Source organism: Kitasatospora sp. NPDC030952 (assembly GCF_055571335.1).
Genome location: NZ_JBVIFM010000025.1, coordinates 57,672 through 114,234 on the forward strand (window position 1 = coordinate 57,672; position 56,563 = coordinate 114,234).

The 56,563-nt window shown below is 73.9% G+C and carries 45 protein-coding genes and 2 pseudogenes (2 of these 47 only partly in view); 19 read left to right on the top strand and 28 right to left on the bottom strand.

Annotated elements, in window-relative coordinates; genetic code table 11:
* Nucleotides 1-521, top strand: partial view of a cytochrome P450 family protein gene (locus ACZ47G_RS32585; RefSeq protein ID WP_465748920.1) — the 3' end only. Its footprint begins 703 nt before the window's first position; 521 of the gene's 1,224 nt are visible here — the last part of the coding sequence; the start codon falls outside the window, past its left edge; it ends in the stop codon at nt 519-521.
* 130 nt (nt 522-651) lie between these two features.
* Here the strand turns inward: ACZ47G_RS32585 and ACZ47G_RS32590 are convergent.
* Together ACZ47G_RS32590 and zapE are read right to left on the bottom strand one after the other, a co-directional pair.
* Nucleotides 652-6,231, bottom strand: a pseudogene (locus ACZ47G_RS32590) (type I polyketide synthase); the annotation flags it as partial.
* 66 nt (nt 6,232-6,297) lie between these two features.
* Nucleotides 6,298-7,362: a cell division protein ZapE gene (gene zapE, locus ACZ47G_RS32595; protein ID WP_465748922.1), complete on the bottom strand. Its 1,065-nt coding sequence runs from the start codon at nt 7,360-7,362 to the stop codon at nt 6,298-6,300.
* A gap of 167 nt (nt 7,363-7,529) precedes the next feature.
* On the opposite strand from zapE, the gene ACZ47G_RS32600 reads away from it, so the two are divergent.
* Both ACZ47G_RS32600 and ACZ47G_RS32605 read left to right on the top strand, forming a co-directional pair.
* Nucleotides 7,530-8,318 (top strand): aminotransferase class IV, encoded by a 789-nt coding sequence (locus tag ACZ47G_RS32600; protein ID WP_465748924.1) that lies wholly within the window; start codon nt 7,530-7,532, stop codon nt 8,316-8,318.
* Nucleotides 8,319-8,392: 74 nt separating this feature from the next.
* Entirely contained in the window at nt 8,393-9,148 is a 756-nt protein-coding gene (locus ACZ47G_RS32605) for a thioesterase II family protein (RefSeq protein WP_465748926.1), read from the top strand.
* Between the two features lie 51 nt (nt 9,149-9,199).
* Here the strand turns inward: ACZ47G_RS32605 and ACZ47G_RS32610 are convergent, their stop codons facing one another.
* The 7 genes from ACZ47G_RS32610 to ACZ47G_RS32640 all read right to left on the bottom strand — a co-directional run bounded on the left by ACZ47G_RS32610 (nt 9,200) and on the right by ACZ47G_RS32640 (nt 19,832).
* Entirely contained in the window at nt 9,200-10,831 is a 1,632-nt protein-coding gene (locus ACZ47G_RS32610; RefSeq protein WP_465748928.1) for an AMP-binding protein, read from the bottom strand.
* Nucleotides 10,832-10,970: 139 nt separating this feature from the next.
* Nucleotides 10,971-11,207: a chaplin gene (locus tag ACZ47G_RS32615; protein WP_380462829.1), complete on the bottom strand. Its 237-nt coding sequence runs from the start codon at nt 11,205-11,207 to the stop codon at nt 10,971-10,973.
* Nucleotides 11,208-11,299: 92 nt separating this feature from the next.
* Nucleotides 11,300-11,653 (bottom strand): hypothetical protein, encoded by a 354-nt coding sequence (locus ACZ47G_RS32620; RefSeq protein WP_465748930.1) that lies wholly within the window; start codon nt 11,651-11,653, stop codon nt 11,300-11,302.
* Nucleotides 11,650-14,226 (bottom strand): Hsp70 family protein, encoded by a 2,577-nt coding sequence (locus ACZ47G_RS32625; protein WP_465748932.1) that lies wholly within the window; start codon nt 14,224-14,226, stop codon nt 11,650-11,652. The genes ACZ47G_RS32620 and ACZ47G_RS32625 overlap by 4 nt, the downstream gene beginning before the upstream one ends.
* A gap of 31 nt (nt 14,227-14,257) precedes the next feature.
* Nucleotides 14,258-15,058, bottom strand: coding sequence for a nucleotide exchange factor GrpE (locus tag ACZ47G_RS32630; RefSeq protein ID WP_465748934.1), 801 nt, complete (start codon nt 15,056-15,058; stop codon nt 14,258-14,260).
* Entirely contained in the window at nt 15,055-15,480 is a 426-nt protein-coding gene (locus ACZ47G_RS32635; protein ID WP_465748936.1) for a hypothetical protein, read from the bottom strand. Before ACZ47G_RS32635 ends, ACZ47G_RS32630 begins: the two co-directional genes overlap by 4 nt.
* Nucleotides 15,481-15,611: 131 nt before the next feature.
* Nucleotides 15,612-19,832: a hypothetical protein gene (locus tag ACZ47G_RS32640; protein WP_465748938.1), complete on the bottom strand. Its 4,221-nt coding sequence runs from the start codon at nt 19,830-19,832 to the stop codon at nt 15,612-15,614.
* Nucleotides 19,833-20,019: 187 nt separating this feature from the next.
* Between ACZ47G_RS32640 and ACZ47G_RS32645 the strand changes: the two genes are divergently transcribed.
* Nucleotides 20,020-21,816 (top strand): serine/threonine protein kinase, encoded by a 1,797-nt coding sequence (locus ACZ47G_RS32645; protein WP_465748940.1) that lies wholly within the window; start codon nt 20,020-20,022, stop codon nt 21,814-21,816.
* Here the strand turns inward: ACZ47G_RS32645 and ACZ47G_RS32650 are convergent.
* From ACZ47G_RS32650 to ACZ47G_RS32670, 5 genes are all read right to left on the bottom strand, one after another.
* Nucleotides 21,777-22,355 (bottom strand): hypothetical protein, encoded by a 579-nt coding sequence (locus ACZ47G_RS32650; RefSeq protein WP_465748942.1) that lies wholly within the window; start codon nt 22,353-22,355, stop codon nt 21,777-21,779. The two genes, ACZ47G_RS32645 and ACZ47G_RS32650, sit on opposite strands and share 40 nt — an antisense overlap.
* Before the next feature lie 163 nt (nt 22,356-22,518).
* Nucleotides 22,519-23,553 (bottom strand): ABC transporter ATP-binding protein, encoded by a 1,035-nt coding sequence (locus tag ACZ47G_RS32655; RefSeq protein ID WP_465748944.1) that lies wholly within the window; start codon nt 23,551-23,553, stop codon nt 22,519-22,521.
* Nucleotides 23,550-25,106, bottom strand: coding sequence for an ABC transporter permease (locus tag ACZ47G_RS32660; protein WP_465748946.1), 1,557 nt, complete (start codon nt 25,104-25,106; stop codon nt 23,550-23,552). The genes ACZ47G_RS32655 and ACZ47G_RS32660 overlap by 4 nt, the downstream gene beginning before the upstream one ends.
* A complete protein-coding gene (locus ACZ47G_RS32665; RefSeq protein WP_465748948.1) occupies nt 25,103-26,161 on the bottom strand; it encodes an iron ABC transporter substrate-binding protein in 1,059 nt (352 codons plus the stop codon). Before ACZ47G_RS32665 ends, ACZ47G_RS32660 begins: the two co-directional genes overlap by 4 nt.
* 402 nt (nt 26,162-26,563) lie before the next feature.
* Nucleotides 26,564-28,822: a heavy metal translocating P-type ATPase gene (locus tag ACZ47G_RS32670; RefSeq protein WP_465748950.1), complete on the bottom strand. Its 2,259-nt coding sequence runs from the start codon at nt 28,820-28,822 to the stop codon at nt 26,564-26,566.
* 274 nt (nt 28,823-29,096) lie between these two features.
* Between ACZ47G_RS32670 and ACZ47G_RS32675 the strand changes: the two genes are divergently transcribed.
* Nucleotides 29,097-30,020, top strand: coding sequence for a hypothetical protein (locus ACZ47G_RS32675; protein ID WP_465748952.1), 924 nt, complete (start codon nt 29,097-29,099; stop codon nt 30,018-30,020).
* A 230-nt stretch (nt 30,021-30,250) separates the two neighbouring features.
* Here the strand turns inward: ACZ47G_RS32675 and ACZ47G_RS32680 are convergent, their stop codons facing one another.
* Together ACZ47G_RS32680 and ACZ47G_RS32685 are read right to left on the bottom strand one after the other, a co-directional pair.
* The gene (locus tag ACZ47G_RS32680; protein WP_465748954.1) at nt 30,251-30,598 is read right to left on the bottom strand and encodes a hypothetical protein; all 348 of its coding nucleotides are present in this window, start codon (nt 30,596-30,598) and stop codon (nt 30,251-30,253) included.
* 46 nt (nt 30,599-30,644) lie between these two features.
* Nucleotides 30,645-31,451, bottom strand: a complete 807-nt coding sequence (locus tag ACZ47G_RS32685; RefSeq protein ID WP_465748955.1) for an ArsR/SmtB family transcription factor — start codon at nt 31,449-31,451, stop codon at nt 30,645-30,647.
* Nucleotides 31,452-31,710: 259 nt separating this feature from the next.
* Between ACZ47G_RS32685 and ACZ47G_RS32690 the strand changes: the two genes are divergently transcribed.
* Nucleotides 31,711-33,516 carry an alpha/beta fold hydrolase gene (locus ACZ47G_RS32690; RefSeq protein WP_465748957.1) on the top strand — a complete coding sequence of 602 codons (1,806 nt, stop codon included), beginning with the start codon at nt 31,711-31,713 and terminating at the stop codon, nt 33,514-33,516.
* A gap of 74 nt (nt 33,517-33,590) precedes the next feature.
* Here the strand turns inward: ACZ47G_RS32690 and ACZ47G_RS32695 are convergent, their stop codons facing one another.
* Nucleotides 33,591-34,754, bottom strand: a complete 1,164-nt coding sequence (locus ACZ47G_RS32695) for a permease (RefSeq protein ID WP_465748959.1) — start codon at nt 34,752-34,754, stop codon at nt 33,591-33,593.
* 338 nt (nt 34,755-35,092) lie between these two features.
* On the opposite strand from ACZ47G_RS32695, the gene ACZ47G_RS32700 reads away from it, so the two are divergent.
* Entirely contained in the window at nt 35,093-35,410 is a 318-nt protein-coding gene (locus ACZ47G_RS32700; RefSeq protein ID WP_465748961.1) for a heavy-metal-associated domain-containing protein, read from the top strand.
* Nucleotides 35,411-35,529: 119 nt separating this feature from the next.
* The gene (locus ACZ47G_RS32705; protein WP_465748963.1) at nt 35,530-35,850 is read left to right on the top strand and encodes a metal-sensitive transcriptional regulator; all 321 of its coding nucleotides are present in this window, start codon (nt 35,530-35,532) and stop codon (nt 35,848-35,850) included.
* A 91-nt stretch (nt 35,851-35,941) separates the two neighbouring features.
* On the opposite strand, the gene ACZ47G_RS32710 is transcribed toward ACZ47G_RS32705, so the two are convergent.
* Entirely contained in the window at nt 35,942-36,574 is a 633-nt protein-coding gene (locus tag ACZ47G_RS32710; RefSeq protein WP_465748965.1) for a TetR/AcrR family transcriptional regulator, read from the bottom strand.
* A 114-nt stretch (nt 36,575-36,688) separates the two neighbouring features.
* On the opposite strand from ACZ47G_RS32710, the gene ACZ47G_RS32715 reads away from it, so the two are divergent.
* Entirely contained in the window at nt 36,689-38,266 is a 1,578-nt protein-coding gene (locus ACZ47G_RS32715) for an FAD-dependent oxidoreductase (RefSeq protein ID WP_465748967.1), read from the top strand.
* A gap of 96 nt (nt 38,267-38,362) precedes the next feature.
* Here ACZ47G_RS32715 and ACZ47G_RS32720 read toward each other — a convergent pair whose 3' ends face one another.
* Complete coding sequence (locus ACZ47G_RS32720) at nt 38,363-38,752, bottom strand: DUF4345 domain-containing protein (RefSeq protein ID WP_465748969.1); 390 nt, start codon at nt 38,750-38,752, stop codon at nt 38,363-38,365.
* Nucleotides 38,753-38,872: 120 nt separating this feature from the next.
* Between ACZ47G_RS32720 and ACZ47G_RS32725 the strand changes: the two genes are divergently transcribed.
* Nucleotides 38,873-39,490, top strand: a complete 618-nt coding sequence (locus tag ACZ47G_RS32725) for a TetR/AcrR family transcriptional regulator (RefSeq protein ID WP_465748971.1) — start codon at nt 38,873-38,875, stop codon at nt 39,488-39,490.
* Between the two features lie 132 nt (nt 39,491-39,622).
* Entirely contained in the window at nt 39,623-40,846 is a 1,224-nt protein-coding gene (locus ACZ47G_RS32730; RefSeq protein WP_465748973.1) for a cytochrome P450, read from the top strand.
* Nucleotides 40,847-40,909: 63 nt separating this feature from the next.
* Here ACZ47G_RS32730 and ACZ47G_RS32735 read toward each other — a convergent pair whose 3' ends face one another.
* Nucleotides 40,910-42,109, bottom strand: coding sequence for a Dyp-type peroxidase (locus ACZ47G_RS32735; protein ID WP_465748975.1), 1,200 nt, complete (start codon nt 42,107-42,109; stop codon nt 40,910-40,912).
* Between the two features lie 31 nt (nt 42,110-42,140).
* Here ACZ47G_RS32735 and ACZ47G_RS32740 point away from each other — a divergent pair, with 31 nt between their 5' ends.
* Nucleotides 42,141-43,511 carry a right-handed parallel beta-helix repeat-containing protein gene (locus tag ACZ47G_RS32740; protein ID WP_465748977.1) on the top strand — a complete coding sequence of 457 codons (1,371 nt, stop codon included), beginning with the start codon at nt 42,141-42,143 and terminating at the stop codon, nt 43,509-43,511.
* 35 nt (nt 43,512-43,546) lie between these two features.
* Here ACZ47G_RS32740 and ACZ47G_RS32745 read toward each other — a convergent pair whose 3' ends face one another.
* Nucleotides 43,547-44,020, bottom strand: coding sequence for a MarR family winged helix-turn-helix transcriptional regulator (locus ACZ47G_RS32745; RefSeq protein WP_380454703.1), 474 nt, complete (start codon nt 44,018-44,020; stop codon nt 43,547-43,549).
* Nucleotides 44,021-44,303: 283 nt separating this feature from the next.
* Here ACZ47G_RS32745 and ACZ47G_RS32750 point away from each other — a divergent pair, with 283 nt between their 5' ends.
* The 5 genes from ACZ47G_RS32750 to ACZ47G_RS32770 all read left to right on the top strand — a co-directional run bounded on the left by ACZ47G_RS32750 (nt 44,304) and on the right by ACZ47G_RS32770 (nt 49,239).
* Entirely contained in the window at nt 44,304-45,230 is a 927-nt protein-coding gene (locus tag ACZ47G_RS32750; RefSeq protein ID WP_465748980.1) for a polysaccharide lyase, read from the top strand.
* Nucleotides 45,230-45,958, top strand: a complete 729-nt coding sequence (locus ACZ47G_RS32755; protein WP_465748982.1) for a TSUP family transporter — start codon at nt 45,230-45,232, stop codon at nt 45,956-45,958. The genes ACZ47G_RS32750 and ACZ47G_RS32755 overlap by 1 nt, the downstream gene beginning before the upstream one ends.
* Nucleotides 45,959-46,091: 133 nt before the next feature.
* A complete protein-coding gene (locus tag ACZ47G_RS32760) occupies nt 46,092-47,294 on the top strand; it encodes an MFS transporter (RefSeq protein WP_465748984.1) in 1,203 nt (400 codons plus the stop codon).
* Between the two features lie 87 nt (nt 47,295-47,381).
* Nucleotides 47,382-47,717, top strand: a complete 336-nt coding sequence (locus ACZ47G_RS32765; RefSeq protein ID WP_223243165.1) for an ArsR/SmtB family transcription factor — start codon at nt 47,382-47,384, stop codon at nt 47,715-47,717.
* A 127-nt stretch (nt 47,718-47,844) separates the two neighbouring features.
* Nucleotides 47,845-49,239, top strand: coding sequence for an MFS transporter (locus ACZ47G_RS32770; protein ID WP_465748986.1), 1,395 nt, complete (start codon nt 47,845-47,847; stop codon nt 49,237-49,239).
* Here the strand turns inward: ACZ47G_RS32770 and ACZ47G_RS32775 are convergent.
* The 3 genes from ACZ47G_RS32775 to rpe form a co-directional block, all read right to left on the bottom strand.
* Entirely contained in the window at nt 49,236-49,562 is a 327-nt protein-coding gene (locus tag ACZ47G_RS32775) for a hypothetical protein (RefSeq protein ID WP_380454691.1), read from the bottom strand. The two genes, ACZ47G_RS32770 and ACZ47G_RS32775, sit on opposite strands and share 4 nt — an antisense overlap.
* Before the next feature lie 179 nt (nt 49,563-49,741).
* Complete coding sequence (locus ACZ47G_RS32780) at nt 49,742-50,701, bottom strand: pirin family protein (RefSeq protein WP_465748988.1); 960 nt, start codon at nt 50,699-50,701, stop codon at nt 49,742-49,744.
* 168 nt (nt 50,702-50,869) lie between these two features.
* Complete coding sequence (gene rpe, locus ACZ47G_RS32785; RefSeq protein ID WP_465748990.1) at nt 50,870-51,553, bottom strand: ribulose-phosphate 3-epimerase; 684 nt, start codon at nt 51,551-51,553, stop codon at nt 50,870-50,872.
* Nucleotides 51,554-51,800: 247 nt separating this feature from the next.
* Between rpe and ACZ47G_RS32790 the strand changes: the two genes are divergently transcribed.
* Both ACZ47G_RS32790 and ACZ47G_RS32795 read left to right on the top strand, forming a co-directional pair.
* Entirely contained in the window at nt 51,801-52,658 is an 858-nt protein-coding gene (locus tag ACZ47G_RS32790) for an SCO6745 family protein (RefSeq protein WP_465748992.1), read from the top strand.
* Nucleotides 52,659-52,922: 264 nt separating this feature from the next.
* Entirely contained in the window at nt 52,923-53,774 is an 852-nt protein-coding gene (locus ACZ47G_RS32795) for an SCO6745 family protein (RefSeq protein WP_465748994.1), read from the top strand.
* A gap of 25 nt (nt 53,775-53,799) precedes the next feature.
* Here ACZ47G_RS32795 and ACZ47G_RS32800 read toward each other — a convergent pair whose 3' ends face one another.
* From ACZ47G_RS32800 to ACZ47G_RS32815, 4 genes and pseudogenes are all read right to left on the bottom strand, one after another.
* Complete coding sequence (locus ACZ47G_RS32800) at nt 53,800-54,495, bottom strand: C39 family peptidase (protein WP_465748996.1); 696 nt, start codon at nt 54,493-54,495, stop codon at nt 53,800-53,802.
* Between the two features lie 183 nt (nt 54,496-54,678).
* Nucleotides 54,679-55,191: pseudogene (locus tag ACZ47G_RS32805) on the bottom strand (DUF4188 domain-containing protein); the annotation flags it as partial.
* 94 nt (nt 55,192-55,285) lie between these two features.
* Nucleotides 55,286-55,900, bottom strand: a complete 615-nt coding sequence (locus ACZ47G_RS32810) for a TetR/AcrR family transcriptional regulator (RefSeq protein ID WP_465748998.1) — start codon at nt 55,898-55,900, stop codon at nt 55,286-55,288.
* A 76-nt stretch (nt 55,901-55,976) separates the two neighbouring features.
* Nucleotides 55,977-56,563: the 3' portion of an aldo/keto reductase gene (locus ACZ47G_RS32815; protein ID WP_465749000.1), read on the bottom strand. The gene runs 400 nt beyond the window's last position; the window shows 587 of its 987 coding nt (coding positions 401-987); its start codon lies beyond the right edge, outside the window — the gene reads right to left on this strand; its stop codon occupies nt 55,977-55,979.

A 56,563-nucleotide genomic window follows, 5' to 3' on the forward strand; every position in this document is an offset into this window, starting at 1 on the left:
CCGTGTTCCTGCTGGTGGTGGCGGGTTACGAGACCACGGTCAACATGATCGGCCACGGCCTGCGGGCCCTGCTCAACCACCCGGAGCAGCTCGCCGCGCTGCGCCGGGACCCGAGCGGGATCCCGGCCGCCAACGAGGAGTTCCTCCGCTACGAGGGCCCCGGCAACCGTGCGACGCTGCGCTTCGCCACCGAGCCCTTCGAGCTCGGCGGCGTGACGATCGGCACCGGCGAGTACGTCTCCGTCCTGCTGGGCGCGGCGAACCGGGACGGCGCCCAGTTCGGCTGCCCCCACCAGCTCGACGTCACCCGCTCCACCGCCGGACACCTGGGCTTCGGGCACGGCATCCACTACTGCGTCGGCGCCCCGCTGGCCCGCCTGGAGATGGAGATCGCCCTGCGTCACCTGCTGGGCCGCTTCCCCGACCTGGAGCTGGCCGTGCCGGACTCCGAATTGAAGTGGCGGAAGAGCTTCATGATGCAGGGTCTGGAAACCCTCCCGGTACGCCTGCACAAGAACTGACCAGGCGTCGGACAAGGCCGTTGGTCTCCGAATTCGGAGACCAACGGCCTTTCGCATTTCCGCCGCTTTTTTCGGGCGGCTTTCAGGGCGCCGGTCAGGACATCGGTCAGGACTTCGGTCAGGACATCGGTCAGGCCTTGCCGAACTCCTGCTGGATGAACGCGAAGATGTCGTCCGCCGAGGCCGACTCCAGGCCCGCGTCGGAACCCGCGCCGGAACCCGGGTCCGCACCGGCGGAGGCTCCGGCGGAGGCTCCGGCGGCGGCCGGAGCCGCACAGATCCGGGCGAGTTCCTGGAGCCGCTCGTACAGCTTCCCGCGCACCTCCTCGTCGCCGTCCGCGACCACGGCCCGCAGCGCCGTCTCGATTCCGTCCAGCTCACCGACGAGCGGCAGCGGCGCCTCCTCGATCGCCAACTCCCCGAGCAGGTACTCGCTCAGCGCCGTCGGCGTCGGGTAGTCGAAGACCAGCGTGGTGGGCAGGGTCACCCCGACCGCGGCGCCCAGCCGGTTGCGCAGTTGGACCGCGGTCAGCGAGTCCAGTCCCAGGTCGAAGAACCCGCGGCTGTCGTCGACCAGTTGACCGTCGGCCAGACCGAGCACGGCGGCCGCGTTGGTGCGGACCAGATCGGCCAGGATCCGCCCGCGCTCGGCCGCCGGCACCGCGGCGAGCTGCCGCGGCAGCGAGGCCTCGGCCGCCGCGACCGGAGCGTCCCGGCGCACCGGCGCCGGCAGCAGGCCCCGGAACAGGTGCGGGACGACACCGCCCGGCGCCTGCGCGCGCAGCTCCCGCAGGTCCACCCGGAACGGTACGAGTACCGCCTCCTCGTGACCGAGCGCGGCCGCGAACAGCTCCAGGCCCTCCGCGGTCGACAGCGCCCGCAGCCCGTCCCGTTCGATCCGGGCGATGCCCGCGCCGTCCAGGTGGCCGGTCATCCCGCTCGCCTCGGCCCACAGGCCCCAGGCGAGGGACACCGCCGGCCGGCCCTCGGCCCGGCGGCGCTGCGCCAGGGCGTCCAGGACGGCGTTGGCGGCGGAGTAGTTGCCCTGGCCGGGGGCGCCGAACAGGGCGGCGGCCGAGGAGTAGAGCACGAAGGCCGACAGGTCCAGGTCCCTGGTCAGTTCGTCCAGGTACAACGCCGCGTCCACCTTGGGACGCAGCACCGTGTCGAACTGCTCCGCGGTGAGCGACTGCACGATCCCGTCGTCCAGGACGGCCGCCGTGTGCACCACCCCGGTGAGCGGGTGCTCCTCGGGGACGGAGTCCAGCAGCGCGGCCAGGGCCGCACGGTCCGCGACGTCGCAGGCCGCGACGGTCACCGAGGCGCCCAGGGCGGCGAGTTCCTCCGGGAGCTCGCCGGCCGCTCCGCTCCTGCTGACCAGCAGCAGGTGCCGCACGCCGTGCTCGGCGACCAGGCTGCGGGCGACGGCGCGACCCAGCGCGCCGGTGCCGCCGGTCACCAGCACCGTGCCGTCCGGGCCGAAGGCCGGCCCGTCCAGGTCGGCACGGGGCGCGCGGGCCAGCCGGGGGGCGTGCAGCTCGCCCTTGCGGAGCGCGAGTTGGGGCTCGTCGGTGGCCAGGGCCGCGGCCAGCGCCCGGCGCGAGGCCTGGTCGCCGTCCGTGTCGACCAGCGAGAAGCGGCCCGGGTTCTCCGACTGGGCGGAACGGACCAGACCCAGTACGGCGGCCTGGGCGAGGTCGGGTGCCGGGTCACCGGGGAGCGCGACGGCACCCCGGGTGAGCAGCACCAGCCGCGAGCCCGCCAGCCGCGGCTCGGCGAGCCAGGCCTGGAGGAGTTCCAGCGCGGCGGTCGCCGCGGCGCGCACCGCGGTCGCCTCAACCGAGGCCAGGACGACGGCGGGGACGTCGCTTCCCGCATCGAGCGCCGCGCGCAACCGCGCGATGCCGTCCAGCCGTTCGGCGCCCTCCGGACCGGGGGTGCCGGCACCGAGCACGGTCCACGCCTGCGCTGCCGCGGCTCTGGGGGCTGCCGTCCGCTCCCAGCTCAGCCGGAAGAGCGAGTCGGCCCGTCGGGCCGCCGCCGCGAGCTGTTCCGTCTTCACCGGGCGCAGCGCCAGGGACTTCACGGTCGCGACCGGAAGCCCCGACTGGTCGGCGACCCGGATCGTGACGGCCTCCTCGCCGACCGGGGCGAGACGGACTCGCAGCGCGGTCGCGCCGGCGGCGTGCAGCGCGACGCCGTGCCAGGCGAACGGCATCCGGCCGTGCTCGATCCCGCCGTCCGGGCCGGCCAGCGCGCCCAGCGGAATGGTCTGCAGCACCGCGTCGAGCAGCGCCGGGTGAATGCCGAACCCCGTGGCGTCCGCCCGGAGTTGCTCGGGCAGCGCGACCTCCGCGAAGACCTCGTCGCCCCGGCGCCAGGCGGCCCGGATCCCCCGGAAGGCGGGACCGTACTCGAAACCGGCCGCCGCGAAGCGCTCGTAGACGTCGCCGACCTCGACTTCGGTCGCCTCCTCGGGCGGCCAACTGCCCAGCGGCACCGGGATCCCGGCCGCTGCGGGGGCGAGGACGCCGATGGCGTGCCGGGTCCACGGCTCGCCGACCGCGAAGGCCTCCGGCGCGTCCGGGCGGGCGTACACCTGCACCGTACGGCGGCCCGAGGCGTCGGGCGCCGCGACCGTCAACTGCACCTGGACGCCGCCCTGTTCGGGCAGCAGCAGCGGGTTCTCCAGCAGCAGCTCGTCGACCTGTCCGCAGTCGAGCAGCCGGCCGGCGTGCAGGGCGAGTTCGAGGAAGGCCGTGCCCGGCAGCAGCACGGTGCCGGCCAGCGCGTGGTCGGCGAGCCAGGCGTGGCTGCCACGGGACAGGCGCCCGGTGAAGAGGAAGCCGTCCGTCTCCGGCAGCGGCACGCCGGCGCCCAGCAGCGGGTTGTCGGCGTTGCGCAGGCCGAGCGAGTCGGCGTCCGTCCGGCCCTGCCGGGCCTGCGGCCACAGCCGCGCCCGCTGGAACGGGTAGGTGGGCAGCTGAACCGGCTGCGGCCGGCGGTCGCCGAGCGCGACGCTCCAGTCCGGCGCGAGGCCGTGGATCCAGGCCTGGGCGAGCGAGTTGAGCAGCCGCTGCGGGCCACCGTCCGTGCGCCGCAGGGTCTCCCCCAGGAAGGCCTGGCTGCCGGCCGCCTCGCAGGTCTCCCTGATCCCGACGTGCAGGACGGGGTGCGGGCTGATCTCCAGGAAGTGCGCGTACCCGTCGGCGACGAGCGCCCGGGTCGCCGGCTCCAGCAGGACGGTCTGGCGCATGTTGCGGTACCAGTACCCGGCGTCGAGCTCCTCGGTGCCGAGCGGGCCACCGGTGACGGTGGAGTAGAACGGGACGTCCGAGGCGCTCGGCGCGGTCTCGGCGAGGGCGGCCAGCATGCGCTCGCGGACCTCGTCGATGCGGGCCGAGTGCCCGGGCGTGTCCACTCCCGGGATGCGCCGGACCCACGTCCCGTGGGCCTCCAGCGCGAGCCGGAACTCCTCCAGCGCTCCGCTGTCGCCGGAGACCACCACCGAGTGCGGCCCGTTGACGGCGGCGACGGAGAGCTGCTCGTCCCAGGGCCGCAGCCGCTCCTCGACCGCCCGGGCCGAGAGCGCCACGGACAGCATGCCGCTGGTGCCGGACAGTTCGAGCAGGGCCTGGCTGCGCAGGGCCACGATCCGGGCCGCGTCGGGCAGCGAGAGCGCCCCGGCCACCACCGCCGCGGCGACCTCGCCCTGGCTGTGGCCGACGACCGCGGCGGGCTCGACCCCGCAGGCCCGCCACACCTCGGCCAGACCCAGCATCACGGCGAACAGCGCGGGCTGGAGCACGTCCACCCGGTCCAGCGAGGGCGTGCCCTCGGCTCCGCGCAGCACCCCGGTCGGCGACCAGTCGAGGTACGGGGCGAACGCCCGCTCGCACTCCGCGATGCGGGCGGCGAAGACCGGTGAGGAGTCGAGGAGTTCGAGCGCCATGCCGGTCCACTGCGAGCCCTGGCCGGGGAAGACGAACACCGGCCGGGCACCGGCCGGGGCGATCCCCCGCGGTACGGTCGGCGCGCCCTCGGCGAGGGCGGTCAGTTCCCGCAGCAGGGACTGCCGGTCCCGGCCGAGGACGACCGCCCGGTGCTCGAAGGAGGAGCGGTGGCGCAGCAGCGCGGCCGCGATGTCCGCCGGGTCGGCGGACGGCTGCGCCTCGATGCTCTCCCGCAGCCGCTCGGCCTGCGCCCGGAGGGCGTCCGCCGACCTGCCGGACAGCAGCAGCGGGACCACCGGCGGCGCCTCGGCGAGGGCGGCGGCCGTGGCCCGCGGCGCCTCCTCGGGCGCGGACGCCGGCTCCGCCTCGACGGCCGCCGGTTCCTGTTCGAGGATGGCGTGGGCATTGGTGCCGCTGATCCCGAAGGAGGACACGGCGGCGCGCCGGGGCCGCCCGGTCTCCGGCCAGGGCCTGGCCTCGGTGAGCAGCCGGACGGCACCGGAGGACCAGTCGACGTGCCCGGTCGGCTCGGCGCAGTGCAGGGACTTCGGCAGGACGCCGTGCCGCATCGCCATGACCATCTTGATGACGCCGCCGACGCCCGCGGCGGCCTGGCTGTGGCCGATGTTCGACTTCAGCGAACCGAGCCACAGGTGCTGGTCCGAGGCGCGCTCCTGCCCGTAGGTGGCGAGGAGGGACTGGGCCTCGATGGGGTCTCCGAGGGAGGTGCCCGTGCCGTGCGCCTCGACGGCGTCGATCTCGTCGGACCGCAGTCGCGCGTTCTCCAGCGCCTGGCGGATCACCCGCTGCTGGGAGGGGCCGTTGGGCGCCGTGAGACCGTTGCTCGCGCCGTCCTGGTTCACCGCCGACCCCCGGACCACCGCGAGGACGGGATGGCCGTTGCGCCGGGCGTCGGAGAGCCGCTCCAGCAGCAGCATGCCGACGCCCTCGCCCCAGCCCGTACCGTCGGCCGCGGCCGCGAAGGCCTTGCAGCGTCCGTCGGGTGCGAGTGAGCGCTGCCGGCTGAACTCGATGAACGACGCGGGCGTCGACATCACCGTGGCCCCACCGGCCAGGGCCAGGGTGCACTCGCCCCGCCGCAGCGCCTGCGCCGCGAGGTGCAGGGTGACGAGGGAGGAGGAGCAGGCGGTGTCGACGGTCAGCGCCGGACCCTCGAAGCCGAAGGTGTACGCGATGCGCCCGGAGGCGATGCTGCCGGCGCTGCCGTTGATGACGTAGCCGGCGAGCTCGTCCTGGCCTTCGAGCAGGCCCTCGTAGTCGTGGTACATCACGGCGGCGAAGACCCCGGTGCGGCTGCCGCGCAGCGTCGCCGCGTCGATGCCGGCGCGCTCCACGGCCTCCCACGCGGTCTCCAGCAGGAGCCGCTGCTGCGGGTCCATCGCGAGGGCCTCGCGCCGGTTGATCCCGAAGAACTCGGCGTCGAACTCGGTCACACCCCGCAGGAATCCGCCTTCCCGCGTGTAGGTGTGTCCGGCCCGCTCGGGGTCCGGGTCGTAGATGCCCTCGGTGTCCCAGCCTCGGTCGCGCGGGAAGGGCGAGATCGCGTCGGTGCCGTCGGCGACCAGTCGCCACAGGTCCTCCGGCGAACCGACCCCGCCCGGGTACCGGCAGCTCATCCCGACGATCGCGATGGGCTCGTGGGCGGAGTCCTCCGCCTCCTGGAGCTGCTGTCGGACGTTGCGAAGCTCGGCGGTCGCCCGCTTCAGATAGTCGCGCAGCTTCTCTTCAGCCGCCATGGTCTTGCTCCTTCTACGGAATCGCCACAGCCGGACGGCGGCCTCGGACCGCCGTCCGGACCTCGTTCACGCCTGTCTGGTCGCCTGCGTCGCTTCCGGCGTGGCGGAGCCCGGAAGGAGCATGAGGCGACTGGCGGTCCGGTTGATGTCGATGGGCAGGGCGGCGCCCCGCAGGCAGTCGGCCAGGGGGCCGTCGGCGACGAGGTAGAACTTCGCGTCCCGGTCGCACAGGACGTCGACCAGGTTGGCGAAGCGCTGCGCCGAGTCCCTGCTGCCGGACGTCAGCTCCGGCAGCCCGGAGAGCACCCAGGTGCCGAACCGGTCGGCCAGGCCCAGGTAGTCGATGGTCGAGGTGCGTTCGTCGCACAGCTCGTGGAAGTCGAACCAGACGAGGTCGTCGCGCACGGCGCGGGCCACCAGGTCCCGGCCGCCGATGTCGATCCGCTGCCGCTCGCCGTCGGTCGGCGGTTCGAGTCCGGCCTCGCGCAGCTGCTGCTCGGTGCCGGGCCAGATGTAGGCCCCGCGCTGGAACTGCGAACGGGCCGCTCCGGCGGTGCTCTCCGCGCGGTAGTCCTGCGGGCCCGCGACCTCCAGGACGTCCAGGTTGTCTTCGAGAAGTTTGATGGTCGGCTCGAACATGTGGTGGTAGACCGGGTTCGGCAGCAGGCCGTCGGGCGGGTAGTTCGAGGTGGTCACCAGGGTGACCTTCTGGTCGAACAGCGAGGCCAGGACGCGGCCCATCATCATGGCGTCGCCCGGGTCGTGCACGTGGAACTCGTCGAAGAACAGCAGCCGGCAGTCGCTCAGCAGCTCGGCGACGGCCAGGTCGCACGCGTTCCGCTCCTTGCGGTGCCGGGCGTAGACGGCGTGGAACTCGCGGAAGAACTCGTGGAAGTGCACCCGGCGCTTGTTCCGCACCGGCAGCGCCTCGTAGAAGACTCCGGTCAGCCAGCTCTTGCCGCGCCCGACCGGCCCCCATACGTAGATGCCGCGCGGCTGCTTTCCGCCGAAGAAACGGCGGCGGCCGGACAACTCGGCGGCCAGTGCGGAAAGCCGCTCGGCCGCGGCGATCTGTGAGGCGTCGAGAACGAAACCAGCTTCCTCGGCTGCGCGCTCGAACTTCTCGATCAACTGACGGCCCCCCCGGTTCCAGTCTGAGATAACGCCGACACCGGTGACGGTTACTCATCGGCGAGCGGTCGTGATCCTGCCAGAGTTCACGGCCCGCGACAATGCCCTACCGGGGAGTGATGATCATCACTCACGTCGGAAACCTCGCAGGTGGGACACTGTGCGCCATGAAAGAGCTCGATGGGCGACAGGTGGGTGTCGACGAGATCACTTCGCTCGCACTGGTCGGTTACGGCCATTTCACGACCATGCGCGTCGAGGGCGGCGCAATACGCGGACTCGCCCTGCATTTCGCCCGACTGGCCCGGGACTGCCGGACCGTTTTCGGCACCGAACTGGACGTGGAACACGTTCGTCAAGAACTGCTCCACGCACTGGATCTGACGGGTGATGAGAACGACGTCGTCGCCCGGATCACCGTTTTCGATCCGGACCTGATTCTCACTCACCCGGCCGGTCCGACCTCCCCTCGGATCCTCGTCACCACCCGTCCCGCACCGGAACTTCCGCAGGGACCGCTGCGCGTCCGGCCCGTCAGGCACCTGCGCCAGGTGGCCGGGGTGAAGCACACCGGGCTCTTCGACAGCCTGCACCTGCGCCGCGCGGCCCAACTCGACGGCTTCGACGACGCGTTGTTCCACGGTGACGAGCTGGGGATCTCCGAGGGAGCCACCTGGAACGTGGGCTTCTTCGACGGCCGCCGGCTGGTCTGGCCGCGGGCGGAGCACCTGCCCGGCGTGACCGAGTCGCTGCTGACCGAGGCTCATGACAGCTTCGTGTCACGAACCGTGACGCTGGACGACCTTCCGTCCATGGAAGCGGCGTTCGCCACCAACGCCGCCGTCGGTGTCCGGCCGATCTCCGCCATCGGCGCCGTACCTTTTGCGACGGATCACCCCGTCCTGGCCGAACTCCGCCACCGCTACGCGGAGATCACGGCCGAGGACCCGCGCTGACGATCCCGGATCCGCGGATCCCCACCGAAGCACCCGCGCCGGCCAGGCGCACCACGGAAGGACAGCACCACCCCATGACGACCACCGTCGCCACCGACCAGCTCTGGATACGCCGCTACCACCAGGCCGATCCCGGCGCGCCGACCCTCGTCTGCCTCCCCCACGCGGGCGGCAGCGCCACCTTCTACTTCCCCATGTCCCGTGCGCTGGCCCCCCGTTGCGACGTGCTGGCGGTCCAGTACCCGGGTCGACAGGACCGCCGCTCGGAGCCGCTGGTCGAGTCGATCGACGAGCTCGCCGACCAGCTCCTGCCCGTGCTCCGGCGGAACACGGACGGGCCGGTGGCGTTCTTCGGCCACAGCATGGGCGCCAGCCTCGCCTTCGAACTGGCCCGCCGCTTCGAGGAGGCCGGCACGGTGCCGAGCGCGCTCTTCGTCTCGGCCCGGCCCGCGCCCTCCCGCCTCCGCGAGGGCGGCACCGTCCACCTCGGCGACGACGGCGAACTGATCGCGAAGCTCCGGGAACTCAGCGGCACCGACGAACAGGTGCTCGGCGACGAGGAGCTGCTGCGGATGGCGCTGCCCGCCATCCGGAACGACTACAAGGCGGCCGAGACCTACCGGTACCGGCCCGGCCCCGAGCTGAACTGCCCCGTGCACGTGCTCGCCGGCACCGAGGACCCGATGGTCACCGAGGACGAGGCGGCCGCCTGGGCCGACCACACCACCGGCGCCTTCTCCCTCGACATCTACCCCGGCGGCCACTTCTACCTGATCCACCACCAGGCCCCGATCCTCCGCGCCGTCTCCGAGCGCCTCACCGGCGCCTGAGCCCCGGCGAGGTGCGCCTCCTCCGACCCGCCCGCGGGTCGGAGGCCGCCGTCAGAGGCCGAGGATCCGGACCGCCATCTCGCGCATCTCGACCTTGCGGATCTTGCCGGTGACGGTCATCGGGAACTCCTCGACCACGTGCACGTAGCGCGGGACCTTGAAGTGGGCCAGCCGCCCGGCGCAGTAGGCGGCCACGGCCTCGGCGGTGAGCGGCTCGGCGCCCTCGCGCATCCGGATCCAGGCCATCAGCTCCTCGCCGTACTTGGCGTCCGGGACGCCGATCACCTGCACGTCGAGGACGTCCGGGTGGGTGTACAGGAACTCCTCGATCTCGCGCGGGTAGAGGTTCTCACCGCCGCGGATCACCATGTCCTTGATCCGACCGGTGATCGCGAGGTAGCCGTCCTCGTCCATCACGGCGAGGTCGCCGGTGTGCATCCAGCGGGCCGCGTCGACGGCCTCCGCGGTGCGCTCGGGCTCCTCCCAGTAGCCGAGCATCACGGAGTAGCCGCGGGTGCACAGCTCGCCGGGCTCGCCGCGCGGGACGGTACGGCCGGTGGCCGGGTCGACGACCTTGACCTCCAGGTGGGGGCCGACCCGGCCGACGGTGGCGACCCGGCGCTCCACCGGGTCGTCGGTGCGGGTCTGGGTGGAGACCGGCGAGGTCTCGGTCATGCCGTAGCAGATGGACACCTCGGCCATGCCCATCCGCTCGATGACCTCCTTCATCACCTCGGTCGGGCAGGGCGAGCCGGCCATGATGCCGGTGCGCAGGGCGGTGAGGTCGTAGCGGGCGAAGTCCGGGTCGGCGAGTTCGGCGATGAACATCGTCGGCACGCCGTACAGCGAGGTGCAGCGCTCGGCGGCGACGGCGGCCAGGGTGGCGCCGGGCTCGAAGGAGGGCGCCGGGATGACCATGCAGGCGCCGTGCGAGGTGGCCGCGAGGTTGCCCATGACCATGCCGAAGCAGTGGTAGAAGGGCACCGGGATGCAGATCCGGTCCTGCTCGGTGTAGTCCAGCAACTCGCCTACGAAGTAGCCGTTGTTGAGGATGTTGTGGTGCGAGAGGGTGGCGCCCTTGGGGAAGCCGGTGGTGCCCGAGGTGTACTGGATGTTGATCGGGTCGTCCGGGGCCAACTCGCCCTGGCGGGCGGCCAGCAGGGCGGGGTCGGCGGCCCGGCCGGCCGCCAGTGCGTCCTCCCAGGCGGGGCTGCCGAACAGCAGGACCCGCTCCAACTGCGGGCAGCGCGGCCGGACTTCACCGATCATCCCGGCGTAGTCGGAGGTCTTGAAGCGCTCGGCGGCGACCAGCAGCCGGATCCCGGCCTGGTTCAGCACGTACTCCAGCTCGTGCGCCCGGTAGGCCGGGTTGACGGTGACCAGGATGGCGCCGAGCTTGGCGGTGGCGTACTGGGTGAGTGTCCACTCGGCGCAGTTGGGGGCCCAGATGCCGACCCGGTCGCCCTTGGCGATCCCGAGCCCCAGCAGGCCGAGGGCCAGCGCGTCGACGTCGGCGGCGAGTCGGGCGTACGTCCAGCGGCGGGCGGTGGGGCGGTCGACCAGGGCGTCCCGGTCGGGGAAGGCGCGCACCGCGCGGTCCAGGTTCTCCCCGATGGTGTCGCCCAGCAGCGGGACGTCCGCGGTTCCGGAGGCGTAGCTGCGCTGGGCGGGCGGTGTCGGCACGGGCTGGCTCCTGGGTGCGGCGGTGCGGGACAGGGGTCCATGGTCGCGGCCCCGGGCCCGCGCCGCCACCCCCGAACGGGGGTACGGACACGGCGCCGGGGCCGCCCGTCGGGTTCGACGGACGGCCCCGGCGCGCGGGTCAGGCGTTGATGCAGGTGTTGCCGAAGGCCGGGTTCGCGATGCCGATCAGGTCGATCGAGTTCCCGCAGATGTTGATCGGGATGTGGATCGGGACCTGGATCACGTTGCCGGAGAGCACACCGGGCGAACCGATGGCGGCACCGTTGGCGGTCGCGTCGGCCGCGGCGGTACCTGCACCGGCGAGCACGGCCACCGCGGCGAGCGCGGTGGCGGCGAGGGTGGTGCGAATACGCATTGCGTCACTCCTTGAGAGGGAGGCGGAACTCCGTGTGACGATCACACTCGCACCGATGGAACGCGACGGCAGGCCGGGAGCGGCCGAATTGGTCATTCGGAGGGCGTGTCGCCCTCCCCCGCCCCGGGCGCCGTCCCGTGGCCGGCTCCGGCGGCCCCGGCCACGCTCAGTGATTCCAGCAGCTCCCGGGCCGGTTCCAGCCCCGGCTCGGCCGCCACCGCGCGGTGCAGCAGCCCCAGCGCGAGCGGCCCGTCCCCGGCCGCCAGGGCGTCCAGCGCCCGGTTGTAGTCGATCCGAGCGGCGTAACGCAGCCGGAACAGCACGCTGAGGTCCTCGCGGCAGGACGGGCAGCCCAGCGACTGCCGGTCCGCCGGCACCTTGCAGAGCGGGCACTGCACCTCGGGCAGGGCCCCGGGCAGGCTCCCGGGCAGGGTCTCGGTGGTCATCGCGGACCGGCCTCCTCCGGACGGACCGGGCCGAGCGACTCGGCGGCCGGCTCGCTGCCCAGCTCCCGCTGCGCCTGCGCGTACAGGGCCAGCAGGTTCGACATGTGGGTGTTGACCGCCTCCATGTTGGGCGCCTCCACCGCCTCGTCCAGCCCGCGCAGCTCCGCCATGATCCGCTGGGCCAGGGCCGGAGAGATCATGTTCTGGCTGACGTAGACGTTGCACATGGTGAGCATCCGGAAGGTGTGGCCGAGCGCGTCGCACAGCTCGTCCGCCTTCTGGGCCGCGCGCATCGCGCCCTCCCAGTCGGCCGCCTCCCGGCGCAGCCGCAGCTCGGCGGCCACCGAGCGCAGCCGGTCGAGGTCGCTCGGGTCCAGGTGCTTCTCGCAGTAGTGGATGAACAGGCTCAGGTACGCCTCCGAGCCGCGCACCCAGCGCTGGGCCTTGAGCTGGCGCTGCGCCTTCTCCAGCGCCTCGTCCACCGACTGGCCGCGGGTCTGGCCGGCCGCCAGGTCGTCCAGGGCGTCCATCAGCCGCTGGGCCTCGCGCATCTCGGCCTCGGTCAGCTCGCCGCCCCAGCGGTCGGTGAAGGACTCGATCTGCCGCTGCTGCTCCTCGACCTGCACCTTCAGCTCGGGGTCGAGGCTGACCCGCTCCAGCTTGACGGTCTTCTCGCCGCCGCCCTGGATCCGGACCGACAGCGTGATGGTGCGGTCCCGGTCCAGGCCGAAGGCGACCTCCACCCCGGTGCGGCCGCCGAGGCCCTCGGGCAGGCGCAGGGTGAGGTGGCCGATCAGCTCGTTCTGCTGGGCGATCTCGTGCTCGCCCTCGTAGACCGCGATCTCCAGCCGCTGGCGGCCGCTGCCGGAGACCACGAACTCCCGGCTGACCGGCGAACTGGTCGGGTAGCTGGTGTTCTTGGGGATGATGACGGCCAGCCGGCCGTCGTTGAGCTCGATCCCCAGGTTCTTCGGGGTGATGTCGAAGGGGTTGGTGACCTGCATCAACTCCCCACAGCCCGAGCAGACTTCACTGCCCGGCGGGTTGACCACCGAGCAGGAGCCGCAGCGCAGGCCGACGTCCTCGGCGGCGGTGGAGGCCACCCTGGTGTTGCCCGGGGCGGCCGAGTTGAGCGGCTCGCCGCACAGCTCGCAGGCGGTGACGCCGGGGGCGGCCGGGGTGCCGCACTGCGGGCAGTTGTCGCTGCGCAGCGCGGTGCTGGTCTGGGACTGCCGGGGGATGGTCGCCCCCGACCCTGCGGCGCCCGAACCGGCCATCGACTGACCGCACTTGGTGCACTCGGCGGCCGCGGCGTCCACCGGGACGTGGCAGGTCGGGCAGGACACCCGGTCGCCGCCGAGCAGGGAGGTCGCGCAGTTGGCGCAGTTGGAGGCCGAGAGGTCGCCGGGGGCCCGGCACTCGGGGCACTCCACCTCGCCGACCAGGGCGGACTGCACGGCCGCGCCGAGCGCCACGCACTGCATCGGGTTGACGCCGCGCTTGATCCGGCGGGTGCCGAACACCTCGCCGAGCCGCCGCTCCACCAGCGGGATCGCGGTCGAGCCGCCGACCAGCACCACCTCGTCGATGTCCCCGACGGTCAGGTTGGCCTGCATGATCGCCTTGTGGGTCAACTCGATGGTCCGCTCGATCTGGGCCTCGATCAGCTCCTCGAAGCGGGCCCGGTCGAACTCCGTCTCCAGCACCAGCTGTCCGGCACCCAGGCCGGGCAGGATGACCTCGGAGGCCCGCTGGTTGGAGAGCTCGATCTTGACCGTCTCGGCGGTGGAGGCGATCTTCGGACGGTCCCGCAGGTCCGGCTGGTAGTCGGAGCCGTACTCCTCGCGGATGTCCTCCAGGAGGGCGCTGGTGATCGCCCGGTCGAAGTCGTCGCCGCCGAGCAGGTTGTCGCCCTCGATACCGAGCACCGAGACCGAACCGGGCACCAGCAGCAGGATGGAGATGTCAAAGGTGCCGCCGCCGAGGTCGTACACCAGGACGGTGCGGCCCTCGTCGCCGGCGTCGGTGGTGAGCCCGTACGCCAGCGAGGCGGCGGTCGGCTCGTTGATGATCCGCAGCACGTGCAGGCCGGCCATCCGGCCCGCCTCCTGGGTGGCCGCGACCTGCCGCTCGCCGAAGTACGCGGGGACGGTGATGACGGCCCGGTGGAAGGGCTCGCCGATGCGCTGCTCGGCGTCCTCCTTGAGCCGGTGCAGGATGATCGCGGAGATCTCGATCGGGGTGTAGGAGCGACCGTTGAACCAGACGTTGACGTCACCGTCGGTGCCCGCGGTGACCTTGTAGTCGATGTCCTTGAGCGCCGCCTGCACCTGCGGGTCCTTGAACTTGCGGCCCATGAAGCGCTTGACCGAGCGGATCACGTTGGCGCCGTCGATGGCGATCCGGCTGCGCGCGGTGGAGCCGACCAGCAGCTCGCCCTTGCGGCCGCTGCCGACCACGGAGGGTGTGGCCTCCTGGTTCTGCCGGTTGAAGATGATCTCCGGCGCGCCCCGGCGCAGGTGGGCCACCACGGAGTTGGTGGTGCCCAGGTCGATGCCGAGTGTGCGGTACATGTCGTTCCCCTCTTGCCCCTCGTGGTCCTGGCTACTTCTTGCGCTTGGCCCGCTTGGCCGGCCGGCCCGACGCCGCCGCCCTGGCCGCCCGCCGGGCCCGGGGCGGGACCGGCCTGGCCGGAGCCTCGCCCGGGACGGCCGCCGGCTCCTCCGGCTCCGCGGGCCCCGCGGCCTCCTCGGGCTGCTCCGCTTCCTCCGCCTTCACCGCTTCCTCGGCCTCCGCCGGCTCCTCGGCCTCCGCCGGCTCCTCGACCGACCCCTCGGCCGGCTCCGAGGCCGGCTCCGGTCCGGCGGCTTCCGGATACCCGAGCACCGCGAGCCGCGGGTCCTCGGCCGGCGGCTGCGCGGACTCCGGTGCGGCGACCACCACCTGGGCCCGGCGCAGCACCTCCTGCTCCCAGAAGAACCCGGTCACCACCGTCTGCACCACCGTCTCCGGCGCCACCCCCGGCCGTACCTCGGTGCCGACGATCTCGGTGAGCGCCGGGTCCGCCGCCAGCCCCTCCAGCCGCATCGGCCGCACCCCGGCCTTGGCGAGCCGGCCGAGCAGCCGCCGACGGGTGGCCTCCAGCCCGGCGCCGCGGCCGTGGGCGACCAGCTCCCGGTCCAGCCCGAGGGCGGCCAGCGCGTCGTCCACCTCGACCAGGACGCCCAGCAGTTCACGCTGCGCGGCCCGGGCCTGCTGCTTCTGCTCGGTCAGCTTGTTGCCCAACAGTGATGCCCGGAAGAGCAGTTGGGTGAACTTGGCCTCCAGGTCGACGGACTCGACGCCCGGCGGGACCTCCAGTCGCCGGTGGCCGGTGAGCGGGGATGCGGTCGGTGCGTCGGTCATTCCGGGACCTCGATCTGCGGCAGCACGGACAGGTCGGCCGCGTAGCGGGCGGGGACGGGCGGTTCGGGATCGGCGCCACCGGGCGCGGGTTCGGCGAAGTCGGCCGCGACCTCGGCCCGGTGGAGGGCGAGCAGGTCGGCGGCGGAGGGCGGGCCGGGGCGCTCGACCACCAGCAGCGGTTCGGCCAGCGCGGGGGCCAGCAGTTCGGCGGCCTGGTCGACCGGCTCGGGCGGCAGCGGCTGCTGGAGGTCGACCTCCAGCCGCCGGTCCGGGTTGCGCAGCAGCGCGGCGGCGTCCTGGATCTGCTGGCGGCTGTAGCGGCCCGCCTTCAGCGCCTTCCCGACCGAGAGGTTGATCTCGCGCACCCCGGCCGTGAGCGGGATGCCCAGGACCTCGTACGGCGACGGTTCGTGCAGTGGCATGACGGGCGGTCTCTCTCCTCACGACTCGGACGGGGCAAGGGGGTTGGCGCGGGCGGGACGCGGGCCCGGCGGGCGGCGCGCGCACCGACTACGACGAGGACGGCGGCCCGGCGGTTGCCGGGCCGGGCCGGTCAGCGGCGGCGGCCGAGGTTGTTGATGCGGCCCGCCAGGGCGCGCAGCTCGCGGTCGTGGGGATTGTGCTGGAGGGCCAGCTCGACCGCCCCCTGGGCCTCCAGGTAGTTGCCGGCGTTGGCCCGGGCGACGGCGAAGGAGCTGAGCACGATGCCGAGTTCGCTCTTGAGCTTGGCGGTGTCCTCCGGCGTGGCGGCCAGGTCGAGCGCCTCCCGCAGCAGGGTGATCGCCTCGGCGTAGCGGCGCTCCTCGTAGAACGAGATCGCCCGGCTGCGCCAGACGCTGACCATCAGACCGCGGATCTCGGGCGAGTTGTCGTAGGACTTGGCCTTCTGGAGCATGGCGGCCTGGGCCTGGAAGGTGCTGTTCTGCATGTGGTCGATGACGTGGTTGGCGAGCATCACCGAGATCCGGCGCATCGCCTCGGTGCCGGCCCGGGTGTAGTCGCCCTCCCAGTCCGGGTCGACGTCCAGGGCACTGGCCATCCGCCGGATGGCGAGGTTGCTGTCGTCGGCGAAGGCGGCCGAGCGGGAGAGCTGGCGCAGGACGAAGGCCAGGCCGCGGCGGTTCTCCGGGTCGTCGTCGAGCTCGATCAGCTGCTGCCACAGCTCGACGGACTCCAGCAGTTCCTCGTCGGAGGCGTCGACGCGGCTGAGCTGGCCGGCCCGGTTGCCGAGCGCGGCGCGCAGGAAGTGCCGGGCGGTCGGGTCGCCGGGGTTGAGGTCGAGGCTCTTGTCCAGCAGGGCGATGGCCCGCGGGTAGTCCTTCTCCTCGTTGTTGATCTTGCGGGCCCACTGGGCGTAGGTCGCGCCGAGGTCGCCCCGCACCTCCGGGTCGTCCGGGGCCAACTCGAAGGCCCGCTCCAGCAGATCGGCCGCACCCTGCTGATCGTCCACGGTGCTCTTCAGCAGCGCGCGGGCCGCCCGGACGCCGGACTCGGCGGCGATCCGGGCCACGTCGGCGGGCAACACCACCCCGGGGACGGTCCGGGCCCGGGTGAGGCACGCCAGCGCCTCGGGCCAGTCCTGGTTGCGGTGGTGCTCGCGGGCCTGGCTGACCAGCGACGCGCCGAGCAGCGACTGCCAGGCCGCGCCGCGGGCACCCTCGGCGACCGCGTCCAGCGCGGCGACGGCGGCCGCCTGCCGGCCCTGGAGGTGCAGGTACTGCTGCGGGCCGAGCGCGCCGAACAGGCCGAGGGCGCGGCCGAGCGCGGGCGTGCCGGGGCCCGCCGCCCGCCGCCAGGCCCCGACGGCCTGCTGGTAGGCCTCGCCCCAGCCGGGGGTCTCCGGCGCGGCGCGCAGCAGCCCGTCCAGGGTGGGGCCGACCACCAGGCGGCGCGCGGGGCGGCCGGGCAGGGTGATCCGGACGTCCTCCTGGGCGAAGGCGTCCGCGGCGTGGGCCTCCATGCCCAGGCGCAGCGTCCAGGCGGTGGTCTCGTCGCCGGTGCGCCCGGCGGCGCGGTCGACGGCGCGCAGGTCCTCGCGCAGCCGGTCGATGACCGCGGTGCGGGCGGCGGCCGTCCGCTGGGGTTCGGCCTCGCGGCCGGTGATCCGGGCGGTCTCGGCCCACAGCTCCTCGCCGTGCAGGGCGGCGACCAGGCAGCCGAGCGTCCAGGCCCAGACCTGCTCGTCGGGGCCGTCCTGGCCGTTCTGGCCGTCCGGAGTGACCTGGCTGACCTTGCCGCCCTGGCTGACCTGGCCGTCGGGACTGACCTTGCCGTCCTGGCCGTCGGCCGCCGGTTCGGCGGCGGCCGAGGCGGCGAAGCGGTATCCGGCCAGGCCGACGGCGTGCAGCAGCCGGGGGTGGGCCGGGTCCTTGAGCAGCAGTTCGCGGTAGCCCCGGAAGGCCTCGCCGGGCCGGCCCTCGACGGCGTGCTGGTGGGCCTCGTGCTCGCCGAGCAGCACCAGCGCGGCGGCCGCCTGGGGGTGGTCGGGGACGAGGTCGAGGGCCTGGCGCAGGTCGCCGGCCGCCCGTCCGGGCCGGTCGGCGGCGAGGGCGGTGACGGCCCGGCGGACCAGGACGGCGGACCGGGCGGTGACGGCGTCGGCCGGCAGCTCGGCCAAGGCCTCGTCGAGGCGGCCGAGTTCGGCGCGCAGCAGGGCGAGGTCGAGCCGTACGGGGGCGGCGGCGGGGCTGTCGCCGAGCGCCTCGGCCCAGGCCGCCAGGACGGGTTCGGCCTGTTCGGGGGTGCCGGCCCGGCGGGCGCAGTCCAGGACGGCGCTCAGCGCGGGGCCGGCGCAGCGTATGCAGCGCGGGGAGCCGGCGTCCGCAGGGGCGTGCAGGTGCTCGGCGCAGGCCTCGCGGCCGCAGCCGCCGCAGGCGCCGGTGGCGGGTCGGGCGCAGGCGGTGCAGTCCCCTACCGGGTCGGCGGCGGGGGCGGGGGCGGAGAGGAAATGGCCGTACCACTCCAGCGCGGTGGCCCAGTTGCCGGCCCGTTCGGCGAGCAGGGCGCGCAGCCGGGCGAGGGCCGGGTCGCCGGCCGGATCGGGGTCGAGCGGGCCGAGCAGGGCGATGGTCTGGACCGGACGGCCCGCCAGCAGGGCGACGGTGGCCAGGTGGTAGCGGTCGCGGAGCCCGGCGGCGGGGTCGAGCAGCGTGGTGAGCCGGTCGGTGGCGCCCTCGGCCAGGGCGAGGGCCGCGCGCAGCCGGGACTGCCGGTGGGTGAGCGCGCCGGGCAGGGTGTCGGCCAGGGCGAGCGCGGCTGTGGCCCGCTCGCGCGCCTCGGCGCGGTCGCGTCCGGTGACCAGCAGGTGGGCGGCCTCGCGCAGGGCGGCCTCGCGCAGCGCGGCGCGGTAGCCGGCGGCGGCGGGGTGCTCGGCGGCGGCCCGCTGCCACAGTTCGCGGGCGGCGGTCGGGTCGGTGGCCAGCCGGGTGCGGGCGAGCCGGTCGCGGACGAGGGCCTGGCGGTCGTGGAGTTCGGGGTCGTCCAGGGGTTCCCAGCGGGCCAGGGCGCCGGCCGGGTCGTCGGTGCGGGCGAGGGCGAGGCCGTGGTGGTAGGCGGCGATCCGGCTCCAGCGGGAGCCGGGTTCGGTGTCGGCCTCGGCGCGCAGGACCGGCTCGGCCTCGGCGGCCTGGCCGGCGGCGGTCAGGGCGGCGCCGAGCCGGACCCGGGCGGGGCGCCAGTCGGGGGCCTGGCCGAGGCCGGCCCGGTAGTCGGCGGCGGCCTCGGCGTGCCGCTCGGCACGCTCGTGGACCAGCGCGAGGCCGAACCGGGCCGGGGCGTAGGAGGGTTGGACGGTCAGCGCGGCGGTGAACTGCTCCCGGGCCTGGTCGTCGGCGCCGAGCAGCAGGGCGAGCCGGCCGAGGGCGTAGCGCGGGCGCGGGTCGCCGGGGGTCTCGGTGGCGGCGGCCGCGAGGTCGGCCCAGGCGGCGTCGGTGGCGCCGAGCCGCTGCCGGGCGAGGCCGCGGAAGAGCAGGCTGTCGGTGCGCAGCGCCGGGCCGCGCCCCCAGAGTCCGGGGTCGCCGGGGCTGCGGCGCAGCGCCTCGTCGAAGGCGGCGACGGCCGGTTCGTCCCGGTGCAGGGTGAACAGCTGGGCGCCCCAGCGGAACCAGAGTTCGCCGCTGCCGCCGGGGGCCGCGGCGGCGAGCAGCGGCTCGGTCTCCTCGGCGCGGCCGGTGGCGCGCAGCAGGGCGGCCCGGGCGAGCACCGGCCAGTCCTGGCCGGGCAGGGCGGCGAGGGCACCGGCGGTGGCCCGGTCGCGCTGTTCGGGGCTGCCGTCGCGGCACAGCTGCTGCAGCCACTGCCGGGCGCGGTCGGCGGTCTCGGCCTCCTCGCCGGGTTCGGCGCCGCCGGCGGTGGCCTGGAGCAGGGCGAGCAGCGGTCCGAGGTCGCCGTCCGGGGCCTGGAGGCGCTCCTCGGCGAGGCGGCGCAGGCTCCACCGGGGCAGTTGCCGGGCCGGGTCGGTGAGCAGCGGGAAGGCCTCGCGGTACAGGGCCAGGGTGGCCTGCTGGTCACCGGTGGGGATGGTGGCCTCGGCCTGGCCGAGCAGGGCGAGGCCGCGCTGGGCGCTCAGTTCCTCGGGCCCGGTGGCGAGTTGGCGGGCCAGTCGGGCGTAGCGGCGGCGGGCCTGGGGGGCCTTGCCGGCCGCGAGCCGCTCGGCGGCGGCGCCGAGGGCCTTGGCGACTCCGGCGGCGTCCAGGGTCGTTCGCCTGCGTGCCAGGACGACGGCGGCCCCTCCGGCCAGTGCCACTATGACCAGCAGCACCGCGATCAGCAGCATGCACCGTCCCCCTGTTGCTCCACAGTCGTCCACCCCATGATCAACAGCCCCCGCGTGATCATGAGTTGACGTCGTTTCGTGATGTTGCTCGGGCGCCCAACAGAATAGGCCCTCCCCGGGGCGGCCGAACAGGAACCCGGACTATCCTGGCTGCGCATCAGCAGCGGTCAGAAGCGTCGGGGGTCGTGTGTCCGAGTCACGTTGGGTGCCCGGGCTCCGCTTCGGGCCCGAGTTCGACCCCGAACAGTACGAACTGCTGGAGTTCCATCACCGGGGCGGCGAGGCCGAGGTGTGGCGGGCGGTGCGCACCGGACACAACGGGATCAAGGAACTCGTCGCCGCCAAGATCATGCTGGAGCGGGACCCGTCCGAGGTGCGGCGCTGGCTCGGCCGCTGGGACGACGTCTCGCACAACGCCCACCGACTCGGCGTCACCGACCTGGTGGTGCCCAGCTTCCTGCTCGGCCCCTCCCCGCACCGGCCCGGCGCGGTGCCCTCCGGCGGGCTGCTCGGCTACCAGATCTCGCCCTGGGTCGACGGCGTGCCGCTGCACACCTGGGCCCGCGGGCAGCGCGGCGGCCCGGCCGCGCTCGCCGAGGTGCTGGCCCGGCTCTGCCGGATCGTCGACGAGCTGCACCGCAAGCGCTGGGTGCACCGCGACATCTCCCCCGCCAACGTGCTGGTGGACGCCCAGGGCCTGGTCAAACTGATCGACCTGACCTTCCTCGCCCCGCTCGACCACACCCTGACCGTCGCGGTGTTCACCCCCGGGCACGTACCGCCGGAGGCCGAGCAGGTCGGCGGCTTCCCGACCACCGCCAAGGACCTCTTCGCGGTCGGCACCCTCGCCCGCATCCTGCTGCTGCCCGACCACGGCCGGCTCGACCACCGGCTCGCCGCCGAACAGGCCCGCGCCGAACTGCTCGCGGCCGGCTACGGCGAGGAACTCGCCCGCTGGGCCTGCGAACCGCTCGCCCGCGACCCCGAGCGCCGCCCCGCCCCGCTCGGCCCCTGGGCCGCCCGCGGCCGCGAGCTCCTGCGCTCCCACCGCCCGGTGGCGCGCACCGCGGGCCTGGCCGTGCTGCCCGACCGGGCCGGCCGGCCGCTGGTGGTCACCGGCGGCGCCGACGGCACCGCGCTGACCGGCCCCGGCCGCACCGGCCACCGGTTGCCCACCGGCCAGGGCCCCGGCCCCGTACGGGAGTTGGCCGCGGGCTGGGCCGGGCGCCAGGGCGAGCTGGTGGTCTGCGCCGAGGACCGCTCCGGCACCCTGTGGGTCGGCACCGCGGCCGGCTGGTGGGAGGCGGCCCGCGGGGTCAGCGGCCTGGCCGGGGCGGTCGGCGCGGCCGGCGAGCTGATCGTGTGGACGGCCGCCGCGGGCGCCCTGCGCTCCTACCGCTGGGCCCCCGGCCTCACCCTCACCGGCCAGGAGCACCCCGGCTGCCCCGCCGACCGGGTGCTCGCCGCCACCGAGGAACGGCCCGGCGCCTGGCTGCTGCTGGTCGAGCACCGCGAACGGGTGCTCAGCTGGCGGCCCGGCTCCGGCGAACCGCCCGTCCCGCTCGGCCCGCCCGGCACCCTGCGCGCCGGGGCCCTGGCCCGCGCCTCCGCCGGACCGCGGGCCGCCACGCTGCGCGCGGACGGCTCCGCCCAGCTGCACACCCTCGGCCCTGCCAACCCCGGGACCGGTACCCAGATCGACGACGGGGAGCCCTCGCTCGGCATCGCCATGATCGGCCACCGCGGCGGGCCCACCGTCGCCCTGGCCGGCGCGGGCGGCGTCCGGCTCCGACTGCCACCCGGCGGGGCCTCCCGGCGCCCCCGCTGGTGGCGCCCCACCCTGCGCCCGGCCACCCGGGTCGCCCTCGCCATGGGGGACGACTGGCGGCTGTGCCTGGCGGCGGTGGTGGAGGGCGAGCTACAGGTGTGGCAGGAGGACGCGGCCTACCGCTGGCAGGCGGTGGAGCTGCCGGAGGAGAGCTGACGCGTGCGCCCCGGGCAGCCGTGGAGGAGTTCGGCGAAGGCCGCGGCGGCGGCGTCCTGCGGGAGGATGCGCTGCGCCCGGTCGCCCTCCGGGGTGCTGATCACATAGTGCTCGGCGAGGTACGAGAAGTCGTCCCAGGGCTCCCAGCGGTGGGCGCGCAGCAGGGTCCGGCCGCAGCGGGTGCAGCCGATCCACGGCACCAGCACCAGCTCGGCCAGCTCCGGCTCGCTCCAGCCCGTCACCACCTCGGCCTCGTCGCGCTCGCCGTCCAGCAGCCGCACCGGGGCGGGCGCGTCGTCGCCCGGACAGCGCAGCAGGCCGGGGGCGAGCTTCTCGCGCTCGCCCCACTCCTCGGCGAGTACGGAGATCTGCGCCCGGTCCGTACCGCTGATCGGGATCTGGCGGGCGAGCAGGCCCTCGACCAGCAGACCCAGCCCGCACTCCTGCTCGCCGATCTCCCAGCAGTCCTTGACGCCCTGGGCGGCGTCCTCCGGGAGGAGGTCGGCGGTCCGGTACCAGAGGGCGGTGTTCTCGTCCATGGGTCGGACTCTACGTCCTCCCTGACATCCCTCCGCAGGCCAGGGGCCTTCCGGCAGCACGCGCACCGGGCCGTCGGCACGTACGTCTCAGCGAACCGTACAAGACGCACGTACGTCTCACACATTTGTGTAAGACGGCGCGCGAGCTTGCCCGCCGGTGGGCTCAACCCCCCGGCAGCAGGTGCACCGGCCCGACCGCGCTGACGTACGTCTCGCCGCCGACCGGCCAGGGACGGTCGGCGGAGGCGATCAGGGTGTCCGGCAACTCGGCCGCCTCGGGGCGGAGTTCGACCCGGTGGTCGTGGCCCCGGAAGTCGCTGCCGATGACCTTCGCCGGGACGGCGCCCGCCACCGGCGAGGCGGTGAGCCGGAGTTGGCCGGGGCGGAGCAGAGCGAGGCCGTTCCGGACGGTCGGGTCCGGGCCCGTCAGCGGCAGGGCGCCGAACGGCGTCCGGGCCTCGACTCCCTCGATGTCGGCGGGAATCAGGTTCGCCTCACCCAGGACACCGGCGACGGCGGCGTCGGCCGGGCGGTGGTACAGCTCGTCGGGGCTGCCGGACTGGGCGATCCGGCCGTCTCGCAGCACGGCGATGGTGTCGGCGAAGGAGAGAGCCTCGTCCTGGTCGTGGGTGACCAGCACCGCGGTGGTGCCCGACTGCCGCAGGGTGGCGGCGACTTCGCGGCGCAGTTCGGCCCGCAGGGCGGCGTCCAGGGCGGCGAAGGGTTCGTCCAGCAGCAGGAGCCGGGGCCGGGGGGCCAGTGCCCGAGCGAGGGCGACGCGTTGCTGCTGGCCGCCGGAGAGCTGGTGCGGGCGGCGCTCCCCCAGGCCCGGCAGGCCGACCAGGTCGAGCAGCTCCTCGACCCGGGCGCGGCGCTGCGAACGCGGCAGACCGAAGCCGATGTTGCCGGCGACGCTCAGGTGCGGGAACAGCGCGCCGTCCTGCGGGACGAGGCCGATGCCCCGGTGTTCGGCGGCGAGCCGGCTGCATCCGTCGTCCAGGACGCGGTCGTGCAGCACGACCCGCCCGGCGGCGGCCGGGTGGAAGCCGGCCAGCACCCGCAGCAGGGTGGACTTGCCGCAGCCGGAGGGGCCGAGGACGCAGGCGAGGGCGCCGTCCGGCACGGTCAGGTCGATGCCGTGCAGGACCGGGCTGCGCCCGTGCGCGGCGTGCAGGTCGACGACGGACAGACCGGTCATGAGGCACTCCCGAGGCTACGGCGGGTCAGCAGGAGGACGGACGGCACGGACAGCGCCACCATCAGCGCGGCGTACGGCGCCGCCGCCCCGTAGGCGAGGCCGCTGGTGTAGGTCCAGAACTGGGTGGCCAGCGTCTGGGTGCCGGTGGGGCGCAGCAGCAGGGTGGCGGTCAGTTCGGTGGAGGCGGTGAGGCCGACCATGGCGACGGCGGCGCCGAGGCCGGGCAGCACCAGCGGCAGGGTGACCCGGCCGAGGACGGCGAGCGGCCGGGTGCCGAGCGAGCGGGCCGCCTCCTCGACGCCGGGCGGTACCTGGGCGAGGGCGGCGCGTACGGCCGTCAGCGCCAGTGGGAAGAACAGCAGGACGTAGCCGAGGATCAGCATCGGCGGCTGCTGGTACAGGGGTCGGGCCCAGCGGACGGCGAAGAAGACCACCGCGAGGGCGACCGCGATGCCGGGCAGCGCCCGGGTGAGGTAGGCGATCCGCTCGACGGCGCGGGCCGGCCGGGTGCCGCGCCGCCAGCCGTACAGGGCGACCGGGACGGCGGCGGCGGTGGCGACCAGGGCCGCGCCCAGCGCGTACCCGAGGGTGGCCAGGGTGGCGCCGAGCACGGAGGCGGAGGGCAGGGTGGTGGAGCTGCCCTTGACCAGCCAGTACGCCAGCGCGTACAGCGGCACCCCGAGGGAGACGCCGACCAGCGCGGCGAGGGCGCCGAGCGCGGGGACGGTCCAGCCGCGGAGCCGTACCGGCTGGGCGGGGCGGGCGAGCGCGCCGTGCCGGGTGACCTTGGCCCGGCGGCCGGCCCAGGCCTCCAGCGCGACCAGCAGCAGGGCGAGGGCGACCAGCACCAGGGTGAGCAGCGAGGCCGAGGCGGCGTCGAAGCCCAGCTTGTACTGGGTGAACACGGCGGTGGCGAAGGTGGTGTAGCGCAGCATCGCGAAGGCGCCGTACTCGCCGAGCAGGTAGAGCGAGACCAGCAGCACGCCGCCGGCCAGGGCGGGCCGGGTGAGCGGGAGGGTGACCCGCCACAGGGTGGCGAGGCGGCCGCGGCCCAGCGAGCGGGAGACCTCCTCGGCGGCGGCGTCGCCGTGCCGCAGGGCGGCCGCGACCGGGAGGAACACCAGCGGATAGAGCGAGCAGGTCATCACCAGCACGGCGCCCCAGTAGCCGTGGACGGAGCGGAACAGCGAGACCCAGGAGTAGCCGCGGACGAACTCCGGTACGGCGAGCGGCAGGGCGAGTGCGACGGTCCAGGCCCGGCGGCCGGGCAGGGTGGTGCGCTCGACCAGGTAGGCGGCGCCGAAGCCGAGGACGGCGGTGGCGAGGGTGACGGCGGCGGCCAGCGAGAGGGTGTGCCAGAGCAGGGTGGCGATCAGCGGGCGCCCGAGCAGGCGCCGGGTCTGGTCCCAACCGGCCTGGGCGGCTTGGGCGGTGACGAAGCCGAGCGGGGAGGCGACCACCGCGACGACGGCGACGGCGAGCGGGGCGAGCAGGCCGGTGGCCCGCCACCGCCGACGCGGTGACGGGCCCTCGAAACGCTGGGGGAAGGTCACTGGAGCAGTCCGGCGTCCTGGAGCAGGCCCAGCGCCTGCTTGCCGTCGCCGAGCGCGGCCGGGTCGGCGACGGTGCCGAGGCCGTCCAGGGCGGGCAGTTCGGGCTTCCCCTGCACGCCCGGGACGAGCGGGTACTCGTAGCTGGCCGAGTCGGCGATGACGGTCTGGGCGGGGGCGGAGGCGAGGTAGCCGAGGAAGGCCTGGGCAGCGGCCTGGTGCTTGCCGTGCTTGAGGACGGCGGCGCCGGAGACGTCGATCAGCGAGCCCGGGTCGCCCTTGGGGAAGTAGTGCAGGATCGCGTGGGTTCCGGCGGCGCCCTTCTCGTCGCGCATCCGGTAGAAGTAGTAGTGGTCGATGACGCCGCCCTCGACCTCGCCGCTGTTGATCGCGGCGGAGAGGGTCTCGTTGCTGTCGTAGACCTTGGCGTTGCCCTTGAGGCCCTTGAGCCACTGCTTGGCGGCGTCCTCGCCCTTGGCCTTGAGGACCTGGGTGACGACCGGGGCGAAGTCGGTCTCGCTGGGGGCGATGCCCAGGCGGCCCTTCCACTCGGGCTTGGCCAGGTCGAGCACGGAGGCGGGCGGCGCGGTGTCGGCGGCCTTGCCGGTGCCGGCCAGGAAGGCGGAGCTGCGGGCGGAGACGCCGACCCAGTCGCCGTTGCCGGAACTGTCGGCGGCGGGAACGGACTTGAGGGTGTCGGGGGCGACCTTGGCGAGCAGGCCCTTGTCACCGAGGACGGTGAGCGCGGGCGGGTTCTCGGCGTAGAAGACGTCGGCCGGGGAGGCGTCGCCCTCCTGGAGGATCTGGTTGGCGAGCTCGGCCTCGTCGCCGGAGCGCAGTTCGACCTTGACGCCGGTGCGCTTGGTGAAGTCCTCGGTCAGCGCCTTGACGGTCTGCTCGTGCTGGCCGCTGTAGACGGTGATGGTCTGGCCGGCCAGGGCGGCGCCGGTGGCCTCGGGCGAGGCGGTGCCGCCGCCGGAGCTGCCGCAGGCGGTGAGCGCGAGGGCGCAGGCGGCGACGAGGGACAGGCCGGCGAGGGGGCGCACGGTACCGGGCATGGCGAGGGTCCTCCGGAAGGGCAGGGAGCGGCCGCCGTAACCCTCGGAAAGCGAGGGACGACGGCCCGACGGCACGAGAACCTAAGGCAGGAAAGGCTTGCCTAACAAGTGTCGGAGCGTCATATCTCGATCCGGTCGCGGCAGGTTAGGGCTTCGGTGAGCGAACCCCCAAGTACCCGCAAAACCAACGCCAAGCATTGGTCATGGCCGACAGGGACGGACGAATCAGCGTTCGAACCACTCTGCGCCCGCCATCACGGTGGGTAACGACCGCCGGTGCTGCGGGGAGGGCTCCGGACATACCGGGGCCCCGGACATGCCGAAGCTCCCGGACATACGGACATGCGGGAGCCCCGGAACCGATGTCGGTTCCGGGGCCCCGGCGCTCGCGGCGGGTGGTGCTCAGCGGAAGCGGCGCAGCCGGAGGCTGTTGCCGACCACGAAGACCGAGGAGAAGGCCATCGCCGCCCCCGCGATCATCGGGTTGAGCAGCCCGGCCGCCGCCAGCGGCAGGGCGGCGACGTTGTAGCCGAACGCCCAGAACAGATTGCTCTTGATGGTGCCGAGGGTCTTGCGGGAGAGCCGGATGGCGTCCGCCGCGGCCAGCAGGTCGCCGCGGACCAGAGTGAGGTCGCCGGCCTCGATCGCGGCGTCCGTCCCGGTGCCCATGGCCAGCCCCAGGTCGGCCTGCGCGAGCGCGGCCGCGTCGTTGACGCCGTCGCCGACCATCGCCACGACCCTGCCCTCGGCCTGCAGCCGCTTGACGGTGTCGACCTTGTCCTGCGGCATGACCTCGGCGATCACGTGCTCCGGTGCGATGCCGACCTCGGCCGCCACCGCCTCGGCGACCAGCGTGTTGTCACCGGTCAGCAGCACCGGGGTCAGGCCCAGGGCGCGGAGCTCGGCGATGGCCTCGGCGCTGGTCGGCTTGACCGCGTCCGCCACCTCCAGCACCGCCCGCGCCTCGCCGTCCCAGCCGACCGCGATCGCGGTACGGCCCGCCGACTCGGCCTTGCGCTTGGCCTCCGCCAGTACCTCCGGCAGGTACTGCGACCACTCGTTGAGCAGCGCCTCCCGGCCGGCCACCACCGCGTGGCCGTCCACCACGCCCTGGACGCCCAGGCCGGGCACGTTCTCGAAGCCCTCGACGGCGGGCAGTTCGCCCGCCTTGGCGGCGGCGTTGGCGATCGCCCGGGCGATCGGGTGCTCGGAGGCGTGCTCCAGGGCGCCGGCCAGGCGCAGCACCTCGGCCTCGGTGGTCGTGTCGGTGGTGTGGACGGCGAGCAGGGTCATCTGGCCGGTGGTGACGGTGCCGGTCTTGTCCAGCACGATGGTGTCGACCTTGCGGGTGGACTCCAGCACCTCCGGGCCCTTGATCAGGATGCCGAGCTGGGCGCCGCGGCCGGTGCCGACCAGCAGGGCGGTCGGGGTGGCCAGGCCCAGGGCGCACGGGCAGGCGATGATCAGCACGGCCACGGCGGCGGTGAAGGCGGCCGTCCAGCCCTCGCCGGTGCCCAACCAGTAGCCCAGGGTGGCCACCGCGAGGGTGATCACGATCGGGACGAAGACCGCGGAGATCCGGTCGGCGAGCCGCTGGGCGGCGGCCTTGCCGTTCTGGGCGTCCTCGACCAGCTTGGCCATCCGGGCGAGCTGGGTGTCCGCGCCGACCCGGGTGGCCTCGACCACCAGCCGGCCACCCGCGTTGACGGTCGCACCGGTGACGCCGTCGCCGACGCCGACCTCCACCGGCACCGACTCGCCGGTCAGCATCGAGGCGTCCACCGCCGAGGCGCCCTCTACCACCGTGCCGTCGGTGGCGATCTTCTCGCCGGGGCGGACCACGAAACGGTCGCCCACCGCCAGTTCGGCGATCGGTATCCGCACCTCGGTGGCACCGCGCAGCACCGTCACGTCCTTGGCACCCAGTTCCAGCAGCGCCTTGAGGGCGGCTCCGGCGGTGCGCTTGGAGCGGGCCTCGAAGTAGCGCCCGGCCAGGATGAAGGCGGTGACCCCGGCCGCCGCCTCCAGGTAGATGTTGGACGAGCCGTCACCGCGGGCGATGGTGAACTCGAAGCCGTGCCGCATGCCCGGCATCCCGGCGTCGCCGAAGAACAGTGCCCACAGCGACCACAGGAACGCGGCGCCCGTACCGAGCGAGACCAGGGTGTCCATCGTCGCGGCGCCGTGCCGGGCGTTGGTGAACGCGGCCTTGTGGAACGGCCAGGCGGCGTACGTGACCACGGGGGCCGTGAGGGTCAGCGACAGCCACTGCCAGTTGTCGAACTGGAGGGCCGGCACCATCGCCATCGCGATCACCGGGACGGCGAGGGCGATGGCGGTGAACAACCGCTGGCGCAGCGGCGCCAGCCCGTCGGCGGCCTCGGCCTGCCCGGCACCCCCCTGCTCGGCACCTCCCCGCTCGGAGACCGGCGGCTTGGGCAGGGCGGCGGTGTAGCCGGTGGCCTCGACGGTGGCGATCAGGTCGGCGACCTCCACCTCGCCCTCGAAGGTGACCTTCGCCTTCTCGGTGGCGTAGTTGACGGTGGCCGCTACGCCGTCCATCCGGTTGAGCTTCTTCTCGATGCGGGCCGCGCAGGAGGCGCACGTCATTCCGCCGATCGAGAGTTCCACCTCCGTGGAGGCGGGTGCCTGGGTGGTCATCGTTGCTCCTCGTGACAGTCGGTACTTCGAGGTCCATACCCGGCCGGGCCGTCATACCCTGGAGGGGTATCTGGCGGTGCCGGGTTCATTTATACCCCTGGGGGGTAGCAAGGGCAAGCCCTGGGCGATACCCCCACGAGGTATTTTTCGGCAAGGGGATCCCCTTGACTCCATACCCCCATGGGGTATTCACTTTTGGGCATCGGACCACTCCCCGCACCGCCCGCACCCTCCGCACTCCCGCACCGCCCCCTTGATCGAGGAGAACCCCGCCATGAACACCGCCCTGCGCATCACCGCCTTCACCGCCGGCCTCGCCGCCGCCTTCGGCCTCGCCCTCGGCGTCGGCCACGCCACCGGCAGCGGCCCCGCGCCCGAGCCCGCCGCCGAGCACGGCTCCGCGCACGCCGCGCACGCCGCGCACGGCTCCGACAGCGGAGCGGCCCCTGAACACCTGCCCGGCGGGCTCCAGATCTCCGAACGCGGCTACACCCTCAGCGTCGACACCCCGTTCGTCACCGCCGGCTCCCCCACCGACCTGCGGTTCCGCATCCTCGGCGCCGACGGCAAGCCCGTCACCGCCTACCAGCAGCAGCACGAGAAGGAACTCCACCTGATCGTCGCCCCGCGCGACCTCTCCACCTTCCAGCACCTCCATCCCACCCTCGCCGCCGACGGCACCTGGAGCGCCCCCACCGCCGTCCCCGCCGCCGGCGAGTACCGGGTCTTCGCCGACTTCACCCCGGCCGGGGCGAGCGAAGGCCTCACCCTCGGCGCCGACCTCCACGCCGCCGGCGACCTGCGCCCCGCCCCGCTGCCCGACACCGGCCGCACCGTCACCGTCGACGGCTACACCGTCACCCTCGGCGGCGACCTCACCCCCGGCCGCGGCAGCCACCTCACCCTGACCGTCGGCAAGGACGGCACCCCCGTCACCGACCTCCAGCCCTACCTGGGCGCCTACGGCCACCTGGTCGCCCTCCGCGCCGGCGACCTCGCCTACCTCCACGTCCACCCGGACACCACCACCCCGGGCCCCGAGATCGGCTTCACCACCACCGCCCCCAGCGGCGGCGGCTACCGGCTCTTCCTGGACTTCCAGCACCAGGGCACCGTCCACACCGCGGCCTTCACCGTGTCGACCGACGGCATCGCGACCACCACCACCGAGGAACCGGCCGCCGACCACCAGCACTGAGCACACGAAGAAACGCCGGGCGATCCCAGAATCGGGATCGCCCGGCGTCGCGCTGTCCGCGTTGGCACCGTCGATCAAGCACCAGATGCGTCCGCCGGCCATCACCTCGAACTGCCACTGCTCCAAGGCCTGCCCCTTGAACGGTGCCGAGGTGGCCCTTGAGCTGATGCCGGCGGTTGGGACTGTCGCCCCCGCAGGGGTTGGCGCGGCTCGATCTCCACGCTTGGGGCTCACTCATCCACCTCAGGCCTGGGCACGGGCCCGAGGTCTCCCTCGGGCCCGCGGCCGAGGATGGCGTACAGCGCCGGATCCGCGCAGATCTCGGCGCTGTGCTGCCACTGGGTCAGCAGGAGTGCGATCGGCACAAGGTTGTCCAGGGCCACCGCACCGCGTGCCGTGTCGATCAGCTCGGCAAGCAGGGTGTCGATGTCCTCGTCGGGCAGGAACGTGACCCACGGCAGGGCTTCCGGCAGCGCCTGACGGAGAGCGTCGGTGTTCTCGGTCCGCACCAGCCCCACGAGCAGGCGGGCGGTGAAGTCCACGACTGTCGCGTCGCTCTCCATCTGGTCGACGCGCATCAAGGCCAGATCCCCCGGCTCCTGGGGCATCCTCCGGCTTGCCGGGTCAGGCTTGGTGGCCCGGGCGTGCGGGGTCAGGCAGGGGGGCTCCGGTCTCCAGGAGGGTCTTGAGGCTGGAGAGGATGGGCGGCCAGCCCTGGCTGCACATGGCGTGCAGCCCGCCGGCGGGGTCGAAGTCGTGGGTGACGGTCAGCTTGACCAGGTCTCCCTGCGGCTCGAGGTCGAAGGCGACGGTCGAGCGGCGCTCGGCCGCGATCCCGGCGCGCACGTCCTCGCTGATGCCGACCGCCTCGGCCCACTCCGGGGTGAAGGTGTGCCAGGTGTACGACAGTCGGCGGTGGGGCTCGGAGACGAGGACGACCTGCTCGGGGTCGGTGATCCTGGCGCCGCCCTGCGACCAGACGAGCGGCGAGCCCGCTGCCCAGTCGGTGCCGAAGCGAACGCCCCAGTAGCGGTCCGTGAAGGCCGGATCGGTCAGGGCCTGCCAGAGGCGCTCGGGCGTGGTGCGGATGTAGGTGGTGTAGACGAACGTCTTGCTGTCCATGGGGCTCTGCTCCAATGCGCTCTTCAGGTCCGCGAGCGCGTTCACCCGCCCGCGGTCGAACCGGCTGATCCACCGCTCCGCGATGGCGTTGATCGGGGCGGCGTTCAGGTAGTGCAGCTTCTCCCGCCCCTGCCACACCGTGGTCACCAACTCGGCGGCCTCCAGTACCGCCAGGTGTTTGCTCACCGACTGCCGGGCCATGTCCAGCCCCGCGCACAGCTCCCGAAGGGTCTGCCCGTTGCGGTCCCGGAGCCGGTCCAGGAGCCGCCGACGACTGGGGTCTGCCAGGGCTTTGAACACCGCGTCCATCAATAATCACCCCCAGTGATGCACCCGGGCGGCTGCATCTCTTTCATCATGCACCCCTACGGCTGCATGTCAAACCACTCGGATATCGGCAGTGGCACCACGGGCCCCGTAGGAGCGAGTAGCGCAGACGGGGCGCGCGCGAGCGTGAATCGCGACAACTTCACTGATTCCAGTGAAGGTTGATGCCTTGTCAGTTTACCAACCATTGTTCTCGATCATGATGCCGATCGGTATCCGTCAGCAGAGAAGGTGGTTCAGCATGACCAGTGACCCGACACCGTCGGTCACCGAAGCGACGCTCACCGACATCGCCACCAACGGCGTCTGGGGCCCAGGCCACAGCGTCAGCCAGGCCGTCGTCGATGTGTCCCAGGCGCTGCTCGCCGCCGTCCAGGGTGAGGAGGGCGTCGAGCTTCCGCCGGAGCTCTCGGAGCTGGTGGCCGCGGTCCGGCGGATCGCCACCGTCGAATCCCCCCGCATCGACGCGGCCGAGGGCGTCCGGCTGTCGGCGTTCACGATCAAGCTGAACGACGGCGCCCCGCATCCGGTGGTGATCGTGCCCGCCGGCTGGAACCCGTTCGGCTGGCTGCCCTTCCTGTACGCGTACCTCAAGCTGGCGCAGCGCGGCTACCACGTGCTGGCCTACTCCCCGCGCGGCATCGGCATCAAGGGCTGGCTGTCCACGTCCGAGGGCTTCATCGACGTGGCCGGGCGCAACGACTGGTCCGACGGCTCGACCGTGATCGACTACGCGCAGCAGCACTTCGCCCCCAGCCGGATCGGCTTCCTCGGCGAGTCCTACGGCTCCGGGATCAGCCAGCTGGTCGCCGCCCACGACCCGGCCGGCCGGGTCGACGCCGTGGTCGCGCTGAGCACCTGGGGGAACCTCGCCACCAGCCTCTACCACCACGGCACCCGGCACCTGGAGGCCGTACAGGCGCTGATCGACTTCACCGGTGGCCCGCTGGAGGAGAAGTTCGACAAGGGGACCCAGGAGCTCCTCAAGGACTTCCTGAACGGCCGGAACCTCGAGGAGGTGGTCGCCTGGGGCACCGAGCGCTCCCCGCAGACCTACGTCGACCGGACGAACGAGCGGGGCATCCCCACGTTCATCTCGAACACCTGGCACGAGACGCTGTTCCCGATCAACCCGGTGGTCGACCTCTTCGCGCAGCTCACCGTGCCGAAGCGGCTGAACCTGTGGATCGGCGACCACGGCGCCCCCGAGGGCCCCGGCCTGGCCGGGCTGGTGGCCGGCCTGCCGTTCCCCGGGCTGGCGGAGCCGGTGCGGGAGGCTTACGCCTGGCTGGACCACCACCTGCTCGGCGCGGACAACGAGGTGCCGAACTGGCCGGTGGTGAGCAGCCAGAGCATGTTCACCTACCAGACGGTCGCCATCCCGGGCGGCACCAAGCTGATCACCGTGCCGGCCCGCCGCGAGACGTACGCGTCCTGGGACGAGGTCACCACCGGCACCGAGCGCTGGTACCTGACCGGCTCCGGCGACACCGGTGACGGCGCGCTGACCGACAAGCCGACCGTCGGCTGGTCGCGGGACTTCGCCGCGGGCGCGCTGACCTCCTCCGTCGCGGGTGAGCTACTCAAGACCGGGCAGCAGGAGTGGTTCGGCAACCCCCGGGCGTACGAGACGGCGAAGTTCGAGCGCGATCAGCTGCTGGTCTGGGAGACCGACCCGCTGACCGGCTCCGGTGAGGTGGCCCGCCGGATCCGGGGGGCCGCCACCGTGCAGCTCACCGTGCGTAGCAGCACCGACGCCGCCACCCTGATCGCCTACCTGTACGACGTCGCCCCGGACGGCTCCGCGCGGATCATCACCCACGAGCCGTACACGGCCACCGACCTGACCCCGAAGGTGAACAGCACCATCAGCTGGGACCTCCAGGCCGCGTCCTACGACCTGCCGGTCGGGCACCGCCTCACCCTGGTGGTCAACAGCCGTGACCCGCTGTACTCCTACGCGGGCTCGGACCTCACCGCCCTCACCACGACCACTGTCAGCTCGGTGAGCGGGAGCGAGGCCCGGCTGGACCTGCCGCTGGGCTGAGAGCTCCGGACCCCGAGGGCCCCGGGGCAGCAGAGGACTGCTGCCCTGGGGTCCTCGGGCCGGCCTGGGAGTCGTCAGTGGTGGCCGTGATCCCCGTGGGCCGGGCCGTCGGGGCCGCCGCCCATCATGCGGAGCATCGCGGCGCCGCCCGTACGGAAGAAGCGCAGCAGCAGGGCCGCCGCCAGAAGGAGGAAGGCGATGTTGAGCCAGGTGGTGTAGTTCCACTCGACGCCCGACATCGGGATCTCGGCGTCGCGTTGGTCCGGGATCAGGCCGAGGCCGCCGAAAAGGAACTCGACGACGTAGCCGGCGGCCACCATCGCCGTGTAGAAGGTGCCCAGGAGGAAAAGGGCCATCCGGCGGCCGTAGTACTTCCGGTAGATGTTGAGGATCGGCAGGATCAGCAGGTCCGCGAAGATGAACGCGACCACCCCGCCGAAGCTGATGCCGCCCTTCCAGAGCACCACCGCCAGCGGCACGTTGCCGATCGAGCAGACGAAGGACGCGACCGCCACCAGCGGCCCGACCAGCGGGCCCCACAGCTTCCCCGCCAGCGGGTGGTCGGCGAAGAAGAAGGCCTGCCAGAACGCATCGGGCACCCAGGCGGCGATCGCACCCGCGATGAGCAGGCCGATCACCAGGTCCTTGAGAATGGCGGCCCACTCCATCACGAAGACGTGCGAGACCGAGGTGAGGCCGCGCGGGGAGAGCAGGCGGCGGGCGAAGGACCCGGACCCGGCCACCGACATGTCCATCGCCGCGTGGCCCTCCATCGAGCCCGCCCTCCCGTACGACGCCTGTTCGCGGGCCTCGGCCAGCAGCCGGTCCCGCAGGAACAGCCGGAACAGCAGCGCGAGCAGCAGGATCATCACCGGACCGCCCACGAACTCCGCCGCCGTGAACTGCCAGCCCAGCAACAGCGCCAGGATCACGCCGAGTTCGACCACCAGGTTGGTGGAGGCGATCTCGAAGGCCATCGCCGCCGTGAAGTTCGCGCCCTTGCGGAACAGTGAGCGGGCCAGCGCGACGGCCGCGTAGGAGCAGGACGAGGAGGCCGCGCCCAGCGCCGAGGCGACGGCGAGGGTGCGCGGCCGGTCGTCGCCGAGCAGCCGCACCACCGTGGACTTGTGGACCACGGCCTGCACGACGGCGGAGAGCAGGAAGCCGAGGATCAGCGCCCAGGTGATCTCCCAGGTCATCGACCCGGCGATGGACAGCGCGTGCAGGATCGCGTGCATGGCAACCCACCTTCTCTCGGTCCCGGTCCGCGACCCTATACCCATACGGGGTATTCAAAAACCGTGACGCGCCGTCAGCCGCCGTCGCAGCGCCGATGACTCCCACCCTTCACGCGCGCCTGTCGCACTCCCCCACCGGTCGCCCACCGGTCGCTCCAGCCACACGCACGCCGGCCGACGCGGGGCTCGACACCGCTCAGATTACCCTAGGGGGGTATGGTACGTTCATCATCGAAGCGGCCGCCCGGGCCACTCCGGAAGGCGTCGCTCGCACTGGCGACACCCGCACTACCGACACCCGCACTACCGACACCCGTACTGACGACAGGAGCACACCCATGAGCGAGACCACCGTCACCGTCGAGCCGGCCGCCACCGAGGGCTCCTGCTGCGGCTCGTGCGGCACCGGCGCCGCCGAGGCTCCCGCCACGGCCGCCGCCGAGCGCACCGTGTTCCAGGTGAAGGGCATGACCTGCGGCCACTGCGTCAGCTCGGTGACCGCCGAGCTGAAGAAGGTCGCCGGCGTCACCGAGGTCGCGGTCGACCTCGCCACCGGGCAGGTCACCGTCGACAGCACCGCGCCGCTGACCGACACCGACGTGGCCGCCGCCGTCGACGAGGCCGGTTACGACCTGATCGGCCGCCTCGGCGCCTGACCGCCCGTCGGCCCGGACGGCGACTCCGGACGGCGGCCCCGGACGGCGACTCCGGTACGTCAACTCCCGTCCGCCGGCGCCCGTCCGGGCCGACTCCCCTCCCCCCGCGCCCCGGTAGAGTGAGGAACCTCCTCACCGCACAGGAACCGGAGACGGCCATGGCCAGCTACAGCCCCCACAAGGACGACTTCCTCAAGCGGCTCCGCCGCATCGAGGGCCAGATCCGCGGCCTGCAGCGCATGGTCGAGCAGGACACCTACTGCATCGACGTCCTCACCCAGGTCTCCGCCGCCAGCCGCGCCCTCCAGTCCTTCGCCCTGCAACTCCTGGACGAGCACATCGAATGCTGCGTCCGCGACGCCATCGCCGAGGGCGGCCAGGACGCCAACGCCAAGATCCGCGAGGCCAATCAGGCCATCGCCCGCCTGGTCCGCTCATAGGGCCAGCGCCTCGGGCGCACCCCCGCAGCACCCCACACCCCCCGCATCCCGCCACCCCCGACGGCATTCCGCCCGCCGGGGGTGCGGCGCGTTACGGGGTAGGGGTATCCACTCCGCCCGCACCCGCCATCGGCGCTGTCAGTAGCGGCAGGACGATCTCGTCCAGCACCTCGGCCACCACCTGGTCCGAGGGCACCTCTCCCGCGATCATGAAGGCGTCGCGCAGCAGGTCGAGCGGCAGCGCCACGACCCGCGGGGTGAGCCGGGCCGGGTCGACCTCGCCCCGGTCGGCGGCCCGGCGCATCATCACCCCCAGGGTTTCCACCGGCCCGCCGTGGGCGAGCCCGGCGCGGAAGACGCAGCGCAGTTCGGGGTCGCGCATCAGGTCGACCAGGAATCCGTGGACGCCGTCGACCGGCAGATCGTCGAAGCGGTGCAGCAGGCTGCCGAGGAACTGCGACAGGTCGGTGCGCAGGTCGCCGGTGTCCGGCGGCTCCTGGTAGTCGGGGGCGTTGCGGCCGAGGGCGGCCATCACCAGTTCGACCCGGTTCGGCCAGCGGCGGTAGAGCACCGGCTTGCTGGTGCGGGCACGGGCGGCGACGCCGTCCATGGTGAGCCGGGCGTAGCCGTGTTCGGTGAGTTCGGCCCAGACGGCGTCCAGGATCGCCTGTTCCAGTTCGCCCCCGCGCCGCCGCCGCGGGGCGCCCGTTCTGCCGCTCGTCACCGGTTTCCGTCCCCGACTCTCGTAGATACGTTGCGTTTCTTAGTAGGGGGAGTCTACAGTCCAGGGCAGGAAACGCGCCGTATCTTACGACCGACTGGACAGGGGGCGTCCACCATGCGCGCCGCACTCACCGACGACTTCACCGCCACCACCGCACCCGCCACCGACGTCCTGGTGGTCGGCGCCGGCCCGGTGGGCCTCACGCTCGCCATCGGGCTGGCCCGCGCCGGGGTCGACTGCCGGATCATCGAGCGGGACGGGGAGTTCCGCACCGCCGGCGTCCGCGGCAAGGGCGTCAACCCGCGCACGCTGGAGGTGTTCGACGACCTCGGCGTGGTCGAGCCGATCCTCGACCGCGGGGCGCTCAACCTCGGGATCCGCGCCTACCAGGGCACCCGACTGGTCGAGGAGGTCGACCCCGCGGCGACCAACCCGCCCACCCCGGACCGCCCGTACGCCGGGATGCTGCTTATCGCCCAGCACCAGACCGAGGCCGTGCTGCGCGACCGGCTCGCCGAGTACGGCCTCGAGGTGGAGACCGGCACCGAGCTGGTCGATCACGCCGCGGACGCCGACGGCGTGCTCGCCACCCTCCGCCAGGACGGCCGGACGACGACGCTGCGCGCCCGGTACCTGATCGGCTGCGACGGCGGCCGCAGCAGCGTCCGCAAGCTGGCCGGCATCCCCTTCCTCGGCGAGACCTGGGAGGAGGAACGGTTCATCATGGCGTCGATGGACCTGGACGGCTTGGACCCGGAGCACCTGCACATCTGGAACCACCCGAAGTTCGGCGCCGGCGCCATGACCCTCGTCCCGATGCGCCAGGACGGCAAGTGGGCCGTGCACGCCGCCGTCGAACCGGACGAGCACGGTGAACTGCCCGCCCCCACCCTGGACACCTTCCGCCGGCTCTTCGCCGAACGGGCCGGCCTGCCCGGGGTCCGGATGCACGAGCCGATCTGGTCCACCGTCTGGCGCCCCACCGTCCGGCTGGTCGAGCGCTACCGCGACGGCCGGGTGCTGCTCGCCGGGGACGCCGCCCACTGCCAGTCCGCGGCGGGCGGCCAGGGGATGAACACCGGCATCCAGGACGCCCACAACCTCGCCTGGAAGCTGGCCGCCGTACTGCGCGGCGCGCCCGACACCCTGCTCGACAGCTACCAGGAGGAGCGGATGCCGGTCGCCCGGGCGAGCCTCGCGGCCACCGCTGCCCACCACAAGGCGGCCTTCGGCGGAGCGGACGGCGGCGGCGCCGGCGTGCTGACCGCCCAGTTCCGCACCATGGCCGTCCAGGGCGCCGACCTCACCGGACTCTCCATCACCTACCGCGGCGGACCGCTCGGCCGCGACCTGGACGCGGCCACCGGCATCCGGGCCGGCGACCGGGCCCCGGACGCGCCGTGCACCACCGCGGACGGCACCCCCACCCGGCTGTTCGACCTGTTCCGCGGCCCGCACTTCACCCTGCTGGCCTTCGGCGACCACCCGGGCCTGACCGAACTCCCGAGCCCGACCGGCCTCCCCGACCTCCGGGTGGCCACCGTCCGCGACCCCGACGGCCACGCCGCCCGGGCCTACGGCCTGCGCGGCGACGCCGTGGTGCTGGTCCGCCCGGACGGCCACGTCTCGCTCACCGGCGCCACCGCCGACCGGGCCACCGTCACCGAGCACCTGCGGGCGTTCGCCGGGTGACCCGGGCCGAGCCCGCCCGGAGCCCACCCCCGTTCGGGGCCCCGAACGGGCTCACCCGGAGCGGGACTCAACCCCGAGCGGGCGCAACCGGCCCGCTCACCCCCGCACCGCCGCCCGCTCGTCCGCGTCGGCGAGCCACCAGAACACCGCCGGCAGCCCGAGTTCGAGCCCCATCAGCACCAGCTGGAACCAGTGCGGCCGCCCGTCCACCATCAGGCCCAGCACCCGGCCGAGGCCGCCCAGCAGGAGCAACGCCGTCAGCCACCGCACCACCCGCGCGGGCACCGGCGCCTGGCGGGCGGCCCAGATCCAGGCGGCGCCGTACCCGGCGAAGATCGCGCCCATGAAGCGGCCGAAGCTGTCGACCGTCGGGCCCGGATCGGCGATCCCGGGGAAGCCGAGGGCTCCGCCCAGCAGGTGTTCGAACCCGATCGCCACGCAGACGACCCCCATCGTCCACACGAGCACCCGCAGTGTCTTCGCCATGAGCCGACCACCATCCCTCGAGCGCTCGACGGGCCGTCACACGCTGGTTGACACGTGTCTACCAACGCTCCCACCAAGCTAGCCCCGACTGGTAGACACGTGTCAAGTACCCTGTCCGGCATGCCAGTCCACGAACGCCGCCGACGCCTCTCCCCCGACGAGCGCCGCGCCCAGCTGCTCGCCGTCGGCGCCCGGGCCTTCGCCGCCCGGCCGTACGAGGAGGTGCTGATGGAGGAGGTCGCCGAGCAGGCCGGGATCTCCCGCGCCCTGCTCTACCGGCACTTCGGCAGCAAGCACGAGCTGTTCGCGGCGGTCCACCGGCAGGCCTCCGAGGACCTGCTGGCCCGCACCAGGCTCGACCCGGCGGACACCCTGGTGGAGCAGCTGATCGAGGGCATGGACGCCCATCTGGACTACTTCGTCGCCAACCGGCACACCGTGCTCGCCGCCAACCGCGTACTGGCCGGGGACCCGGTGATCCAGACCATCATCACCGAGGAACTGAACGCCCTGCGCGGCCGGTTGCTCACCGTACTGCCGCTCGCGGACGAGAGCGCGCGGCTCGCCGTCTCCCAAGTCCTGCGCAGCTGGCTGGTGTTCGTCCGGGTACTGGTCGTGGACTGGCTGACCGAGCCCGGCTGCACCCGCACCGAGCTGCGCGACGCCTGCATCGGCGCCGTGCTGGGCGCGCTGCGCCCGCTGCTGCCGGTCGACCCGGCACCCGAGTGGGGGCGTTGAGACACCGTACGGAGGGTTCGGGGGCGTACCATCGGGCCGAAACGGGAAAACCTCCCGAAGGATCCAATTCCCTCAGAAAATATGACAGTTGGATGCCCGTGCCCAGCAGCGCCGCCGACCCCGAAGGATTCCATGGACTCCGCCGCAGCCGACACCGGCACCGACACCCCGCCCGCCGCACTCCCCCCGCTCCCCCCGCTCCACCGCCTCCCCGTCACCCCCGCCCAGCCGCCGCACCCGACCACCCTCCCGGACGGCACCCCCGCCTGGCTCGTCACCCGCTACCACGACGTCCGGCAGGTCCTCGGCGACCCCCGCCTCACCCGGAGCGACCTGCACGAGGTCGGCACCGCGGGCGCCACCGCCGACGTCGCCGCCAACCCGGCCTCGCTGTTCAACCAGGACGGCCCCGCCCACCGCCGGCTGCGCGCCACCGTCCAGAAGGCGTTCACCCCGCGCGCCATCGCCGGCTGGCAGCCCTGGGTCGCGTCCGCCGTCCAGCAGGCGGTGGACGCGCTGCTCGCCGCCGGACCGCCCGCCGACCTGGTCACCGCCTTCACCCGGCCGGTGCCCTTCGCGGTCACCACCCGGCTGATGGGGCTCGACGGCGACGGCCCCGACCGCCTGGACGAGCGGCTACTGCGGCGCTGGACTCTCGCCCTGCTCGCCCAGGGCGGCGACGCGAACCCGGAGCAGAGCCAGGCACTCGCCGAATTCGGCGCCTTCACCGAGGAGTTGATCGAACGCCGGCGCCGCGCACCGGGGCCGGACCTGGTGAGCCGGCTGGTCCGGGCCGCCGACCAGGACGGCGGCATCCCCGCCGACGCCCTCGCCTTCCTCGTCCTCGGGCTCACCGCCAGCGGCAACGAGAGCGTCACCGGCGCCCTCGGCAACGCCCTGGTCTACCTCCTCGGCGAGCGCCCCGAGCACTGGCCCCGGCTGGCCGACCCGGGCATCACCGAGCACACCGCCGAACGCCTGCTGCACTTCATCCCGTTGGGCGACGACGAGGCCACCGTGCGCCGCGCCACCGCCCCGGTCGAGGTCGGCGGGGTGACCATCCCGGCCGGCGCCGTCGTCGCCGCCAGCCTCGGCAGCGCCAACCGCGACCCCGCCGTCTACCCCGCCGGGATCTCGGCCGACCTCGCCGCCCCGCTCGACGCCCCCACCCTGGCCTTCAGCGTCGGCCCGCACTACTGCATCGGTGCCTGGCGGGTCCGCCTCGAACTGCGCGAATCGCTCCGCCGACTGGCCACCGCCCTGCCCGGCCTCCGCCTCACCACCCCGGTGGACCGGCTGAGTTGGCAACTGGGCGGCACCACCCGCAGCCCGGCGGCGATCCCGGTCGGCTGGTGACGTCAGCCGTCCAGCAGCGCCCGCTCCCAGTCCGCCACGCGCTCCCGGTGGCTCATCGCGCCACTACCCCCACAATCCCTCGCCCAGTACCCCGCCCTCCCGTGCCCCCGGCAGGACGTACGCCACCGCCGAAGCCGTGTGCACCAGGAAGGGGTTGAGCGCGTCCTTGGCGGCCAGCCGGTTCTGCACCCGGGTGAACTGCTCCGGATCCCGGACGAAGGCGCAGAACAGCAGGCCCCGGTCGTCGGGGGCGTCGTCGTAGCTGTAGCCGCGCCGCAGCATCCGGGCGCCGGAGTCCAGCCGGGGGCTGGTGAGGCGCACGTGGGCGCTGTTGGGGATGACGTACGAGCCGTCCGGGTTCTTGGCGTAGATGTCCGGGTCGTCGTGCTCGGCCGTGCCGGTGAGCGGGGTGCCGTCGGTGAGGCGGCGGCCCATGGCCAGGTTGCGGCGGTCCTCGGGCAGGGCGGCGAAGCCGGCGGTGTCCATCCGGATGCGGCGGTAGACCAGGACGGTGCCGTTCCGGTGGGGGCCCGGCGGGCCCCAGACCCACTGGTCGGCCTCCGTCGGGTTCGGGTTGGCGGTGCCGTCCTTGTAGCCGAACAGGTTGCGCGGGGTGGTGCCCGGGGGCGTGCGCGGCAGGAAGCCGGGCTGAGTCCAGCGCACGCTCGCACCGGCCGATCGCGCGACCGCGCCGAGGAGTTCGGCGACCACGGTGAGCGGCCAGCGGTCGGCGGCGCACAGCTGCACCAGCAGGTCGCCGCCGCCGCGCGCCGGGTCGAGCCGGTCCCCCGGGAAGGCCGGGAGGTCCGCCAGCGCGGGCGGCACGTTCAGGCCGAGCCGGGTGGCCAGCGCCGGTCCGACCCCGACCAGGGTGCTGAGCCGGGCCGGCTCCCCGCCCTGGAGGCGCGGGTCGGCCGAGCCGCCGTCCGCCGCCTCGGCGAGCACCCGGGTCAACTCCCCCAGCAGGGACCGCAGGGCGGCCCGGCCGTCCGAGGTCGCGGCGGGCGCCAGATCGAGGGCCAGCAGCAGGGTGGCCGGCTGCTGCGGGGCCGTCACCCCGGCCTGCCGCTCGCCGTGGAACGGCACCACGGGGGCTTCCGGGGGCGGTGGTTGGGAGCTGGAGTTCCCCCGCCCCAGTGCGACGACCCCCGCGCCGACCCCGGCGGCCAGCACCGCACCCCCGCCCGCGATCAGTGCCCTCCGGTCCACACCGCCCCTGACGGCCTCCGGCTGTTTCCGCGCCTTTCCGGTTTCGGCATGCATGACCGACATTGGAGACGATAGAACACCCCGTATGCAACTTTTGACTGCCCGTCAATCCGCCTCCGAACCACCGCCCCGCCCCGGGGCGCGCCGGGCTCGTACGCTCCCCGCCCTGCTGGTCGCCGCCCTAGCCCTGGCCGGCTGCTCCTCCGCCGGCGGTTCCTCCTCGGACGCCCGGCACCCGGAGGGCACCGTGGTCCGCGTCCCGCAGGACTTCCCGTCGGTCCAGAAGGCGGTGGACGTCGCCCGCGAGGGAGACACCGTCCTGGTCTCCCCCGGGACGTACCAGGAGAGCGTGCGGATCACCAAGCCCCGGATCGTGCTGCGCGGCACCGACCGCAACACCGTGGTGCTGGACGGCGGCGTCCGGCTGGTCAACGGCGTCACCGTGACCGGGCCCGGCTCGGTGGTGGAGAACCTCACCGTGCACGGCTACCTCGCCAACGGCGTGCTGTTCACCGGCGTCACCGACGAGAAGCTCCAGCAGCGCGGCGCCGGCGGCTCCGCCTACAACCCGCTGGACACCACCCGCTTCCCGCCCGTCCAGGGCTTCCGGGCGACCAGGGTGACCGCCTACAACAACGGCCTGTACGGCGTCTACGCCTTCGACGCCCGGGCCGGGATCATCGAGGACTCCTACGCCTCCGGCGGCGCCGACTCCGGCATCTACGTCGGCCAGTGCAAGCCCTGCGACACCCTGGTCCGCGGCAACACCGTGGAGCGCAACGCGGTCGGCATCGAGATCACCAACGCCTCGGACAACCTCTGGTTCCTCGGCAACCGGGTGATCGGCAACCGGGTCGGCGTCACCGTCAACTCCAATGACCTGGAGGCCCTCGCCCCCCAGCACGGCGCGGTGATCGCCGGCAACGCCGTCACCGACAACAACGCCTCCGACACCCCCGAGCAGGCCGACGGCGGCTTCGGCATCGGCATCGGGATCGGCGGCGGCACCGCGAACCGGGTCGAACGCAACCTGGTCAAGGGCAACCGCTCGGCCGGCGTCATCATCACCGACCCGCCCGGCCACCCCGCCGGCGGCAACCGGATCCAGGGCAACCACGCCGAGGGCAACGGCGCGGACCTCGTCCTCGCCTCCGCCGACCCGGGCAACTGCTTCGCCGGCAACTTCGCCCCGGGGCAGCCCGGCACTCAGAGCCCGGACGGCCTGGAAACCCTGGCCGCCTGCGACGCCAAGAGCCGCAGCCCGCTCACCGCCGGCCGCGCGGCCCCGGTCCAGGCCCCGCCCGGCGTGCCCTTCAACCAGGTCCAGGCCCCGCCCGCCCAGCCGTCACTGCCGGACCCGAACGCCCCGGGCCGCCCGGCCACCGACCTGCCGGGCCCGGTCGACCCGGACGCCTATCCGCTGCCGGCGACCGCCGACGCCGTCCTCACCCACTGATCCGCCTGATCCGCCCGGCCCCCTAGGAGTTCCGCTCACGGCCGCCGGAGCAGCGCCGGCGGCTTCACCGCCTCCACCGCCGCGACCAGCGGGGCCAGTTCGGGGTTCCGGCCCGCCTCGTCGAGCGCCTCGCGCAGCGCGGCGTCATTGGTCGGCCGGGCCTCGGCCAGCAGCCTCAGCCCCTCCTCGCTGACGTCGGTGTAGATGCCCCGGCGGTCGGTGGGGCACAGGTAGCGGGCGAGCAGACCGCGGTCCTCCAGCCGGGAGACCAGCCGGGTGGTGGCGCTCTGGCTGAGCACGACCGCGTCGGCGACCTGCTTCATCTGGAGGTGGCCGCCCTCGCCGTCGTGCTGGCGGCCGAGCACCTCCAGCAGCGAGTACTCGCGCACGCTGAGTTCGTGCTTCGACTGGAGGGCCCGCTCGATGTGCGCCTCGATCCTGCCGTACAGGACGTAGAGGGCGGCCCATCCGTTGGCGAGGGCGGTCAGTGCGGGATCCGTCGCGGTCATCGGCCCGGTCTCCTTCCGAGTACGTGCAGGACTCCAGGATAGGCCTGGGCAGGAAATATTGTCCTTGCCACATATAGCGCTTGTGCAACTACTTTCGCCACGGCCCAGCCCGCGACTCCTCCCGCCGGGCCCCGCCCGCCTGCCCGAACCACCCGCCACCCGCCACCCGCCACCCGCCACCCGCCACCCGCCACCCGCCCAGTCCTTGCCCGTTCCTTTGCCCAAGCACAACTCGGCCGTGCGGCATGATCGGTACGGATCGACCGCCGACCGAGGAGCCCGGATGAACCGCCCCGCGCGCACCGCCGCCCTGGCCGCCCTGGCCGCGCTGGCCGCGCTGGCCCTGCTCGCCACCGCCGGCTGCTCGACCGCCCCCGCCCGGGCCCGCGACCGGACGGCCACCGGCTCCACCCCCGCATCCGCCGCCGCATCCCCCGCACCGAGCGGAGCCGTCGCCTGGAGCGCCGGATTCCGCGGCTACGGCACCCCGCAGTGGCAGCACACCTGGGGCGTGGCCGGCCAGGGTGCTTGGGGCGCCGCCGACTTCGGCGCCGTCGACGACCCGGCCGCCCCCGGCGGCGGCCCGGCCCTGCGGGTGACGTACGGCGCGGGCTCCTCCGCCAACACCTGCACCGACTGCCCCAACCCCGGCGGCGGCCAGTTCTACACCGACCTCAACGCCCTCGGCCTGTCCGCCCTCGCACAGGGCCCCACCCTGGACCTCAAGTACTCCGTCCGGTTCCCCGCCGGCCGCGACTGGGGCAAGGCCGGCAAGCTGCCGGGCCTGTACGGCGGGACGATCGGCCAGGAGTCCGGCGGCACCCACGGCGCCGGCTGGTCCACCCGCTACATGTGGCGCACCGCCAAGGGCAGCCCCGACAACGGCGAGGTCTACCTGTACACCCCGAGCAACTCCGGCCCCACCGGCTACGGCGTGGACGAGGGCCTGGGCGACTGGCACTTCCAGGCGGACGACCGCTGGCACACCGTCGAGCAGCTGGTGAACCGCCGCACCGGCGACATCACCGTCTGGTACGACGGCCGCCAGGTGCACGCCGCCACCGGCACCGCCTCCGGCATCGGCTCGATCCCCTTCGGCGGGGTGCTGTTCTCCACCTTCTACGGCGGCCACGACACCAGCTGGGGCCCGGCGAGCACCCAGCAGGCGTACTTCGCCGGCTTCTCGCTCTCCGCCGGCGTCCAGCACTGATGGGCGGCTGGGCCGGTGAACTGCTGCTGGGCCTGGTGGTACTGCTCGGCGCGTCCGTCCAACGGCTGGCCGGCATCGGCTTCGCCCTGGTCGCGGCGCCGGTCCTGGTGCTGCTGCTCGGCCCGAACGGCGGGGTGACGCTGGCGAACTGCGCCTCGCTGGCGATCAGCGCCATCGGCCTGGCCGGGAGTTGGCGGCAGGTCCGGCCGGGGGCGATGCTGCCACTGCTGGCCGCCGCCGCCTGCACCGTCCCGGCCGGGGCGTGGGTGGCGGCGTCCGTCCCGACCCCGGAGCTCCTGGTCGGCATCGGACTGCTGACCAGCGCGGCGGCCCTGCTGGTGATCCGTGGGGTGCGGGCCTCGGCGCTGCGCGGGGTCGGCGGGGCGGTGGTGGCGGGGGCGACCAGCGGGCTGATGAACTCCGCGGCCGGGGTGGGCGGTCCGGCGGTCTCGCTGTACGCGGTGAACTCCGGCTGGACGGCCCGGGAGTTCGTGCCGAACGCCCAGCTGTACGGTGTGGTGGTGAACGCCGTCTCGCTGGCGGCCAAGGGACTGCCCGAACTGACCGCGCCCGCCTGGGGGTTGGTGACCGCGGCGGTGGCGGGCGGGGCGGTGGTCGGCCGGCTGCTGGCCGCCCGGGTGCCGGAGCGGCGGGCCCGCACGGTGGTGCTGGGACTGGCCCTCGCGGGCGGTCTGACCACCCTCGTCAAGGGGGTTTCCGGACTCTGAGACTTCCGGCTGGGAATGCTCTGTGAAGGGGCGACCAAATCTGTAGCGGTCATGCCATACTGCGTCGGTGACCTCAGCCAGCCCCACGACATCCGCGCGCCGCAGCAGGCCCCAACTGGGCCGGAAATTCGCCATGCTGTGGTCGGCATCGTCGATCTCAGCAGTCGGCGACGGCATGCGGGACTCGTCACTGCCACTGCTCGCCCTGGCCATCTCGGACTCCCCGTCCTCGGTGTCCGTCGTCGCGGTGGCCGGATCACTGCCCTGGCTGCTGATGGCCCTGTTCGGCGGCGTCATCGCCGACCGCTTCGACCGCCGCCGACTGATGTGGACGATCGACCTCGGCCGGGCCGCCATCGTGCTGGGCTTCGCCGCCTGGGTCTTCTCCACCACCCCGCCGCTGGCCCTGCTCGCCGCCCTGGCCTTCATCCTCGGTTGCGGCGAGACGGTGTTCGTCAACGCCGCCACCTCCGCCATCCCGGACGTGGTCCGCTCCGACCGACTGGACGTCGCCAACGGCCGGCTCCAGGGCGGCCTGCTGGTCGGCCGGATGATCGGCCCGCTGGTCGGCACCACGCTGTTCGCCGTCGCCGCCGGCTACCCGTTCACGGTGGACGGCCTGTCCTTCGCGCTCGCCGCCGCCCTGGTCGCCGCGACCGGCCGCTCCGGCGCCCCCCGGGCGAAGTCCGAGCGCCGGGTGATGACCGAGGTCCGCGAGGGCGTCCGCTGGCTGTACCGGCACAAGCAACTGCGCCTGGTCGCCTCGCTCTCCGCCCTGGCCGCCGGCGCCTCCTCGCTCGGCATCACCATGATGGCCCTGCTGGTCACCCGGACCTTGAACGAGCCCACCTGGGCGTACGGCGCCGTCCTGGCCACCGGCGTGGCCGGCGGCACGGCGGCCAGCATGCTGGCCGGCCGGATCAGCGAGCGGCTGGGCCGGCGGGCCCGGATCACCCTCTCCTTCGTGCTGATGGGCTCGGCGCTGCTGCTGATGGGCCTGAGCCCCTCGGTGTTCGTGGTGGCACCGCTGTTCGCCGTCGGCAACTTCGGGGTGGTCACCTGGAACGTCCAGGCGATCTCGCTGCGCCAGCAGACCGTGCCGAAGGAACTGCTCGGCCGGGTCAACAGCTGCTACCTGATGCTGATGCGGATCGGGATGCTGATCGGCGCGTCCCTCAGCGGCCTGATCGGCTCCACCATCGGCATCCGCGTCCCGGTCGTCATGGCGGGCGCGCTGATCCTGGCCGCGCTGTTCGCGATCCCGCGACTGGGCGACCTCGAACCCGCCCCGGCGCCCGCCGACGCCGAGCAGCCGGTCGAGCAGCCGACCCGCTGACCCCATCGGGGCGCCCCCACCCGACCCGTCCTCATGAACGCACCTGCGCACCCGCCCTACGATGGCGCCATGAGCTCCGGCACCCCGATGGCAGATGCACACCGCTCGCAGCAGCGGGCCGAGGCGCGGCTGGACGTCGCCGCGTCCGTGCTCTCACTGCTCGCCGACCGCACCCGACTGGCGCTGCTGGAACGCCTCGGCCGGGGCGAGGCGGACGTGACCACGCTGACCGAGGCGACCGGCGCCGCCCGGCCCTCGGTCAGCCAGCACCTGGCCAAGCTGCGACTGGCCGGACTGGTCGCCACCCGCAAGGACGGCCGACGGGTGGTCTACTCCCTGCGGCACGGACACCTGCGCCGCCTGGTGGACGAGGCGCTGAACGTCGCCGACCACCAGATCGGCCACCTGCCGCCGCACGACTGAGCCCGGCGCCGGGCCGGCGTCCGGCCGGTTCCTCGCAGACAGGTGCACAGGTACGCACACATTGCCTATCATGGGTCCGTCACCCCCCATCGCCCCCCTTCGCCCCCTCATCGCCCCGGGACGGGCCATGCCGACCGTGCTGCGCAACCGCACCTACCGCCACCTGTTCACCGCCCAGGTCGTCGCCCTGGTCGGCACCGGCCTGGCCACCGTGGCGCTCTCGCTGCTGGCGTACTCGATCGCCGGCGCCGACGCCTCGGCGGTGCTCGGCACCGCACTGGCGATCAAGATGGTCGCCTACGTGACCGTCGCACCGCTCGCCGGAGCACTCGCCGGGCGGATCCCCCGCCGCACCCTGATGGTCGCGATGGACCTCACCCGAGCCACCGTCGCCCTCACCCTGCCGTTCGTCGACCGGGTGTGGCAGGTCTACGTCCTGATCTTCCTGCTCCAGGCCGCCTCCGCCGCCTTCACCCCGACCTTCCAGGCCACCATCCCGGACGTACTGCCCGCCGAACGCGACTACACCCGGGCGCTGTCGATGTCCCGGCTGGCCTACGACCTCGAATCACTGTTCAGCCCGGCACTCGCCGCACTGCTGCTGTCCGTGGTCACCTACAACTGGCTGTTCATCGGGACGACGGCGGGCTTCCTCGGCTCCGCCGCCCTGGTCCTCTCCGCCGTCCTGCCCAAGCCCGCACCCTCCCCCAAGCCCGCGCCCTCGCCCGGTCCGGTCGGGCGCACCGGCGGGATCTACCGCAAGGCCACCTTCGGCACCCGGCTGTTCCGGGCCACCCCACGACTCCGGGCGCTGCTCGCGCTCGACCTCGCGGTGGCGGCGGCCGGCGCGATCGTCTTCGTCGACACCGTCAACGTGGTCCGCGACCACTTCCACCGCCCGGCCGGAGCCGTCTCGCTGGCCCTCGGCGCGTACGGCGTCGGCTCGATGCTCGCCGCACTGCTGCTCCCCCGGCTGCTGGCCCGGGTCGGCGACCGGTCCGTGATGCTGCCCGCCGCCTACGCCCTGCCCTGCGTCCTGGCCGCCGTCACCGCGATCACCGCCGCACCGGCCGGCCCGGGCAGCTGGTACGCCCTGCTGGCCGCCTGGGCCCTGGTCGGCGCCGGCAGCTCGGCCGTGCTGACGCCCGCCGGCCGGGTCGTCCGCCGCTCCGCCTCCGACCCGGACCTGCCCGCCGCCTTCGCCGCCCAGTTCTCCCTCTCGCACGGCTGCTGGCTGCTCACCTACCCGCTGGCCGGCTGGCTCGCCGCCGGCGCCGGCCTCCCGGCCACCGCCCTCGTCCTGGGCACGGTCGCCCTCGCCGCCGCACTGGCCGCCACCACCCTGTGGCCCGCCCGGGACCCGGACGCCCTCCCCCACCTCCACACCGACCTGCCCGCCGGCCACCCCCACCTCACCGGCGCCCGCCCCGCCGCCGACGGCGCCTGGCAGCACGGCCACCACTACGTCATCGACCAGCACCACCCCGACTGGCCCCGCCCGCCCCGCGCCGCGCTGGGCTAACCCCGGGTCACCTCGATCCGGTGCGCGGCCATCGCCGCCACCAGCCGCTCCGGCTCGTCGGGGGTGATCACCGGCTTGACCCGCCCGCCGAGGTCGAGGACGAAGGCCACGCTCTTGTCCACCCGCCCCAGGTCGAGGTTGAAGTAGTGCACGAAGTCCCCGGAGCCCCAGATCCGCCAGCGCCCGCCGAGCCGGGTCAGCGGCACCTGCTGCAGCCCCCGGATCCGCGAGTACGGGATGCGCTTGGCGGACGCCAGCGGGAAGTAGTACCGGCGAATCACGAGCTCACGCGCGGTGCACGTCACCAGACCGTCGTTGTACATGCGGGCCAGGCTAAACCCGCGCCCCGCCGCGCCCCCTTCCATCCGAAGCCGTTCCGCACAGGTCCGCCCGAACGCCGCATCAGCGCGACCACCGGGCCACGGCGCGGGACGAGGGCCGGCACTCCGGCGGGCGGACCGGCGCACCCGGACATCGTTCCGCCCGCCACGCGACACCCGGGTCAGCGCTCGCGACCGCGGGCCTTCAGTGGGGTGGCGGGGAGTTCCGGGGCGGCCAGTCGGGTGCCGGCGTAGCCGTGGACCGCGCCGAAGCGGTCGGTGCTCATCCAGTCCGAACGGGCTTGCGCGATCTCGTCGTTCGAGCGGCCGATGAAGTTCCACCACATGACGATCCGCTCGTCGAAGGGCTCGCCGCCGAGGAGCAGCACCGAGGCGTCGGAGCGGGCGAGGAGCGGGAGTTCGCGGCGGCCGCAGCCGAGGTAGAGCATCGAGCCGGGTTCGACCGGGACGCCGTCGACGTCGATCCGGCCGGTCATGGCGAGGACGGCGTACTCGAACCCGGGGACCAGTGGGAGCCGGAGGTCCGTCCCGTCGGTGAGGGCGAGGTCGGCGCCGACCAGCGGGGTGTGGGTGGTGCCGGGCGAGGTGGCGGTGTCCAGGGTGCCGAGGATGACGGTGGCGCGCAGGCCCGGGGCGGTGACCTCGGGCAGTTCGGGGTGGTGCTCGAAGGAGGGGGCGGTGTGCCGGTGGGCGTCCGGCAGGGCGACCCAGAGCTGGGCGCCGTGCAGGAAGCGGGCGTGCGGGCGCGGGGACTCCTCGGAGTGGGAGATCGCCCAGCCGGAGGTCATCAGGCCCAGTTCGTACGGCCGGACGGTTTGCAGGCTGCCGAGGCTGTCGCGGTGCAGCACCTCGCCCTGGTGGAGCCAGCTGACCGTCTGCAGGCCCATGTGGGGGTGCGGCGGCACCTGCATGCCGGGCTCGCCGGCGATGTCATCCGGCCCGTAGTGGTCCACGAAGCACCAGGCGCCGACCATCCGGCGGCCCAGATTGGGGAGCAGCCGGCGGACCACCGTGCTCTCGCCGAGCGGGACTTGACGACCCGTCAGCAGATCCTTCACCGGTCCGCCGCTGGCCTCGCGGCCGCAGTCGGTCGGGGCGGGCCTGAGGTCGAGGTTGCTCATCGCGGTTCCACCACCGTACGAGGAGGGCTGGGCGGGAGAGGGGTCGCACCGTCACCGATCATCCGTCACGGTGCGACGTTCCTCCACCCGCGCCCGGCCATCCGGCGGTCCCGGATCCGACGCCCGGCCGCCCGGCGGTCCTGCCGGACCGGTCCCGCAGGACCGATCTCAGTGCTCGCAGGCCCACCAGGCGTCGGCGGAGGCCTTGGCGGCCAGCTCGCGCAGGTTGCGGACGGCCGCGGCCGGGTCCTCGGCCCCGTAGACGGCCGAGCCGGCGACGAAGACGTCCGCGCCGGCCTCGGCGCAGCGCTCGATGGTGGCCGCGGAGACGCCGCCGTCGACCTGCAGCCACAGCTCCAGGTCGTGCTTGGCGATCAGCTCCCGGGTGCGGCGGATCTTGGGCAGCATGATGTCCAGGAAGGCCTGGCCGCCGAAGCCGGGCTCGACCGTCATGATCAGCAGCATGTCCAGCTCGGGCAGCAGGTCCTCGTACGGCTCGATCGGGGTGCCCGGCTTGAGCGCCATCGAGGCGCGGGCGCCCTTGGCGCGGATCTCACGGGCCAGCCGGACGGGCGCGGCGGCGGCCTCGACGTGGAAGGTGATGGAGCCGGCGCCGGCCTCGACGAACTGCGGGGCCCAGCGGTCCGGGTCCTCGATCATCAGGTGGCAGTCGAGCGGGATGTCGGTGGCCCGGGCGAGCGACTCGACCACCGGGACGCCCAGGGTCAGGTTCGGCACGAAGTGGTTGTCCATGACGTCCACGTGCAGCCAGTCGGAGCCCCGGACGGCCTCGGCCTCGTCGGCGAGCCGGGCGAAGTCCGCGGACAGGATGCTGGGGCTGATCTGGGGCATGGCCGACTACCTTCGTGCGGGGGCTTGCGAGGGCTGGACGCCCGGAGGCGCTTCGTCCCATCATCTCGCGCCCGACCACCGGCGGACGCACCCCGGTGCATCGCGTGACGGTGATCACACCCGGTCCGGGGGTTACCGGGGCTGCCGCGGTGGCCATCAGCACCTGTGCGGCCGGCGCCCGCCGGCCGCATCCCCGACCTCACGGACGGAACAGCAGCCGTCGAGCCCCCGTCCAGGAAGGCCCCCGATGTCCGATCCCGCCGTTCACCCCGCCCGCGCCCTGTGGTGGCTCTACGAGCCGGTGTACGCCGTCACCTTCCTGCAGCCCGAGAGCCGGGCGGCCTTCGAGGCGGCCGGGCTGGACGGCGGCTGGCGCGGCTACTTCGCCGGCCGCTCGGCCCCGTTGGGCGCGGTGGACGCCCCGCCGGTGATCGCCGCGTTCTTCAGCTTCGCCCCGGTGATGGTCGAGCGCGCCCTGCCCGAGGTGTGGACCAAGGCGAGACCCGAACAGGCGCTGGCCGCCCGGACCGCCGGCTCGACGGCGGCCCTGACCCGGCTGCTGGCGCCGGTGGAGCCCGAGCGGATCGAGTCGGCGGCGACGGCACTGGAGCGGGCGGTGGCCCGGCTGGACTGCGCCGGCCGGGTGCTGGCCGCCGCCAACGCCGCGCTCCCCCGGCCGGAGAAGGCCCACGGCCGACTGTGGCAGGCCGCGACCGTGCTGCGCGAGCACCGCGGGGACGGCCATGTGGCCGCGCTGGTCGCGGCCGGGCTGGACGGCTGCGAGGCCTCGGTGCTGCACTGCGCGGTGGACGCCCGCCGCGAGGTGCTCCAGCCGATGCGCGGCTGGACGGACGCCGAGTGGGAGGCCGCCGCCGGTCGCCTGGCCGAGCGCGGCTGGCTGACCGCCACCGGCACGGTCACCGAACTCGGCCGGATCCGCCGTCAGTCCCTGGAGGCGGCCACCGACCTGGCCGCCGGCCGGGTCTGGGAGGGCCTCGCGGACGGCGAACTCGACCGCCTGGCGGCCCTGTTGCGGCCGATCGCGGCACTCTGCCGGGCCCAGCTGCCGGTCAACCCGCTGGCGATGCCGCCGGTGCAGCCGTAGTCCCCCGCGCGCTCCTTCGCACCCCCAGGGCCACCCCCGCAGCCACCCCCACGGCCACCCCCGCGGCCGTCCGAGTGACCGGCATCACACCCCGCCGGGGGATTACCGGGGCCGACCCGGTGGTCATCAGCAGGTGAACGGATCACGCACCCGCCCGAGCGGCCCCGAACCCCGCCGCTCGGGTGGTCGCGCGGCCGTGCTGTGCCGTGCCGACCAGTCGAGCTCCCCGCACCCGCCCGGGGCTCCGTCCGAGGAAGGTCCCCGATGGCCGAGCTCGTCCATCCCGCCCGCGCGCTCTGGTGGCTCTTCGAGCCGGTGCACGCCGTCACCTACTTCCAGCCCGAGTGTCGCGACGCCTTCGAGGAGGCCGGACTCCGCGGCTTCTGGCGCGGCTACTTCGCCGGCCGCTCGGCGCCGCTCGGCGCGGTGGACGCCCCACCGGTGACCGCCGCGTTCTTCAACTTCGCCCCGGCGATGGTCGAACGCGCCCTGCCCGCGGTCTGGTCGCTGGCGAGCCCGGAGGAGGCGCTGGCCGCCCGCGGCAAGGGCGCGGGCGCCGCGCTGGCCCGGCTGCTGGAACACGTGGACCGCGCACAGGTCGAGCGGGCGGTGGAGACGCTGGAGCAGGCCGCGGCCCGACTGGACTGCGTCGGCCGGGTGCTGGCCGCCGCCAACGCCGGGCTCCCGGCGCCGACCGGGCTGTACGAGCGGCTCTGGCGGGCCGCCACCGTGATGCGCGAGCACCGCGGGGACGGCCATGTGGCCGCGCTGGTCACCGCCGGGCTGGACGGCTGCGAGGCGCTGGTGATCCGCTGCGCGATGGACATGCGGCGCGAGCAGCTCCAGCCGGTGCGCGGCTGGACGGACGCCGAGTGGGAGGCCGCCGCCGGACGCCTGGTCGAGCGCGGCTGGCTGACCGCCGCCGGCGCGGTCACCGAACTCGGCCGGATCCGTCACCAGTCCCTGGAGGCGGCCACCGACCTGGCCGCCGCCCGGGTCTGGGAGGACTATCCGCGGGCCGAACTCGACACGCTGGCAGCCGCGTTGAAGCCGATCTCGGCCCTGTGCCGGAGCGGCCTGCCGTTCTACCCGGTGGGGCTGCCGGACAACGGCTGACCGCCACCCCGGGCCACCGGCCCCGCTACACCGGGCCGGTCGCTCCCCGACCGGACGACACCCGGCCCTCGACGGCGCCGGGCGGGCCGAGCACGATCCCCCGCCCGGCGTAGAACGGCCCGAAGGAGCGCCACGGCACCCGCGCGAAGGCCTGCGACTCCCCCGGGAACCCGGAGGGGTTGTGGATCAGCAGCGCCGTCTCGGTGGCGCCCACCGCCAGCACCAGGTGGCCGCCGCGCCGGACCGGCTCCGGGCCATCCGGCTCCCGGATCGACGGGTGCACCGACAGCATCACCAGCCGCCCGCCGGCCACCTCGGCCCCCACCTGGGCGGGCGTCAACTCGGCGGCCCGGGCGGCCAGTCCCCAGCGCCGCCGGGCGTAGTCGGCGAACGGCGTGTGGACCAACCCGCGCAGGCTCTCACCGTCCCGGACGTACGCACCGGCGGCCAGGCACTCGGCCGCCAGCACCATCGCCGCCGGGGTCACACCCCACCAGTGCTCCAACGCCATCCGCAGACAGGCGACCCCGCACAGCCGCCAGGACCACCACGCGTACTCCTCCGGGGTGGCCGCCCCCGACTGGCCCCAGCGCGGGTCGCGCGCCGCGTCCAGCCGCCCGTCCACGATGTCCCGCACCAGCTCCGCGGACTCCCACTGCGCCCGGTACGGCACCTCGTGCACCACCCGCGCCGGTCGCGCGGCGCCGTCCTGATCGACCATCCCCCGACGCTCCCACACCGGGGCGGCCGGACGGACTCACGACACTCCTGGAGCCTCCGCCCGGGCGTCCGCCTCGGCCTCCACCTGGGTGTTGCCGTTGCCGCCGTCGGCCTGGGCGTCCGCCTCGCCCTCCGCCTGGGTGCCCTTCTCGCCCTCCGCCCGGGCGTCCGCCTCGCCCTCCGCCTGGGTGCCCTTCCCGCCGTCCGACCGGAAGGCCAGGCGCTGGGCGGCGTGCCGGCCGCGCGCCTCCAGCGGCAGCTGGCCGGTGGCGCCGGCCAGGCCGAAGGCCGGCATGTCGAAGTAGATCGACTCGTAGCCACCCTCCGGCACGACGTACGTCTCGTGCCAGAGCCCGACGTGCCGGTGCGTCTTCCCCTCCCGCACCATCCGGTTGGCGATGCCCCACACCGTGTGGTGGAAGCCGTCCGGTGCGCTCGCGTAGCGGTACAGGTGCTCCTTCGACTCCCAGTACTGGACGACGTAGTACGTCCGCGGCGAGGCGGTGAGCAGTATGCGCCCGCGCAGGCCCCGTTCGGGGCTGCGGCGCAGCTCGTACAGCATCCGGAACATCGCGAACATCACCGGGCCCCAGTGGTGCACCGCCCAGAACCGGTTGATCCGCATGCCGATCAGCAGCACCACGGTGTCGCCGGTGGCACCGGCGGTGGTGTAGCCCGGCAGTGGCTTGGCGAACAACGGCATCTGCGCCTCCCCCGACTCGCCCTCATGTAATCGGTGATTACATCAGCGCGCACCGGGCCGGTCAAGGCTCGCCGCAACCACAATTCCGTTATCTGTCAGGCTGGTTGACGGTCCCGGCGATCCCTGCACGGAAGGTGTCCAGCACCCGGACGGCCAGCTCCTCCGCCCGCTCGGCCGGCAGGTAGCCGTCCACGATCATCTGCGCCAGCCCGTACACCAGCGCCTGCCCGGACAGCAGCACCAGCTCCGGATCACCGGGCCCCACCCGGCCCGCCGCCTGGTCCGCCGCGATCAGCCCGGCGAACGCCCGCTCCAGGCCGTCCACCCGCTCCCGCAGCTCCGGATCCCGGGCGGCCGTGAACACCCGCGAGCGCACCAGCTCGAACCGCCGCGGATGGCGCAGCGCGTACCGCACGAACCCCAGCCCGAGCGCCCGCATCGCCGACCCCCCGACCGCCTCGGCGGCCGCCACCTCCGCCTCCTGCCAGCGCGCGAAGTCCGCCAGCACCCGGTCCGCCACCGCGGTCAACAGCGCCCGCCGGTCCGCGAAGTGCCGGAACGGCGCCCCCGCCGACACCCCCGCCCGGCGCGCCACCTCCCGCACGCTGACCTTCTCCTGCCCCTGCTCGTCCACCACCTCGAACGCCGCCGCCACCAACGCCTCCGGCAGCGCCCCGTGGTGGTACGCACTCCGCTCCGTCATGCCTGCCTTGCTACCACAGCCGGACGGGCCGCCGGGCCGGCCTCGACCCCTGACCGGGGGCCGAGGCCGCCATGGTCTACCAGGCGTAGTCCTCCGGGGCGGGCTTGTGGCCGGGGAAGAGTTCGTCGAGGCGGTCCAGGGTCTTCTGGTCGAGCGTCAGGTCGAGGGCCGCGAGGGCGGCGTCGAGGTGGGCCGGGGTGCGGGGGCCGATGATGGGGGCGGTGACGGCGGGGCGGGACAGCAGCCAGGCGAGGGCGAGCTCGGCCGGGTCGGTGCCGAGTTCGGCGGCGAAGTCCTCGTAGGCCTGGAGCTGCTCGCGGTGCTTCTCCAGCAGTTCGTTCGCGTAGCCCACCGCGCTGCGGCCGCGGGTGCCCTCGCGTTCCTTGCGCAGGATGCCGCCGAGCAGGCCGCTGCGCAGCGGGGACCACGGGAGCAGGCCGAGGCCGTAGTGCTGGAGGGCGGGGATGACCTCCAGTTCGATCGCCCGGTCGAGCAGGTTGTAGAGGGACTGCTCGCTGACCAGGCCGAGGAAGTTCCGGGAGCGGGCGGCCTCCTGGGCCTGGGCGAGGTGCCAGCCGGCGAAGTTGCTGGAGCCGACGTAGATGATCTTGCCCTGGGCGACCAGCACCTCCATCGCCTGCCAGATCTCCTCCCAGGGCGTGT

Coding starts and splice junctions, on each gene's coding strand:
- ACZ47G_RS32600 (WP_465748924.1), top strand. CDS start 7,530: ATGAAAGAGCTCGATGGGCGACAGGTGGGTGTCGACGAGATCACTTCG.
- ACZ47G_RS32650 (WP_465748942.1), bottom strand. CDS start 22,355: ATGGACGAGAACACCGCCCTCTGGTACCGGACCGCCGACCTCCTCCCG.
- ACZ47G_RS32615 (WP_380462829.1), bottom strand. CDS start 11,207: ATGCGTATTCGCACCACCCTCGCCGCCACCGCGCTCGCCGCGGTGGCC.
- ACZ47G_RS32635 (WP_465748936.1), bottom strand. CDS start 15,480: ATGCCACTGCACGAACCGTCGCCGTACGAGGTCCTGGGCATCCCGCTC.
- ACZ47G_RS32695 (WP_465748959.1), bottom strand. CDS start 34,754: ATGCACGCGATCCTGCACGCGCTGTCCATCGCCGGGTCGATGACCTGG.
- rpe (WP_465748990.1), bottom strand. CDS start 51,553: ATGCCCCAGATCAGCCCCAGCATCCTGTCCGCGGACTTCGCCCGGCTC.
- ACZ47G_RS32675 (WP_465748952.1), top strand. CDS start 29,097: ATGAACACCGCCCTGCGCATCACCGCCTTCACCGCCGGCCTCGCCGCC.
- ACZ47G_RS32800 (WP_465748996.1), bottom strand. CDS start 54,495: ATGGTCGATCAGGACGGCGCCGCGCGACCGGCGCGGGTGGTGCACGAG.
- ACZ47G_RS32740 (WP_465748977.1), top strand. CDS start 42,141: ATGCAACTTTTGACTGCCCGTCAATCCGCCTCCGAACCACCGCCCCGC.
- ACZ47G_RS32725 (WP_465748971.1), top strand. CDS start 38,873: ATGCCAGTCCACGAACGCCGCCGACGCCTCTCCCCCGACGAGCGCCGC.
- ACZ47G_RS32680 (WP_465748954.1), bottom strand. CDS start 30,598: ATGCGCGTCGACCAGATGGAGAGCGACGCGACAGTCGTGGACTTCACC.
- ACZ47G_RS32770 (WP_465748986.1), top strand. CDS start 47,845: ATGCCGACCGTGCTGCGCAACCGCACCTACCGCCACCTGTTCACCGCC.
- ACZ47G_RS32730 (WP_465748973.1), top strand. CDS start 39,623: ATGGACTCCGCCGCAGCCGACACCGGCACCGACACCCCGCCCGCCGCA.
- ACZ47G_RS32720 (WP_465748969.1), bottom strand. CDS start 38,752: ATGGCGAAGACACTGCGGGTGCTCGTGTGGACGATGGGGGTCGTCTGC.
- ACZ47G_RS32665 (WP_465748948.1), bottom strand. CDS start 26,161: ATGCCCGGTACCGTGCGCCCCCTCGCCGGCCTGTCCCTCGTCGCCGCC.
- ACZ47G_RS32760 (WP_465748984.1), top strand. CDS start 46,092: ATGCTGTGGTCGGCATCGTCGATCTCAGCAGTCGGCGACGGCATGCGG.
- ACZ47G_RS32715 (WP_465748967.1), top strand. CDS start 36,689: ATGCGCGCCGCACTCACCGACGACTTCACCGCCACCACCGCACCCGCC.
- ACZ47G_RS32795 (WP_465748994.1), top strand. CDS start 52,923: ATGGCCGAGCTCGTCCATCCCGCCCGCGCGCTCTGGTGGCTCTTCGAG.
- ACZ47G_RS32640 (WP_465748938.1), bottom strand. CDS start 19,832: ATGCTGCTGATCGCGGTGCTGCTGGTCATAGTGGCACTGGCCGGAGGG.
- ACZ47G_RS32670 (WP_465748950.1), bottom strand. CDS start 28,822: ATGACCACCCAGGCACCCGCCTCCACGGAGGTGGAACTCTCGATCGGC.
- ACZ47G_RS32780 (WP_465748988.1), bottom strand. CDS start 50,701: ATGAGCAACCTCGACCTCAGGCCCGCCCCGACCGACTGCGGCCGCGAG.
- ACZ47G_RS32790 (WP_465748992.1), top strand. CDS start 51,801: ATGTCCGATCCCGCCGTTCACCCCGCCCGCGCCCTGTGGTGGCTCTAC.
- ACZ47G_RS32690 (WP_465748957.1), top strand. CDS start 31,711: ATGACCAGTGACCCGACACCGTCGGTCACCGAAGCGACGCTCACCGAC.
- ACZ47G_RS32605 (WP_465748926.1), top strand. CDS start 8,393: ATGACGACCACCGTCGCCACCGACCAGCTCTGGATACGCCGCTACCAC.
- ACZ47G_RS32620 (WP_465748930.1), bottom strand. CDS start 11,653: ATGACCACCGAGACCCTGCCCGGGAGCCTGCCCGGGGCCCTGCCCGAG.
- ACZ47G_RS32700 (WP_465748961.1), top strand. CDS start 35,093: ATGAGCGAGACCACCGTCACCGTCGAGCCGGCCGCCACCGAGGGCTCC.
- ACZ47G_RS32810 (WP_465748998.1), bottom strand. CDS start 55,900: ATGACGGAGCGGAGTGCGTACCACCACGGGGCGCTGCCGGAGGCGTTG.
- ACZ47G_RS32765 (WP_223243165.1), top strand. CDS start 47,382: ATGGCAGATGCACACCGCTCGCAGCAGCGGGCCGAGGCGCGGCTGGAC.
- ACZ47G_RS32735 (WP_465748975.1), bottom strand. CDS start 42,109: ATGCATGCCGAAACCGGAAAGGCGCGGAAACAGCCGGAGGCCGTCAGG.
- ACZ47G_RS32745 (WP_380454703.1), bottom strand. CDS start 44,020: ATGACCGCGACGGATCCCGCACTGACCGCCCTCGCCAACGGATGGGCC.
- ACZ47G_RS32625 (WP_465748932.1), bottom strand. CDS start 14,226: ATGTACCGCACACTCGGCATCGACCTGGGCACCACCAACTCCGTGGTG.
- ACZ47G_RS32630 (WP_465748934.1), bottom strand. CDS start 15,058: ATGACCGACGCACCGACCGCATCCCCGCTCACCGGCCACCGGCGACTG.
- ACZ47G_RS32755 (WP_465748982.1), top strand. CDS start 45,230: ATGGGCGGCTGGGCCGGTGAACTGCTGCTGGGCCTGGTGGTACTGCTC.
- ACZ47G_RS32685 (WP_465748955.1), bottom strand. CDS start 31,451: ATGGACGCGGTGTTCAAAGCCCTGGCAGACCCCAGTCGTCGGCGGCTC.
- ACZ47G_RS32775 (WP_380454691.1), bottom strand. CDS start 49,562: ATGTACAACGACGGTCTGGTGACGTGCACCGCGCGTGAGCTCGTGATT.
- ACZ47G_RS32655 (WP_465748944.1), bottom strand. CDS start 23,553: ATGACCGGTCTGTCCGTCGTCGACCTGCACGCCGCGCACGGGCGCAGC.
- ACZ47G_RS32750 (WP_465748980.1), top strand. CDS start 44,304: ATGAACCGCCCCGCGCGCACCGCCGCCCTGGCCGCCCTGGCCGCGCTG.